Source organism: Pseudomonas algeriensis (genome assembly GCF_048847255.1).
In the GTDB taxonomy this organism is placed as follows: domain Bacteria; phylum Pseudomonadota; class Gammaproteobacteria; order Pseudomonadales; family Pseudomonadaceae; genus Aquipseudomonas.
Window position 1 is genome coordinate 1 of sequence record NZ_JBKKRK010000009.1, and the last position, 57,671, is coordinate 57,671.

General features: G+C 61.6%; 40 protein-coding genes and 1 riboswitch (1 of these 41 running past the window's edge). Of the genes, 25 read left to right on the plus strand and 15 right to left on the minus strand.

The annotated features are described in order from the left end of the window. Window positions 1-11: 11 nt before the first annotated feature. The 3 genes from ACLK1G_RS15090 to putA all read right to left on the minus strand — a co-directional run bounded on the left by ACLK1G_RS15090 (window position 12) and on the right by putA (window position 7,359). A complete protein-coding gene (locus ACLK1G_RS15090) occupies window positions 12-974 on the minus strand; it encodes an IS110 family transposase (protein ID WP_420766129.1) in 963 nt (320 codons plus the stop codon). 382 nt (window positions 975-1,356) lie between these two features. After that, window positions 1,357-3,159, minus strand: coding sequence for an acyl-CoA dehydrogenase (locus ACLK1G_RS15095; RefSeq protein ID WP_420766130.1), 1,803 nt, complete (start codon window positions 3,157-3,159; stop codon window positions 1,357-1,359). 246 nt (window positions 3,160-3,405) lie between these two features. Then, complete coding sequence (gene putA / locus ACLK1G_RS15100; RefSeq protein WP_420766131.1) at window positions 3,406-7,359, minus strand: trifunctional transcriptional regulator/proline dehydrogenase/L-glutamate gamma-semialdehyde dehydrogenase; 3,954 nt, start codon at window positions 7,357-7,359, stop codon at window positions 3,406-3,408. 475 nt (window positions 7,360-7,834) lie between these two features. Between putA and putP the strand changes: the two genes are divergently transcribed. After that, entirely contained in the window at window positions 7,835-9,319 is a 1,485-nt protein-coding gene (gene putP, locus ACLK1G_RS15105; protein WP_420766132.1) for a sodium/proline symporter PutP, read from the plus strand. A 73-nt stretch (window positions 9,320-9,392) separates the two neighbouring features. Here the strand turns inward: putP and ACLK1G_RS15110 are convergent, their stop codons facing one another. Next, complete coding sequence (locus tag ACLK1G_RS15110; RefSeq protein WP_420766133.1) at window positions 9,393-9,893, minus strand: DUF2165 family protein; 501 nt, start codon at window positions 9,891-9,893, stop codon at window positions 9,393-9,395. A 262-nt stretch (window positions 9,894-10,155) separates the two neighbouring features. Between ACLK1G_RS15110 and ACLK1G_RS15115 the strand changes: the two genes are divergently transcribed. Next, window positions 10,156-12,165, plus strand: coding sequence for a type VI secretion system Vgr family protein (locus ACLK1G_RS15115; RefSeq protein ID WP_420766134.1), 2,010 nt, complete (start codon window positions 10,156-10,158; stop codon window positions 12,163-12,165). A gap of 127 nt (window positions 12,166-12,292) precedes the next feature. Beyond that, window positions 12,293-13,132: a 23S rRNA (adenine(2030)-N(6))-methyltransferase RlmJ gene (locus tag ACLK1G_RS15120; RefSeq protein WP_420766135.1), complete on the plus strand. Its 840-nt coding sequence runs from the start codon at window positions 12,293-12,295 to the stop codon at window positions 13,130-13,132. A gap of 298 nt (window positions 13,133-13,430) precedes the next feature. Here ACLK1G_RS15120 and msrA read toward each other — a convergent pair whose 3' ends face one another. The 5 genes from msrA to aceE form a co-directional block, all read right to left on the minus strand. Continuing rightward, complete coding sequence (gene msrA, locus ACLK1G_RS15125; RefSeq protein WP_420766136.1) at window positions 13,431-14,078, minus strand: peptide-methionine (S)-S-oxide reductase MsrA; 648 nt, start codon at window positions 14,076-14,078, stop codon at window positions 13,431-13,433. 84 nt (window positions 14,079-14,162) lie between these two features. After that, the gene (locus ACLK1G_RS15130; RefSeq protein ID WP_420766137.1) at window positions 14,163-16,856 is read right to left on the minus strand and encodes an EAL domain-containing protein; all 2,694 of its coding nucleotides are present in this window, start codon (window positions 16,854-16,856) and stop codon (window positions 14,163-14,165) included. A 193-nt stretch (window positions 16,857-17,049) separates the two neighbouring features. After that, window positions 17,050-18,441 carry an alkaline phosphatase D family protein gene (locus ACLK1G_RS15135; RefSeq protein WP_420766138.1) on the minus strand — a complete coding sequence of 464 codons (1,392 nt, stop codon included), beginning with the start codon at window positions 18,439-18,441 and terminating at the stop codon, window positions 17,050-17,052. Between the two features lie 294 nt (window positions 18,442-18,735). Continuing rightward, a complete protein-coding gene (gene aceF / locus ACLK1G_RS15140; protein WP_420766139.1) occupies window positions 18,736-20,376 on the minus strand; it encodes a dihydrolipoyllysine-residue acetyltransferase in 1,641 nt (546 codons plus the stop codon). Between the two features lie 11 nt (window positions 20,377-20,387). Beyond that, a complete protein-coding gene (aceE, locus tag ACLK1G_RS15145; RefSeq protein WP_420766140.1) occupies window positions 20,388-23,033 on the minus strand; it encodes a pyruvate dehydrogenase (acetyl-transferring), homodimeric type in 2,646 nt (881 codons plus the stop codon). 382 nt (window positions 23,034-23,415) lie between these two features. On the opposite strand from aceE, the gene glnE reads away from it, so the two are divergent. The 15 genes from glnE (at window position 23,416) to ACLK1G_RS15220 (ending at window position 42,941) form a co-directional block, all read left to right on the plus strand. Continuing rightward, window positions 23,416-26,355, plus strand: coding sequence for a bifunctional [glutamate--ammonia ligase]-adenylyl-L-tyrosine phosphorylase/[glutamate--ammonia-ligase] adenylyltransferase (glnE, locus tag ACLK1G_RS15150; RefSeq protein WP_420766141.1), 2,940 nt, complete (start codon window positions 23,416-23,418; stop codon window positions 26,353-26,355). A gap of 1,157 nt (window positions 26,356-27,512) precedes the next feature. Beyond that, the gene (gene waaF / locus ACLK1G_RS15155) at window positions 27,513-28,547 is read left to right on the plus strand and encodes a lipopolysaccharide heptosyltransferase II (protein ID WP_420766142.1); all 1,035 of its coding nucleotides are present in this window, start codon (window positions 27,513-27,515) and stop codon (window positions 28,545-28,547) included. Window position 28,548: 1 nt separating this feature from the next. Further along, entirely contained in the window at window positions 28,549-29,607 is a 1,059-nt protein-coding gene (waaC, locus tag ACLK1G_RS15160; RefSeq protein WP_420766143.1) for a lipopolysaccharide heptosyltransferase I, read from the plus strand. Next, window positions 29,607-30,728 (plus strand): glycosyltransferase family 4 protein, encoded by a 1,122-nt coding sequence (locus tag ACLK1G_RS15165; RefSeq protein ID WP_420766144.1) that lies wholly within the window; start codon window positions 29,607-29,609, stop codon window positions 30,726-30,728. The genes waaC and ACLK1G_RS15165 overlap by 1 nt, the downstream gene beginning before the upstream one ends. Beyond that, a complete protein-coding gene (gene rfaP / locus ACLK1G_RS15170; RefSeq protein ID WP_420766145.1) occupies window positions 30,728-31,534 on the plus strand; it encodes a lipopolysaccharide core heptose(I) kinase RfaP in 807 nt (268 codons plus the stop codon). The genes ACLK1G_RS15165 and rfaP overlap by 1 nt, the downstream gene beginning before the upstream one ends. Beyond that, entirely contained in the window at window positions 31,534-32,268 is a 735-nt protein-coding gene (locus tag ACLK1G_RS15175; RefSeq protein WP_420766146.1) for a lipopolysaccharide kinase InaA family protein, read from the plus strand. Before rfaP ends, ACLK1G_RS15175 begins: the two co-directional genes overlap by 1 nt. Further along, window positions 32,265-33,017 carry a lipopolysaccharide kinase InaA family protein gene (locus ACLK1G_RS15180; RefSeq protein ID WP_420766147.1) on the plus strand — a complete coding sequence of 251 codons (753 nt, stop codon included), beginning with the start codon at window positions 32,265-32,267 and terminating at the stop codon, window positions 33,015-33,017. Before ACLK1G_RS15175 ends, ACLK1G_RS15180 begins: the two co-directional genes overlap by 4 nt. After that, window positions 33,017-34,477, plus strand: a complete 1,461-nt coding sequence (locus ACLK1G_RS15185) for a lipopolysaccharide kinase InaA family protein (protein ID WP_420766148.1) — start codon at window positions 33,017-33,019, stop codon at window positions 34,475-34,477. The genes ACLK1G_RS15180 and ACLK1G_RS15185 overlap by 1 nt, the downstream gene beginning before the upstream one ends. Window positions 34,478-34,768: 291 nt before the next feature. Further along, on the plus strand, window positions 34,769-36,526 hold the full coding sequence (locus tag ACLK1G_RS15190) for a carbamoyltransferase family protein (RefSeq protein ID WP_420766149.1): 1,758 nt from the start codon (window positions 34,769-34,771) through the stop codon (window positions 36,524-36,526). Next, window positions 36,510-37,640 (plus strand): glycosyltransferase, encoded by a 1,131-nt coding sequence (locus ACLK1G_RS15195; protein ID WP_420766150.1) that lies wholly within the window; start codon window positions 36,510-36,512, stop codon window positions 37,638-37,640. The genes ACLK1G_RS15190 and ACLK1G_RS15195 overlap by 17 nt, the downstream gene beginning before the upstream one ends. Next, window positions 37,640-38,536: an antimicrobial resistance protein Mig-14 gene (locus tag ACLK1G_RS15200; RefSeq protein ID WP_420766151.1), complete on the plus strand. Its 897-nt coding sequence runs from the start codon at window positions 37,640-37,642 to the stop codon at window positions 38,534-38,536. The genes ACLK1G_RS15195 and ACLK1G_RS15200 overlap by 1 nt, the downstream gene beginning before the upstream one ends. Before the next feature lie 8 nt (window positions 38,537-38,544). Further along, on the plus strand, window positions 38,545-39,948 hold the full coding sequence (locus ACLK1G_RS15205; RefSeq protein ID WP_420766152.1) for a PIG-L family deacetylase: 1,404 nt from the start codon (window positions 38,545-38,547) through the stop codon (window positions 39,946-39,948). 63 nt (window positions 39,949-40,011) lie between these two features. After that, window positions 40,012-40,968 (plus strand): glycosyltransferase family protein, encoded by a 957-nt coding sequence (locus tag ACLK1G_RS15210; protein ID WP_420766153.1) that lies wholly within the window; start codon window positions 40,012-40,014, stop codon window positions 40,966-40,968. A gap of 56 nt (window positions 40,969-41,024) precedes the next feature. Then, window positions 41,025-41,789 (plus strand): glycosyltransferase family 2 protein, encoded by a 765-nt coding sequence (locus ACLK1G_RS15215; protein ID WP_420766154.1) that lies wholly within the window; start codon window positions 41,025-41,027, stop codon window positions 41,787-41,789. 48 nt (window positions 41,790-41,837) lie between these two features. Continuing rightward, complete coding sequence (locus ACLK1G_RS15220; protein ID WP_420766155.1) at window positions 41,838-42,941, plus strand: glycosyltransferase; 1,104 nt, start codon at window positions 41,838-41,840, stop codon at window positions 42,939-42,941. Here the strand turns inward: ACLK1G_RS15220 and ACLK1G_RS15225 are convergent. Then, on the minus strand, window positions 42,927-43,532 hold the full coding sequence (locus tag ACLK1G_RS15225) for a BUD32 family EKC/KEOPS complex subunit (RefSeq protein ID WP_420766313.1): 606 nt from the start codon (window positions 43,530-43,532) through the stop codon (window positions 42,927-42,929). The two genes, ACLK1G_RS15220 and ACLK1G_RS15225, sit on opposite strands and share 15 nt — an antisense overlap. Before the next feature lie 107 nt (window positions 43,533-43,639). On the opposite strand from ACLK1G_RS15225, the gene ACLK1G_RS15230 reads away from it, so the two are divergent. From ACLK1G_RS15230 to hldE, 4 genes are all read left to right on the plus strand, one after another. Continuing rightward, window positions 43,640-44,812, plus strand: coding sequence for an O-antigen ligase family protein (locus tag ACLK1G_RS15230; protein WP_420766156.1), 1,173 nt, complete (start codon window positions 43,640-43,642; stop codon window positions 44,810-44,812). Window positions 44,813-44,827: 15 nt separating this feature from the next. Then, a complete protein-coding gene (msbA, locus tag ACLK1G_RS15235; RefSeq protein ID WP_420766157.1) occupies window positions 44,828-46,633 on the plus strand; it encodes a lipid A export permease/ATP-binding protein MsbA in 1,806 nt (601 codons plus the stop codon). Between the two features lie 51 nt (window positions 46,634-46,684). Next, window positions 46,685-47,311, plus strand: a complete 627-nt coding sequence (cysC, locus tag ACLK1G_RS15240; RefSeq protein WP_420766158.1) for an adenylyl-sulfate kinase — start codon at window positions 46,685-46,687, stop codon at window positions 47,309-47,311. Window positions 47,312-47,395: 84 nt separating this feature from the next. After that, window positions 47,396-48,817 carry a bifunctional D-glycero-beta-D-manno-heptose-7-phosphate kinase/D-glycero-beta-D-manno-heptose 1-phosphate adenylyltransferase HldE gene (hldE, locus tag ACLK1G_RS15245; RefSeq protein WP_420766159.1) on the plus strand — a complete coding sequence of 474 codons (1,422 nt, stop codon included), beginning with the start codon at window positions 47,396-47,398 and terminating at the stop codon, window positions 48,815-48,817. Between the two features lie 88 nt (window positions 48,818-48,905). Here hldE and ACLK1G_RS15250 read toward each other — a convergent pair whose 3' ends face one another. The 4 genes from ACLK1G_RS15250 to ACLK1G_RS15265 all read right to left on the minus strand — a co-directional run bounded on the left by ACLK1G_RS15250 (window position 48,906) and on the right by ACLK1G_RS15265 (window position 52,332). Further along, window positions 48,906-49,871 (minus strand): metal ABC transporter ATPase, encoded by a 966-nt coding sequence (locus tag ACLK1G_RS15250; protein WP_420766160.1) that lies wholly within the window; start codon window positions 49,869-49,871, stop codon window positions 48,906-48,908. A 34-nt stretch (window positions 49,872-49,905) separates the two neighbouring features. Beyond that, entirely contained in the window at window positions 49,906-50,718 is an 813-nt protein-coding gene (locus ACLK1G_RS15255; RefSeq protein ID WP_420766161.1) for an aldo/keto reductase, read from the minus strand. After that, the gene (locus ACLK1G_RS15260; RefSeq protein WP_420766162.1) at window positions 50,715-51,890 is read right to left on the minus strand and encodes an NAD(P)/FAD-dependent oxidoreductase; all 1,176 of its coding nucleotides are present in this window, start codon (window positions 51,888-51,890) and stop codon (window positions 50,715-50,717) included. The genes ACLK1G_RS15255 and ACLK1G_RS15260 overlap by 4 nt, the downstream gene beginning before the upstream one ends. A gap of 109 nt (window positions 51,891-51,999) precedes the next feature. Then, window positions 52,000-52,332: a DMT family transporter gene (locus tag ACLK1G_RS15265; RefSeq protein WP_109752132.1), complete on the minus strand. Its 333-nt coding sequence runs from the start codon at window positions 52,330-52,332 to the stop codon at window positions 52,000-52,002. A gap of 103 nt (window positions 52,333-52,435) precedes the next feature. On the opposite strand from ACLK1G_RS15265, the gene ACLK1G_RS15270 reads away from it, so the two are divergent. Together ACLK1G_RS15270 and waaA are read left to right on the plus strand one after the other, a co-directional pair. Next, a complete protein-coding gene (locus ACLK1G_RS15270; protein WP_420766163.1) occupies window positions 52,436-53,326 on the plus strand; it encodes a LysR family transcriptional regulator in 891 nt (296 codons plus the stop codon). Between the two features lie 22 nt (window positions 53,327-53,348). After that, the gene (waaA, locus tag ACLK1G_RS15275; protein ID WP_420766164.1) at window positions 53,349-54,623 is read left to right on the plus strand and encodes a lipid IV(A) 3-deoxy-D-manno-octulosonic acid transferase; all 1,275 of its coding nucleotides are present in this window, start codon (window positions 53,349-53,351) and stop codon (window positions 54,621-54,623) included. 157 nt (window positions 54,624-54,780) lie between these two features. Here the strand turns inward: waaA and ACLK1G_RS15280 are convergent, their stop codons facing one another. After that, window positions 54,781-56,220: a TolC family outer membrane protein gene (locus tag ACLK1G_RS15280; protein WP_420766314.1), complete on the minus strand. Its 1,440-nt coding sequence runs from the start codon at window positions 56,218-56,220 to the stop codon at window positions 54,781-54,783. Window positions 56,221-56,377: 157 nt separating this feature from the next. Next, window positions 56,378-56,483: riboswitch (TPP riboswitch) on the plus strand. Between the two features lie 175 nt (window positions 56,484-56,658). Between ACLK1G_RS15280 and thiC the strand changes: the two genes are divergently transcribed. After that, window positions 56,659-57,671: the 5' portion of a phosphomethylpyrimidine synthase ThiC gene (thiC, locus tag ACLK1G_RS15285; RefSeq protein ID WP_420766165.1), read on the plus strand. 877 nt of this gene lie beyond the right edge of the window; the window shows 1,013 of its 1,890 coding nt (coding positions 1-1,013); it begins with the start codon at window positions 56,659-56,661; the stop codon falls past the right edge of the window.

Genomic DNA, 57,671 nt, shown 5'->3' on the forward strand with positions numbered 1-57,671 from the left:
TGTGGGAGATTCTATGTTGCAGGGGAACCCTGCAGCATAGAATTAGGGCGATATTCGCTCTGGTTTTTCATCAGGGCGAATGCCACCCGACACAATTTACGGGCGAGGCTCACCAACGCTTGGGTTCTGGCGAAACCTCTTGCCAAGCAGGACTCGTAGTAAGGCTTCCAGACTGGAGACCGGCAAGCCGCCATTGCTGCGGTGTGTGCCAAGCGTCGCAGCTCGCCATCTCCTTTCTTGCTCAGGTGTCTGGGACTGTGTTTTTTTCCGGAGTCCTTTGGCCTCAGGTCCATCCCTAAAAAGGCAATGAACGCATCGCCGCTGGCGAAGTCACCTCGCATGAATGCGGTCGCCAGGCTTGTTGCCGTCAGTTCGCCCACACCCTCAATGGCTTTGCAGCGGTTGATATTCTCAGTAATTCCCGCCCCTTGGCTGGCTTCACGCAATAATTTCTGAATGGCCCGATCGCTTTGCTTGAAGGCGTCCAGTTGCTGGGTCAGGATATCTTTCAGAAGCGGTTCGCCCGACCAGCTCAGCATGAGGCTGACGCGAGCTTTGATCAGTTCTGCACGCTTGCGTAGCAGGCTTCTTAGCACTTTGTAGGCATCGGGAGGTGGTGTCCAGGCACGTAGCCGTTGCTGTTCATTCGTCAGATAACGCGCCAGCAAACGTGCATCACAAGGGTCGGTTTTTGCCCGCTGCCCAATGCTTTCACGGTAATGGGCCACACGATAGGCATCCACAACATAAACCCTGTGCCCCATCCCATGGGCCAGTTCAGCCGTATCCAGGTGATAAAAGCTGGTGGCTTCCAAGGCAATCAAGCTTTGCGCTGGCAACATTTTGAGCCAGCGGACAAGGGCTTCACGATTGTTATCGACGATTTGAATGCTTTTCAGATCCTCGCGATAAGCGACAATTTCAGCCTTGGCGACATCAATACCGATAACCGCTGGAGAGGTAAGGATTGTCATGTCGAATCCTCGGAGCTAGGGTTTAGATGCTTGTCGGGGTCTACCGTAGCGCTGGCTTGCTTCTATCGTCGGTTTTACCGATGAATTCCTTATCGGCGCTTTAGGTAGAAAGGGCGGGACGAGAAGTCTCCCACGGTCCGTACTGGCTAGAGTCGGAATCGAGCTTTTAGTCCTGCCCACCCCTTCAAGTCTAAACATACAAGCGAGCTTGCTCGCGATGGCGCCAGCACAGTTGCCCTGTGTATTGACTGAAATACCGCTATCGCGAGCAAGCTCGCTCCCACAGTAGATTTTTGGTGGTTACAAAATCAGAGTTCACCACCGATCCATGTGGGAGCGAGCCTGCTCGCGATTGGATGTCAGCCGCGCTACAGGCGCTGGCTCAGAACCATTCATCCCGCATTCCCAGGCAGGTGTCATCCCGCGCTTCGAGCAGCGTCAGCTCATGCTGGCAACCCGGCACTTCCCAGGTCAGGAAGTAGCGCGCCGCTTGCAGCTTGCCTTGATAGAAGTCGACATCCGCCGCGTTCCCCTTGGCCAAGCCCTCCTCGGCGCGAATCGCCTGTTCCAGCCAGCGCCAGCCGATCACCATGTGCCCAAACACTTTTAGGTACAGCGCCGAATTGGCCAGGCTATCGTTGACCTTGCCTTGGGCCAGGTCGGTCAGCAGGCCGAGGGTGACTGTTTGCAGGCGTGCCACCAAGGCTTCCAACGGCTGACGCAAGGGTGCCAACGATTCGTACGCTTGGGCGCGCTCAGTGGTGTCGGCCACCAGGCGGATCAATTGCTTGAGCCCGGCACCGCCGTTCTGCGCCAGTTTGCGTCCCAGCAAGTCCAGGGACTGGATACCGTGGGTGCCCTCATGGATGGGATTCAGGCGGTTGTCGCGGTAATACTGCTCAACTGGGTATTCGCGGGTGTAACCATGGCCGCCGAGAATCTGGATGGCCAGCTCGTTGGCCTTCAGGCAGAACTCCGAGGGCCACGACTTGACGATAGGCGTGAGCAAGTCCAGCAACTCATGGGCGCGCCGACGCTCGGCTTCGCTTTCCAGCGTGGTGGTGTCGTCGAACAGGCGCGCCGCGTACAGGCCCAGGTCGAACGAACCTTCCACGTAGGCCTTTTGAGTCAGCAGCATGCGGCGCACGTCGGCGTGCTGGATGATCGCCACGGGGGCGGTGGTCGGGTCCTTGCTGTCAGGCACGCGGCCCTGCGGGCGTTCGCGGGCATATTCAAGGGAATACAGGTAGCCGGCGTAACCCAGCATCACCGCCCCCATGCCGACACCGATGCGAGCCTCGTTCATCATCTGGAACATATAACTCAGGCCGTGGTGCGGTTTTCCTACGAGATAACCCACGCATTCGCCGTTGTCGCCGAAGTTCAGCGCCGTGGACGTGGTGCCGCGCCAGCCCATCTTGTGAAACAGACCGGCCAGCAGCACGTCGTTACGCTGGCCGAGGCTGCCATCATCGTTGACCAGGAACTTCGGCACGATAAACAGCGAAATACCCTTCACGCCCGGCGGCGCATCCGGCAGTTTCGCCAAGACCATGTGCACGATGTTTTCCGACAACGGATGGTCGCCGCCGGAAATGAAAATCTTGTTGCCCTTGAGCCGATAGGTACCGTCGGACGCCGCCTCCGCGCGTGTACGAATATCCGACAACGATGAACCCGCATGGGGCTCGGTCAGGGCCATGGTGCCGAAGAAGCGACCATCGATCATCGGTTGCAGAAAGCGCTGTTTCTGATCGTCGCTGCCGAAGCTTTCGATCAGGTTCGCCGCGCCCATGGTCAGGAAGGGGTAGGACGTCGAAGCGGCGTTGGCCGACTGAAAGTGCGCAAAGCAAGCCTGGGACAGCAACGTCGGCAGTTGCATGCCGCCGGCCTCGAAGCTGCGGGCGGCGTTGAGAAAACCAGCCTCCAGGAACGCATCCACCGCCGGCTTCACTTCCGGGATCAGGATCGCCTCGCCGTTTTCATAGCGTGGTTCGTTTTCGTCGTTCTTGCGGTTGTGCGGCGCGAAATGCTTTTCGGCAATGTTGCGTGCCGTGCCGATGGCCGCCTCGAAGGTTTCGCGATTGTGCTCGGCAAACCGTTCGCGCTGGGTCAGGCCCTCGGCATCAAGGACTTCATACAGCTCGAAAGCCAGATTGCGGGAACTGAGCAGCGTCTCGGACATGGCGGCCTACCTTTTCTTGGGATGGGCCGAGTCTAGGTCTGGGAATGGAGGCTGAACAGGATGATTGATTTGGGTGATGGAGCAGAAGGGGCGACGCTAATCAAAAAATGTGGGAGCGAGCCTGCTCGCGATAGCGGTGGGTCAGTCAGAGATGATTTCAACTGGCACACCGCTATCGCGAGCAAGCTCGCTCCCACAGGGATTTCGACGACCAGGCACCTATTGCAGATGCCTGGTATATGGCGGTTAGCCGATGGTCATCAGGCTGGCGTTACCACCGGCCGCGGCGGTGTTGACGCTCAGTGCCCGTTCGATGACCAGGCGCTCCAGGGCGATGTTGGTTTCGCCTTGGGACAAGCCGTGCACGCCGACGATGGCCCCGGCTCGCTTGGCCACTTGCTGGCAGACACCGCGCAGTTGATCCGAATCGCCGTGATGCAGGACGGCGTCGAACAGCACGTCGTCCTTGGTCCAGTCGGCAACGCGCTGGATGCGCGCCTGGATTTCCTTCGGCAAGCGTGCGAACACGGCCTTGCTGGTGTCGGACTCCGGCCACACGGCCGAGCCGCCGACGGCCAGTACGGCTGCCAGTTGTGTAAGCAAGTCGCCTTCCACATCCGCCAGGCACAGCACGTGCTCGCGGGGCAGGATGGCGTAGCTGTTACGTTCGCCTGTCGGGCCGGTGAGCTGGCGGGTGATGCCGCTTTGCGACTGGGCGGCGAACTGCACGCACAGGGCGCTCAGTTCGGCAAGCTTCTGGCTGTCGGCCCAGGTTTGCAGAGCGGTCAGCGGCTTGCTCATGGCGTCGCGCAGGCGCAGGTCTGGCGCGGCCAGGGCGTCGCCACGTACGAAGGATTGCTGGATCGCATCGGTAGGACGGGTCGACAGCAGGCGGTACAAGTACAACGGGCCGCCGGCCTTCGGACCGGTGCCCGACAAGCCTTCGCCGCCGAACGGCTGCACACCGACCACCGCACCGACGATGTTGCGGTTCACGTAGACGTTGCCGGCATGAACGTTGTCGATCACCTTGGCGATGGTCTCGTCGATTCGGGTGTGCACGCCCAGCGTCAGGCCGTAGCCGGAGGCGTTGATCTGGTTGATCAACTGGTCCAGCTCTTTGCGCTTGTAGCGAACCACGTGCAGCACGGGGCCGAAGATCTCCCGTTGTAGCTCATCGAAGCTTTCCAGCTCGATCAGCGTCGGCATCACGAAGGTGCCGCGCTTGCATTCGTCGCTGTCGGCAATCGCCATCTGGTACACAGTGCGACCTTTATCGCGCATGGCCTGGATGTGCTTCTCGATACCAGCCTTGGCTTCGGCGTCGATCACCGGGCCGATGTCCACCGACAGACGCTCCGGGTTGCCGAGGCGCGATTCGGCCATGGCGCCTTTGAGCATTTCGATGACGCGGTCGGCGGAATCTTCCTGCAGGCACAGCACGCGCAGGGCCGAGCAACGCTGGCCGGCGCTGTCGAAGGCCGAAGACACCACATCGATGACCACTTGTTCGGTCAGCGCCGAGGAGTCGACGATCATAGCGTTCTGGCCGCCGGTCTCGGCGATCAGCGGGATCGGACGGCCCTGGTTGTCCAGGCGCCCGGCGATGTTGCGCTGCAACAGGCGGGCGACTTCAGTAGAGCCGGTGAACATCACGCCTTTGACGCGATCGTCACCCACCAGGCGGGCACCAACGGTTTCACCGCGACCCGGCAGCAATTGCAGGACGCCTTCCGGAATACCGGCTTCGAGCAACAGGCGTACAGCCTGGGCCGCTACCAGCGGGGTCTGCTCGGCGGGCTTGGCCAGTACCGGGTTGCCGGCGGCCAATGCGGCGGCGACCTGGCCGCTGAAGATTGCCAGCGGGAAGTTCCACGGGCTGATGCAGACCACTGGACCCAGTGGGCGGTGGGCATCGTTGGTGAAATCGTTGCGGGCCTGCACCGCGTAGTAACGCAGGAAGTCCACGGCTTCGCGTACTTCGGCGATGGCGTTGGCGAAGGTCTTGCCGGCTTCACGGGCCAGCAGGCCCATCAGCGGCTGGATCTCGGCTTCCATCAGGTCGGCGGCGCGCTCGAGGATGGCGGCGCGTTCGGCCGGTGGCGTCGCCTGCCAGATTGGCGCGGCGTTGAGGGCGCATTGGATGGCGTTGTCGACGTCTTCGACCGTGGCTTCCTGGACGTGACCGACCACATCGCGATGATCGGCCGGGTTCAGCACCGGCGCCGGCGCTTCTTCGCTGGCGGCGCAACCGAGCATCGGCGCGGCTTTCCAGTTGTTGTGAGCAGTAGCCAGCAGGGCGCAGGACAACGAGGCCAGGCGATGTTCGTTGGCCAGGTCGATGCCGCTGGAGTTGGCGCGTTCGCTGCCGTACAGGTCGCGTGGCAGCGGGATGCGCGGATGCGGCAGGCCAAAACCGCCTTCCAGGGTAGCCATCTGCTCAATGCTTGCCACCGGATCGGCCACCAATTCCTGAATGGAAATGGACTGGTCGGCGATGCGGTTGACGAACGAGGTGTTGGCGCCGTTTTCCAGCAAGCGACGCACCAGGTAGGCCAACAGCGTTTCGTGGGTGCCGACCGGAGCGTACACACGGCACGGACGGTTCAGCTTGCCTTCGGAGACTTTACCTACAACTTGCTCGTACAACGGTTCACCCATGCCGTGCAGGCACTGGAACTCGTACTGGCCCGGGTAATAGTTCTGACCGGCGATGTGGTAGATGGCCGACAGGGTATGGGCGTTGTGCGTGGCAAATTGCGGGTAAATGACTTCTGGCACCGACAGCAATTTGCGTGCGCAAGCAATGTAGGAAACGTCGGTGTAAACCTTGCGGGTGTACACCGGATAGCCCTCCAGGCCTTCGACCTGGGCGCGCTTGATCTCGCTGTCCCAGTACGCGCCTTTTACCAGGCGGATCATCAGGCGGTGACGGCTGCGACGGGCGAGGTCGATCACATAGTCGATTACGTATGGGCAACGCTTCTGGTACGCCTGGATCACAAAGCCGATGCCGTTCCAGCCGGTCAATTGCGGCTCGAAGCACAGGCGCTCGAGCAGGTCCAGGGACAGTTCGAGGCGGTCGGCCTCTTCGGCGTCGATGTTGAGGCCGATGTCGTATTGCTTGGCCAGCAGAGTCAGCGACAGCAGGCGCGGGTACAGCTCGTCCATCACCCGCTCGTACTGGGCGCGGCTGTAGCGCGGGTGCAGGGCCGAGAGCTTGATGGAGATGCCCGGGCCTTCATAAATCCCACGGCCATGAGACGCTTTGCCGATGGAATGGATAGCCTGTTCGTACGAGGCCAGGTACTTCTGGGCGTCATGCTCGGTGAGTGCGGCTTCACCCAGCATGTCGTAGGAATAGCGGAAACCCTTGGATTCGAACTTGCTGGCGTTGGCCAGGGCTTCGGCAATGGTTTCGCCGGTAACGAACTGCTCACCCATCAGGCGCATGGCCATGTCGACGCCCTTGCGGATCATCGGCTCGCCGCTCTTGCCGATGATGCGGCTCAGGGACGAGGTCAGGCCCGCTTCGTTATGGGTGGCGACCAGTTTGCCGGTCAGCAGCAGGCCCCAGGTAGCGGCGTTGACGAACAGCGACGGGCTGTTGCCCAGGTGCGGCTGCCAGTTGCCGGTGCTGATCTTGTCGCGGATCAGCGCGTCGCGAGTGCCCTTGTCCGGGATACGCAGCAGCGCTTCGGCGAGGCACATCAGTGCCACGCCTTCCTGGGACGACAGGGAAAATTCCTGCAGCAAGCCCTGAACAATACCGGCACGACCGCCGGCACTCTTCTGGTTACGCAGCTTTTCAGCAATGGAAGCCGCCAGCTTGTTGGTGGCTTCGGCCATTTCGGCCGGCAGGCGCGCTTGCTCGATCAGCATCGGCACCACTTCCGGCTCTGGGCGACGGTAAGCGGCGGTGATGGAGGCGCGCAGGACCGATTGCGGCAGGATGCTCTCGGCGAATTCCAGGAAGCATTGATGAGCGTGGTCCGCTTGGACTTCGCCGGCATCGTCACTGTCGGCGCGGCTTGAACCGTTCAGCTCGGTCAGGGTTGCACCACCCTCGAGTTTCTCCAGGTAATTGAAAATTGCCTGCTTGATCAGCCAGTGCGGCGTGCGATCAATCGAAGTCGCGGCCGCCTTGAGACGTTCGCGGGTCGGGTCGTCGAGTTTGACCCCAAGGGTGGTGGTAGCCATATTTTTATCCTCATGTTTGCCACGTACCGCGTGGCATCAGCTGGCGGCAAGATTAGCTGCGAGCCGGGGGAGGTGCAACCGGGTGCAACCGGTTTTTTGTCGAAATTATGAGCAGTTCATCCGGATGGTCTGTAGTCCCCTTCATGAGAGCACCTGTTTGGTGCGAAAAATCTTGCAAAAGCTTCCTTCGATGCACCAATCGCGGGCAATAATTGCCATCCGTACGATTATTCCGACTGGGTGCAACTTATTTGAACGAAACTGGTTGCACCTTATTTGGATTGTTGAATAGCATTCGCGGCCAAGGTGCAACCGGTTCTGGGTACAAAAACCGGGTCGAGCTGCATCGGCTGATGGCTTTCCTGGGGAAACATCAGTCATAAATTCGCGGGTCCACAAAACGTCCGCACAACGTTCGCGTTGTCGACGCTTTCAACTGCCACCGCACCATAAAAACAAAGCCAGGGCGTAACTCATGAGTGTTAGCAATCCCACCCTGATCACCTTCGTGATCTATATCGCAGCCATGGTCCTGATCGGCCTGATGGCTTATCGCTCCACCAACAACCTTTCCGACTACATCCTGGGCGGTCGCAGCCTGGGCAGTGTCGTGACGGCGCTTTCTGCCGGCGCTTCCGACATGAGCGGCTGGTTGTTGATGGGTTTGCCCGGTGCAATCTACATGTCCGGCCTGTCGGAGAGCTGGATCGCCATCGGCCTGATCATCGGTGCCTACCTGAACTGGCTGTTCGTGGCCGGTCGCCTGCGGGTCCAGACCGAGCACAATGGCGATGCGTTGACGCTGCCGGATTATTTCTCCAGCCGTTTTGAAGACACCAGTGGCTTGCTGCGGATCATCTCTGCGGTGGTGATCCTCGTGTTCTTCACCATCTATTGCGCTTCCGGCATCGTGGCCGGTGCACGCTTGTTCGAAAGCACCTTCGGCATGTCCTACGAGACGGCGCTGTGGGCCGGTGCTGCCGCGACCATCGCCTACACCTTCATCGGTGGTTTCCTGGCGGTTAGTTGGACCGATACCGTACAAGCCACGCTGATGATCTTCGCGCTGATCCTGACGCCGATCATCGTGCTGCTGGCCACGGGCGGCGTGGATACCACGTTCCTGGCGATCGAAGCGAAAGACGCGACTTCGTTCGACATGCTGAAAAACACCACCTTCATCGGGATCATCTCGCTGATGGGCTGGGGCCTGGGCTACTTCGGCCAGCCGCACATCCTGGCGCGCTTCATGGCGGCGGATTCGGTCAAGTCGATCGCCAAGGCGCGTCGCATCTCCATGGCCTGGATGATCCTGTGCCTGGGTGGCACCGTTGCCGTTGGCTTCTTCGGTATCGCGTACTTCTCGGCTAACCCAGAGGTGGCCGGTCCAGTGACCGAAAACCCTGAGCGTGTATTCATCGAGCTGGCGAAAATCCTGTTCAACCCATGGGTTGCCGGTGTACTGCTGTCGGCCATCCTCGCGGCAGTCATGAGCACTCTGAGCTGCCAGTTGCTGGTGTGCTCCAGCGCCCTGACCGAAGACTTCTACAAGACTTTCCTGCGCAAGAGCGCTTCCCAGGTAGAACTGGTCTGGGTCGGCCGTGCCATGGTGCTGCTGGTGGCCCTGATCGCCATCGCCCTGGCCGCGAATCCGGAAAACCGCGTTCTGGGCCTGGTGAGCTACGCCTGGGCCGGTTTCGGTGCCGCCTTCGGTCCGGTGGTCCTGATCTCCGTGGTCTGGAAGAACATGACTCGCAACGGCGCCCTGGCCGGTATCCTGGTCGGTGCGATCACCGTGGTGGTCTGGAAGCATTTCGAGCTGCTGGGTCTGTACGAAATCATTCCGGGCTTCATTTTCGCCAGCCTGGCCATCTACTTCGTCAGCAAGATGGGCACGCCTACCACCGGCATGCTGCAGCGCTTCGAAGCGGCTGAGAAAGATTTCCGCTTGAACCAGTAAGGCTTTGGCGAGCCTGCAACGGCTCGCTCAAAACAGTAAAAAACGGCCCGCCTCCATTGGAGCGGGCCGTTTTTTATGGCTGAGGGTCCAAGGTGTCGGGCTGGTTGAGAAAAATCAGTACGCCCAGCAGCGCCATGTAGAACCTGAACGCGGCATCCTGGCCATTCCAGATCTCGGATTGCCACATCAGGAACCACTCGCCGCCAACAACCATGAAGCCGAAAAACCAGACGAAGAATCCGACCGTCAGCCCAACGATGGGCCATTTTTTTGCCCGATTGAAAGCCAGGCCATCCGCCCTGCGTGCCCGCCAGAGTGTCAGCCCGCCATAGGCCAGCAGCACGGTGGTCATTGCTTCGCCGAGGATGATCAGCCCATAAGCCCCGTGCCACATCCAGGGCTTGTCAATGGCCCGATATCGGGCGGCGTTGTTGGGAAAGGTGGTGTCCATGCTCAGCACATGCTGGACGAAATTGAAGTTGGAGCTGTAGTCCGTGACGTTGTTGAACACGGTCAGGAAGGCGAAGGCGGCAAGCGCCAGGATCATGGCGATTTTTGTATAGCGGAGGGTCATGGTTGCGTCCTTGGCTTTTACGACCAAACGACGTTATCACGCCTTTGCGCGATAGGAGGCCGGTCGCTGTGTAAGAAGCAGCTGATTACTTCGTACGAAGGCTTTCAGGATCGCGGTGTATGGATTGTCCATCGGAAAATGCAGCGTGCCTTGCAGCTTTTTGACTCTTGGGTGTAGGGGAAATCTGTTTTTCCTGACAATGGATCAACACTGCCAGTGGCTCGTGCAGAATCGCCCGTCTCATTCAGCAGAGGCACATCGGATGTTCGCGCCCGCCAATTCACCACGTTTCACGCTGGCGTTCGACAGCGGGCCAAATGACCTCAAGGTGCTTGAGTTCAAGGGCAAGGAAGCCATCAGCCAACCCTATTGCTTTGATCTGGAGCTGGTCAGCGATCGGCCCGACCTGGTGCTGGAGGACCTTCTGCATCGCCAGGCTTACCTGGGTTTCGATCACCGCGGCGGTGGGATACATGGCCAGGTCTACAGCGTGGCCCAAGGCGACTCGGGCAAGCGCCTGACCCGTTACCAGATCACCCTCGTGCCACGCCTGGCGTACTTGCGCCACCGCATCAACCGGCGAATTTTCCAGCATCTGAGTGTGCCCGCCATCGTTGGCCTCGTCCTGAAGGATCACGGCATCCTGGCCGATGCATTCCAGTTCAGTCTGGGTGGGCAATACCCCGAGCGTGAATATTGCGTGCAGTACGGTGAAAGCGATCTGGACTTCATCGAGCGGCTATGTGCCGAGGTCGGCATCCATTACCACTTCCAGCACAGCCCTGACGGGCATCTGCTGGTGTTTGGCGACGACCAGACGATGTTCAAGCGTTTACCCGAGTCTACGCCGTACCTGCCGGCCATCAAGCGCCTGGCGGTACGGCACCAGGCGCGAACCACTGCGGTGACGCTACGCGACTATGACTTCCGCAAGCCTGGCCTGCTGCTGCAAGCCGGTCTCGGTGGGCAAGCGCCAGCTTCGCTTGAGGATTATCAATATCCCGGCCAATTCATCGACCGTGCCGATGGCAGCCACCTGGCCCGACGTTCCCTCGAGCGACACGGCGCGGAGCACCTTTTGGCGGAGGGCAGCAGTGACGACAGCGCTTTCGCCAGCGGACATTTCATGCGCATCGAGGAGCATCCCCGCCCGCAATGGAATGATCTCTGGCTGTTGACGCAGGTCGATCACCGTGGCCGGCAGCCGCAAGTGCTGGAAGAGAACGCTTCGGTCGGCCCGGGTGAATTCCAGGGCTACGGCAATACCTTCCTGGCGACGCCCTGGGACGTTTTTTTCCGTCCGCCTTTGCAGCACAAGAAGCCGTCGATCAGTGGCTACCAGTCAGCGGTAGTGACCGGACCGGTGGGCAGCGAGATCCATTGCGATGAGTTCGGGCGGGTCAAGGTGCAACTGGTCTGGGATCGCGACGGTGCAGGTGATGAGCATTCCAGCTGCTGGCTGCGCGTGGCCACCGGCTGGGCGCACGATCGTTACGGCAGTGTGATGGTTCCTCGGGTCGGCATGGAAGTGCTGGTCGGGTTCATGGACGGCGACCTCGACAAGCCGCTGGTGGTCGGTTGCCTGCCGAACGGTGCCAACCCGCTGCCGCTCGACCTGCCGGCCGACAAGACCCGCAGTATCCTGCGCAGCCAGAGCAGCCCCGGTGGTAGCGGCTATAACGAATTGCGCATCGAAGACCGCAAGGGCGCCGAGGAGATCTACCTTCGAGCCCAGCGCAACTGGACCCAGCATGTGCTGCATGACCAGCGCGTGCAGGTCGATCATGAGCGCAGCATCTTCGTTGCCGGCTTGTCCCGGCACGAACTCAAGGACGGCGAGCAGCGCATCACCCGGGGGCGACGGCAGGTTGAAGTTCGCCAGGACGATCACCTGATGGTGACGGGCGACCGGCATATCCGCGTCGCCAACCAGGCCCTGAGCGCAGCTGGGCGGTTTCATGTCAGCGCCGGCCAACAGATCGTGCTGGAGGGCGGCGCCACTGCGACCATCCAGGCCGGCGGGCACTGGATCAACATCGGACCGGGCGGAATCTTCAGCAGCGTACCCATCCAGGTCGGCGGCGCGCCGATGGTGGCGATGGGCGCCGAACCCGTTGCAGCGGGCGCTCCGGATAAACTTGCCGCCGCGCTGGCGCCACCGCTGTCCTTGGCGCAAATACTCAGTTTGAAAAGTCCTGCGCCGTTCTGTGAGGAGTGCGAACGCTGCAAGGAGGGTTCCTGTGCCGTGCCGTTGGCTGCGCTTGGGAGATAAGTTCAGAGATGCGCAGTGCAGCGTGAGCAAGCTCCCTCGCTACGGGGCGCTGTTCGTCCACTCGGCCGCCAACCCCTGACGTTGGGCGCGCTTCGAGGTAAACTCGTCGCCCTTCGCAGGAGCCGCCATGAATTATCGCCACGCCTTCCACGCCGGCAATCACGCCGATGTGTTCAAACACCTGACCTTGACCCGCCTCATCGCCTTGATGTCGCGCAAGGAGCAGCCCTTCGCCTACCTCGATACCCACGCAGGCATCGGGCTTTACGACTTGCAGGGCGACCAGGCCAGCCGTACCGGTGAATACCTGGAAGGCATCGCACGGTTGTGGGACCAGGACGACCTCCCGCCCCTGACCGCCGATTACATGAAGGTGCTGCGCGAGATGAACCCGGACGGCCAGTTGCGCTATTACCCGGGCTCGCCGGAGTTGGCACGGCGACTGACCCGACCGCAGGACCGAGTATTGCTCAACGAGAAGCATCCGGAGGACGGCGTGCTGCTCAAGGACAACATGAAGGGCGACCGTCGCGTGGCGGTCCACTTGGGCGAAGGCTGGCATGTTCCTCGTGCGTTGTTGCCGGTGGCAGAGAAGCGCGCTCTGATGTTGATCGATCCGCCGTTCGAACAGCTGGATGAGATGCAGCGTTGCGCCGCGTCGCTCAAGGAAGCCGTCAGTCGGATGCGCCAGACCGTGGCGGCGATCTGGTACCCGGTAAAGGACCAGCGCATGTTGCGTCGTTTCTACCAGGACTTGGCCGGCACGGGCGCGCCTAAATTGTTGCGGGTGGAGTTGCTGGTGCACCCGCTGGCCACGCCCAACAGCCTGAACGGCTCGGGCCTGGCCATTGCCAATCCGCCGTGGGGGCTTGAGGAGGAACTGCGCGAGCTGCTGCCGTGGTTGTCCAGGAAACTTGGGCAGACCCAGGGTGGGTGGCAGATGGATTGGTTGATTGCTGAAAGCTGATCGCTGAGCCGATGCATTCAGGTCGTCAGGCAGGACGCCTTCGCGAGCAAGCCCGCTCCCACATGGGGTGTCGAGGTGTACGCGACATCTGTGTCCGCCCCGGGCCCCTGTGGGAGCGAGCTTGCTCGCGATGGCGGCGGCACATCCAACATCACCGCCCCAGATCCACCGCTATCGCGAGCAAGCTCGCTCCCACATGGGGATCTGAGGCGTACGCAAGAGTTATGTACGCCACCGGACCTGTGGGAGCGGGCTTGCTCCGGGCGGCGATCCGACGAAGCTTTTCAGGGCCCGACCGTCAGATCGGGCAGGTCACGCCCGTGCCGCCAATCCCGCAATAGCCTTCAGGGTTCTTCGCCAGGTATTGCTGGTGATACGCCTCGGCAAAGTAAAATGTCGGCGCTTCGTCGATTTCGGTGGTGATTTCTCCCAGCCCGGCCTTGCCCAGCTCAGCCTGGAACACTTCCTTGCTCTTCTTCGCCGCTTCCAGTTGCTCGGGCGTGGTGCAGTAGATCACTGAGCGGTACTGGGTGCCGATGTCGTTGCCCTGGCGCATGCCCTGGGTCGGGTTGTGCAATTCCCAGAACATCTTCAGCAAGTCGTCATAGCTGACTTTCTCCGGCTCGTAGACCACCAGCACGACTTCGCTGTGGCCGGTCAGGCCCGAGCAGACTTCTTCATACGTCGGGTTTGGCGTAAAGCCGCCCGCATAACCCACCGCCGTGCTGACGACGCCTTCACGTTGCCAGAACCTGCGCTCCGCGCCCCAGAAGCAGCCGAGGCCGAAGATGGCGAAGTCCACATTGGTGACGAATGGGCCCAACAGCGGCGCGTCGAGGACAAAGTGTTTTTCCGGCACGGCCATTGGGGTTTCACGGCCAGGGAGAGCTTGATCGGGAGTAGGAAGCACGTTTTTGTTCACCAGGATTTCCGAGCGCAAGACCATTATCAGTCCTCTCAGTCAGATTGAGTTGAGCGAAATAGACCGTCAGTGTGCCTCACAAAAGCCGCTGCAAGCTATAAGCGGCTGTCAGACCAGCGGACCGCGCGGGTAGCGCTTGAGCTTCTCGACGAGCTCTGCGCCGGGGATCGGCCGGTCGAAGAGGTAACCTTGGCCGACGTCACAGCGGTGGCGCCGCAGGAAGGCGAGCTGCTGGGCGGTCTCGATGCCTTCGGCCACGACCTTGAGCTTCAGATTGTGGGCCATGGCAATCACCGCGGAGGTGATCTCCATGTCGTCCTGGTTGTCCGGGATTTCATGGATAAAGCTGCGATCGATCTTGATGATGTCGATCGGGAATTTCTTCAGGTAGCTCAGGGACGAATAACCGGTGCCGAAGTCATCCATCGCCAGGGTCAGGCCCAGGCGCTTGAGCTGGTCGAGTTGCAGGTGGGTGTCTTCGGTGGCTTCGAGCAGCAGGCCTTCGGTCAGTTCAAGTTCCAGCAGCCGCGCGGGCAATTGTTCTTCCTTGAGGATGCTGGCGATCGAGGCCACCAGGTCCGGGTCGGAAAACTGCTTGGGCGACAGGTTGATCGCCACTTGCAGATTGCCCAGGCCAGCCGCGGTCAGCTGTTTGCTCATGCGGCAGGCCTGGCGGGCGATCCATTTGCCGATGGGGATGATCAGGCCGGTTTCCTCGGCCACGCTGATGAACTGGTCAGGACGGATCATGCCTTTTTCCGGATGATTCCAGCGCAGCAGCGCTTCCATGCCCAGCAAGCGACCGCTGCGCAGACACAGCTTGGGCTGGTAGAACACGTCCAGTTCGTTCTGGGTCAAGGCGCGTCGAAGGTTGTTTTCCACGAACAGCTTGTAGCTGGCCTCGGCGTTCAGCGCCTCGGTGAACACCTGGACCTGGTGCTTGCCGTTGGCCTTGGCCTTGTGCAGAGCGAGGCCGGCGTTGCGCATGAGGGTCTGTGGGTCGCGGCCATGCAAAGGCGCGCAGGCCAGGCCCACGGAGCCGGTCACGCTGATCAACTGGTTATCGACGAACATCGGTTTGTCGAGCGTCATCAGCAGCTGGCTGGCGATCTGTTGGCCGGCCTCAAGGTCGGTGTCGTCCAGCAGCACCGCAAATTCGTTACTGGCGAAGCGCGCCAGGCTGCCGCTGGAGCTCAGGCTATTGCGCAGGCGCCGGGCCAGGCTGATCAGCAGTTTGTCGCCGGTCTGATGGCCGAGGCTGTCGTTGATGCGCTTGAAGTTGTCGATGTCCACCAGCAGCAGGCTGATGGGCGAATTGCTGTCGCGGGCGAAGCGTTCATCCAGGTTGCGGATAAAAGCCGGACGGTTGCCCAGGTTGGTCAGGTTGTCGGTGTACGCCAGGCGTTCGATGCGCTGCTGGGCCAGTTTGGTCTGGGTGATGTCTTCGTAGATGCCGATGTAGTGGGTCAGCTCGCGGTTGTCGCCATAGACCTTGGAGATCGACAACTGGCCCCAGTAGGGTTCGAGGTTCTTGCGTCGGCTCTTGAATTCGCCCTGCCAGCTGTTGCTCTGGGCCAGGGCCGATGGCGCATCGAACAGCAGTTCGCTGAGGTTCTCCAGGGCCGGCAGTTCCGAGAGGCGCTGGCCGTGGACTTCTTCGGTGGTGTACTGGGTGATGGCGGTGAAGCTTGGGTTGACGTACTCCACCACACCGTCGCAATTGACCAGCAGGAACGCGTTGGCGCTCTGTTCCACGGCGCGCTGGAACAGGTGCAGGGCGCTGGTGGCGGTGCGGCGGTTGTGGTTGTTGATGACCTGGGCGAATTGGTCGGCCAGTTCGCCGGCGAAGGCGATTTCGTCCGACTGCCAGGCGCGGGTCGCGCCTACTTGCTCCAGGCAGAGCACCCCGACGACTTGCCCGTCGATACGGATGCTGGCGTCGAGGATGGCATTGACGTCCCGGGCCCGGAGGTTCTCGGCCAATTCCCGCGTGCGAGGGTCGCGCATCGCGTTATGGGCATCGATGGCGCGGCAGGTCTGCAACGCTTCCATGTAGTCTGGAAATTCGCTGGCGTTGATCACCTTTGGCAGGAAATGTTCCTGGGAGGCGCGATTATAGGCGGAGATCGGCACCAGCTTGCCGTCCTCCAGATTCCAGATGCTCGCGCAATCGATCTGGTAGATGTCACACGCGCTGCGCGTAATCAGCTCGGCGGCTTCTTGCAGGGATTTGTTGGCGCTGTAGCGCTGGCGAGTCAACAACAGGATCAGGTCTTGCTGGGCGCGGACCCGGTCCAGGTGCTGGAGTTGCTCCTGCTGCGCGCGTTGATTCAATTCCAGGGCGATCTGGAGCCTGGAGTTCTGGGTTTCCAGGTCCACGGCCGGCATGGATGGCCCGTCCTGCAGCAGGTCGTCCACCACCATCAGATAGCCGCGCAGCAGATGGCGATTGTGCTGCCTGTAGGCTTCACCGGTCTCCAGCAGGTTCATCGGCCCTTTAGCGGTGTGCAGTGTGTAGCGGATCAGATAGTGGGACGCCTGGGCCAACTGCTGTTGGATCGCGTCATGCAACTGATAGCGCGCTTCAGGTTCCATCAGGCTGGCGAAGGGAGAGCTGACCAGCGAGCAAAGCTCAACGGCCGGCAGGCCGAAGTAGCGTTCGCAGTTTGGATCGAGGAACAGCAACGCCCAGCTTGCTTCATTCAGCCGTTCGAAACGCAGCATACCGAGCCGCGAGGGCACCGGTAACTGCGTCACTACCTCGGCCGCCATACGACTGGCGGCATCGGGTTGGCTTTTCATGGGGAGACTCGCTTCGAAAATGCTGATCGCGCCGGGCTGACGCCCTCGTTATTACGGATTGCCGCAAGGTTGCATCATTGCGGCACTGGCTGACAAGAGACATGAAGGCCAAGTGCTATAAACCTTTTATCGGCCGACGAGGGGATTTCTCCAGTTGTCGGCCGATCAGAGGTGTTCCCTGGGCTACGCAAGCTCAGCGCAACGGTATGTCGACGACCTCCAAGGGATCTCCGTCACGGTCATGAAACGTCACTTGAACGCTCTGGGCCGTGACTTTCAGCTGGGCAAAGTTGTCCTGGCTGATCACCTTGCCGGTCAGCTCGTATTGATACTCACCGCTTGGAGCCCGAGCCATGGGTTTGCCGGGAATAAAAGTCGAGGCATTGGCGTAAGGCAACAGCCTGCTGTTGCAAAATGGCGACGAGACGACTGTGTGGATTTGGAAGTCAGGATCCTGGCTGTGGGTCAGCATGCTCGTCAGGGAACCGTGCACGTCACCAGAGACGAAGATCACATTCTTGATCCGATGGCTGCGGATGGTTTCAAGCAAGCGTAGCCGTTGCTCTGGAAACGCTTGCCAGGCATCCCCTGCGTTGAATTTGCGGTCGGGGTAGAACATGACACCGGTGACGACGAATTTGACCCGGTAGGGGCTGTCGATCAGCCATGTCAGCAGCGAATGTTCCTGTTCTTCATCCAGGATGCGCCGGTTGTTTGCCGACAGGTTGCGTCGAGTCCGGCTGTCGGTAACGAACCATCCTGTATTGCCATGGGCAAATGTATACCAGTAGCGAGTGAGTGGCCTTAACGTGCCGTCATCCAGAAGTTCATGGGCCGGGCTGTGACTGGCTTGATAAAGCTCGTAAGTATCAAGAGCGTTTGTATAGAGAGTTTCGTCTTGGTGATTCTTTTTGGCGGGCCAGTTGTCCTTTATTTCATGATCGTCGAGCATCATGTAAGTCGGCACGCTGGACATCAGTTTTTTAATATGCGGTTGGGAAAAGGCAGTTCGGTATTTGAATAACATGTCCTTGAGGTTGCGGTCCGGCGCAATGAAATTCAGGTCGTCGAGATACACTTGGTCGCCGGTCATCACTACTGCGCTGATGGGTGGGTTGGCTCGCTCCACGATTCGGTTGATACCCGCGAATGTGCGATCCCCCCGTTCCGGTGTCGCCGGGACACCCGCGGTAATGCGCAGGTATCGACACGAGCCGACGATATAGCTGCGTGGGGCGTCGGTCTCGCTGGAGGGCGTGCGCAACTGGTAAATCTCCTTGGGCCACTGCAGCGGCAGCTCCAGTATGGTCTCTGGAGTGTGCGCCGGGCTCAATGTGCTTTTCCAGCCGGCCTGGTATTCATAGAAGGTGTCGGGCTCAAGGCCCTTCAATACGATGACACCGGCTAAGTCGCGATAAGAAACCAGTCGGATGAACTGTCCCCTGGACCAGGCCGTATCGCCTTTTCGGCGGTAGCGGATACCGGCGAATAAAGGACTGTCGGTGTTTCCATCGCCTCGTAGAAAGATACGAGCGTGGTGGGTCGTCGTGTGGCCAATAATAGGGCCAACCGTTGGCTTTAACATGTTCGAATCCATTCGAAGTTTATATTTTCGTCAGCGCCAAAGTTGTTGGGCGCGCTGGATTCATGCTAAAGCCGCAAGCAGGTTAAATATCGGTAGGGCAGGGGGCGGTAGTTGTGGGCAACGACTACCAGAGCAAGTAGTCTTTTATGCTCAAGTGGGTAGGAAAAACCGTTAGTGAAATACGGTTTTAGCCCGAGCAAAAAAAGCCCCGCCAAACGGGCGGGGTTGAGGTACGAGCGTGGCGCTCGGAAAACAGCAGTCAAACGGCCCTCCGCAAGGGAGGGCCGTTCGGTATTACAGCAGGATGGTGCGGATGTCGCCCAGCAGGTCACTCAAGCGCTTGGTGAAGCGCGCTGCGGCGGCGCCGTTGATCACGCGGTGATCGTAGGACAGCGACAGTGGCAGCATCAGCTTCGGCTGGAAGGCTTTACCGTCCCAGACTGGCTGGATGGTGGCCTTGGAAACACCCAGGATCGCCACTTCCGGCGCGTTGACGATCGGCGTGAAGCCGGTGCCGCCAATGTGGCCGAGGCTGGAGATGGTGAAGCAGGCGCCCTGCATGTCGTCGGCGGTGAGCTTCTTGTTCCGGGCTTTTTCGGCCAGGGCAGCGGCTTCGCCAGCCAGTTGCAGCAGGCTCTTCTGGTCGACGTTGCGGATGACCGGTACCAGCAGGCCTTCCGGGGTGTCGACGGCAAAGCCGATGTGCACGTATTTCTTGCGGATCACAGCCTTGCCGCTTGGGGCCAGGGAGCTGTTGAAGTCCGGCAGTTCCTTGAGCAGGTGCGCGCAGGCCTTGAGCAGCAGCGGCAAGACCGTCAGTTTCACGCCGGCCTTTTCCGCCACGGCTTTCTGCGCAACGCGGAAAGCTTCCAGCTCGGTGATGTCAGCCTGGTCGAACTGAGTCACGTGCGGGATGTTCAGCCAGCTGCGGTGCAGGCTCGACGCGCCGATCTGCATCAGGCGAGTCATGGCCACTTCTTCGGTTTCGCCGAAGCGACTGAAGTCCACCGCCGGGATCGGCGGGATGCCCGCGCCGCCGGTGGCGCCTTCGGCCGGTGCGTTCTTGGCCTTCTGCATCATGGCCTTGACGTAGGCTTGCACGTCTTCCTTGAGCACACGACCGTGAGGGCCGCTCGGGCCTACGGCGGACAGCTCGACACCGAATTCACGGGCCAGCTGACGCACCGCAGGGCCAGCGTGCACCTTGGCACCGCTAGGCGCAGGCGCCGCGGCGGCAGGGGCAGGAGCCGCTTCGGCCTTGGCGGCGGGGGCGGCGGCTGGCGCTGGCGCGGCTTCGGCCTTGGCAGCAGGCGCAGCAGCCGGGGCTGGCGCGGCAGGCGCCGAGGCACCGGCCACTTTCAGCTTCAGGATCAGGTCACCGGTGCCGACTTCGTCTTCCAGCTTGATCTCGACGCTTTCCACCACACCGGCGGCCGGCGATGGGATTTCCATGCTGGCCTTGTCGGATTCCAGGGTGATCAGCGACTGGTCGGCTTCGACGGTGTCGCCGGCCTTGACCAGTACTTCGATGATCTTGGCCTTGCCCGACGAACCGATGTCCGGGACATGGATGTCCTGAACAGTGGCGGCGGCAGGCGCAGCGGCCGGAGCTGGAGCCGCTTCGGGAGCGGGCGCAGCGGCAGGCTTTTCAGCCGCCGCCGGGGCAGCAGCAGGGGCGGCCGCTTCAGGTGCCGCAGCGGCGCCCTCGACTTCCAGCTCCAGCAACTCGTCGCCTTCCTTCAGGCGATCGCCCAGCTTCACTTTCAGGCTCTTGATGACACCGGCCTTCGGCGCAGGCACTTCCATGCTGGCCTTGTCCGATTCAAGCGTCAGGATGCTCTGGTCGGCTTCGATGCGGTCGCCGACCTTCACAAACAGTTCAATTACTTCACCTTCACCGCTGCCGATGTCAGGTACGCGAATGAGTTCGCTCACGAAAATTCTCCTCAGCAGTCCAGTGGGTTGCGTTTTTCCGGATCGATGCCGAACTTGGCGATGGCTTCGGCCACCACTTTAGGTTCGATATCGCCGCGGTCAGCCAGGGCTTCCAAGGCTGCCAACACAACGAACTTACGGTCGACTTCGAAGAAGTGACGCAGCTTCTTGCGGCTGTCGCTACGGCCGAAACCGTCGGTGCCCAGCACTTTGAATTCCTTGGAAGGAACCCACTGGCGGATCTGTTCGGCGAACAGCTTCATGTAGTCGGTAGAGGCGATGACCGGACCTTTGCGGCCGTTCAGGCACTCTTCGACGTAGCTCAGCTTTGGCTTCTGACCAGGGTGCAGGCGGTTGCTGCGCTCCACGGCCAGGCCGTCGCGACGCAGTTCGTTGAAGCTGGTGACGCTCCAGACGTCGGCGCCGACGTTGAACTCTTCACGCAGGATCTTCGCCGCTTCACGCACTTCGCGCAGGATGGTGCCGGAGCCCATCAGCTGGACGTGGTGCGCCGCTTCGCGGGTGTCTTCTTCGAGCAGGTACATGCCCTTGACGATGCCTGCCTCTACGCCGGCCGGCATGGCTGGCTGCTGGTAGGACTCGTTCATCACGGTGATGTAGTAGAAGACGTCCTGTTGCTCTTCGGTCATCTTCTTCATGCCGTCCTGGATGATCACCGCCAGCTCGTAGCCGTAGGTCGGATCATAGGTGCGGCAGTTCGGGATGGTCCCGGCCAGCATGTGGCTGTGGCCGTCTTCGTGCTGCAGGCCTTCACCGTTGAGGGTGGTCCGGCCGGCGGTGCCGCCGATCAGGAAGCCACGAGTACGGCTGTCGCCAGCGGCCCAGGCCAGGTCGCCGATACGCTGGAAGCCGAACATCGAGTAGAAGATGTAGAACGGCAGCATCGGCTGGTTGTGGCTGGAGTACGAAGTACCGGCGGCAATGAAGGAGCTCATGGCGCCCGCTTCGTTGATGCCTTCCTCGAGGATCTGGCCCTTCTTGTCTTCCTTGTAGAACATCACTTGGTCTTTATCGACTGGCTCGTAGAGCTGGCCGACGGACGAGTAGATGCCCAACTGGCGGAACATGCCTTCCATGCCGAAGGTACGGGCCTCGTCCGGGATGATCGGGACGATGCGCGAGCCGATTTCCTTGTCCTTGACCAGTTGCGCCAGGATCCGCACGAAAGCCATGGTGGTGGAGATTTCGCGGTCGCCCGAGCCGTCCAGGATGGCCTTGAGGGTATCGAGTGGCGGCGTCGGGATGCTGAAGCTCTTGGCGCGACGCTGCGGCACGAAACCACCCAGGGCGGCGCGGCGCTCGGCCAGGTAACGGGCTTCGGCGCTGCCTTCTTCCGGCTTGAAGAACGGCAGGTTTTCCAGTTCGCTGTCCTTGACCGGGATGTCGAAGCGGTCACGGAACAGCTTCAGGCTCTCGACGTCGACCTTCTTGGTGTTGTGCGCGGTGTTCTTCGCTTCGCCGGCACCGGTGCCATAACCCTTGATGGTCTTGGCCAGGATGACGGTCGGTTGCTCTTTGTGATTGACCGCCTGATGGTACGCCGCGTAGACCTTGTACGGGTCGTGGCCGCCACGGTTGAGCTTCCAGATCTCGTCGTCGGACAGGTCGGCAACCATCGCCTTGAGTTCAGGCGAGTTGAAGAAGTGCTCACGGACGAACGCGCCGTCCTTGGCCTTGTAGTTCTGGTACTCGCCGTCGATGACTTCGTCCATGCGGCGTTGCAGGATGCCGTCGACGTCCTTGGCCAGCAGTGGGTCCCAGAAGCGGCCCCAGATGACTTTGTTGACGTTCCACTGGGCACCACGGAACACGCCTTCGAGTTCCTGGATGATCTTGGCGTTGCCGCGAACCGGGCCGTCGAGGCGCTGCAGGTTGCAGTTGATGACGAAGATCAGGTTGTCCAGCTTCTCGCGGCCGGCCAGGGAGATCGCACCCAGGGATTCCGGCTCGTCGCACTCACCGTCACCCATGAAGCACCAGACTTTCTGCTTGCCTGGCTGGATGAAGCCACGGGCTTCGAGATACTTCATGAAGCGCGCCTGGTAGATCGCCTGGATCGGGCCCAGGCCCATGGAAACGGTCGGGAACTGCCAGAAATCAGGCATCAGCCAAGGGTGCGGGTACGAGGACAAGCCGTTGCCGTCCACTTCCTGGCGGAAGTTGTTCATCTGGTCTTCGGTGATGCGGCCTTCCATGAACGCACGGGCGTAGACGCCTGGCGATGCGTGACCCTGGAAGTAGATCAGGTCGCCGCCATGTTCGTCGGTCGGGGCCTGGAAGAAGTAGTTGAAGCCGATGTCATACAGCGTCGCACTGGAGGCGAAGCTGGAGATGTGACCGCCCAGGTCAGAATCTTTCAGGTTGGTACGCATGACCATGGCCAACGCGTTCCAGCGCACCAGCGAGCGAATGCGGCGTTCCATGAACAGGTCGCCAGGCATGCGTGCTTCGTGGGTGACAGGGATCGTGTTGCGGTATGGCGTGGTGATGGCGTAGGGCAGTTGCGAACCGCTGCGGGTTGCGAGTTCACCCATACGGGTCATCAGATAATGAGCACGGTCTTCGCCTTCTTTGTCGAGAACCGATTCCAGGGCGTCCAGCCATTCCTGGGTTTCGACGGGATCGAGGTCTTGCATGGCTTGCTCCAGGGCGGAAAGGCTACCAGAATCGGTTGCCTGAGTTTGCGACTGGCCTTGTGGGCAGACGATATAAATTCTTGGATTGCCGAAGGTTGTCTCGGCGGCGTGTAGTTTTACTACAAATCGTTGGCCGTTTCAGCCTTTCGAATGTATAGACGAGTAGTAAAACTACACATGAGCGGCTTATGGCCCCTCGTTTCGTTGTGAGAATAATCGTTACTGTTGGTCATTAGCCAACTCGAACAGGTAAAAACTTGATGCCGGCTGCCAATAAAACCAGAAAATCAGCTATTTATCATCTTTGTTCGACAGTCGATCAGGTAGTGGCATTCGAAAAAACACTACATCCAGCCTTTCCCGCGCCGATCAAGGATAGACCATGAGCCTGCCCTCGCTTGCCGAAATACCGGCGATTCTCCAGTCATTGGTCAGTCGGGCCGAGCAGTCGTTCCGCGCGGCGGTCGCCACCTTGGACGACGACCATGGGCTCTCTGCCTGGACGCCGCAGCGCTGGGCCGAGTTCAATCGCGTCGTCGCGGCCAGCGACTTTGTCATCGAGCAAAGTGTACGAGACCCGTCGATGCTCTTGGAGCTGGTGCACAGCGGCGAGCTGGACCGCAGCCTGGCCCCCGGTGAAATGTGCGCGCAGATCGGCGCCGCCGTCCAGGCCGCCGAAACCGAAGATGAGTTGGGTCGCGTGCTGCGTCGCCAGCGCACCCGCCAGCAGGTGCGCATCATTTGGCGTGACCTGACCCGCCAGGCGGACCTGGTCCAGACCTGTCGCGATCTCTCGGACATGGCCGACACCTGCATCGACCAGGCCTATCGATGGTTGTACCAACGCCTGAGCCAACAATTGGGCATACCCACCGGCCGGCGCAGTGGCGAGCCGCAGCAGATGGTCATCCTGGGCATGGGCAAGCTAGGCGCCGTCGAGCTGAACCTGTCGTCGGACATCGACCTTATCTTCGCCTATCCCGAAGGCGGCGAAACCGTCGGCGCGAAGCGGCCGCTGGATAACCAGGAATTTTTCATCCGCCTTGGCCAGCGCCTGATCAAGGCCCTCGATCCGATGACCGTCGATGGCTTTGTGTTTCGTGTCGACATGCGTCTGCGTCCCTATGGCTCGGCCGGCGCGCTGGTGCTGAGCTTCAATGCCCTGGAGCAGTATTACCAGGACCAGGGGCGCGACTGGGAACGCTACGCGATGATCAAGGCGCGGGTGGTGGCGGGCGACCAGGTGGCCGGCGCGCAACTGCTCGACATGCTGCGCCCGTTCGTCTATCGCCGTTACCTGGATTTTTCCGCCATCGAAGCGTTGCGCACCATGAAGCAGTTGATCCAGCAGGAGGTGCGGCGCAAGGGCATGGCCGACAACATCAAGCTGGGTTCGGGCGGCATCCGCGAGGTGGAATTCATCGCCCAGGCGTTCCAGTTGATCCATGGCGGTCGCGACCTGAGCTTGCAGCAACGACCGTTGTTGAAGGTGCTTGGCACATTGGAGGGCCAGGGCTACCTGCCGTCCAAGGTGATCGACGAGTTGCGCCAGGGTTATGAGTTCCTGCGTTACACCGAACATGCGATCCAGGCCATTGCCGACCGCCAGACGCAGATGCTGCCGGACACTGCGCAGGATCAGGCGCGCATTGCGTTCATGCTGGGCTTCGCCGACTGGTCGGCGTTTCACGAACAGCTGATGCATTGGCGTGGGCGCGTGGCATGGCATTTCGGCCAGGTCATCGCCGATCCGGACGAAGAAGAGGGCAGCGAAGGCGAAGTCGCGGTGGGTGGAGAATGGCTGCCGCTGTGGGAAGACAGCCAGGATGAGGAAGCGGCGTGTCGCCAGTTGGAGGCGGGCGGTTTCACCGATGCGTCCAAGGCGCTGAGGGCCTTGGCTGCCTTGCGCGCCAGCCCGCAATTGCGCGCGATGCAACGTTTGGGGCGCGAGCGCCTGGATGCGTTCATTCCGCGCCTGTTGGCTCAGGCGGTGGAGCACGCCAATCCGGACCTGGTGCTGGAACGGGTATTGCCATTGGTTGAAGCCGTGGCCCGCCGTTCGGCTTATCTGGTGCTGCTGACCGAGAACCCTGGCGCGTTGCGGCGTTTGCTGACGTTGTGTGCGGCGAGCCCATGGATTGCCGAGCAGATCACACGTTTTCCGCTGTTGCTCGATGAGTTGCTCAACGAAGGCCGTTTGTTCAAGCCGCCGTTGGCGCCTGAGCTGGCGGCGGAATTGCGCGAGCGGCTGACGCGCATCCCCGAGGACGATCTCGAACAACAGATGGAAGCCTTGCGGCATTTCAAGCTGGCCCACCGCCTGCGCGTCGCTGCCTCGGAAATCGCCGGCAGCCTGCCGTTGATGAAAGTCAGCGACTACCTGACGTGGCTGGCCGAAGCCATCCTCGAGCAGGTGCTGGCCCTGGCCTGGCGCCAGACAGTCGCCAAGCATGGCGTACCGTTGCGCACCGATGGGAGCCCGTGCGATCCGGGGTTCATCATTGTCGGTTATGGGAAAGTCGGTGGCCTGGAATTGGGGCATGGTTCCGACCTGGACCTGGTGTTCATCCACGATGGCGACCCGCAGGCTGAAACCGACGGCCCGAAACCCATCGACGGTGCTCAATTCTTCACCCGGCTTGGCCAGCGGATCATTCACTTGTTGACGGCCCAGACGAACTCCGGGCAGTTGTATGAAGTGGACATGCGTCTGCGGCCGTCCGGGGCGTCGGGCTTGCTGGTCAGTTCCCTGGGGGCGTTTGCCCGCTATCAGGAAAACGAAGCCTGGACCTGGGAGCATCAGGCGTTGGTGCGTGCGCGAGTGCTGGTGGGCAGCCAGGACGTCGGCCAGGCGTTCGAAAAAGTCCGCGCCCAGGTGTTGGGACGCACCCGTGATTTGCCGACGCTGCGCCAGGAAGTCAGCGAGATGCGCGCCAAGATGCGCGACAACCTTGGCAGCAAGGCCACCGCCGCCGGGACCGCGCCGAATGCCTTCGAAGCCACGGCGCCCTTTGACCTCAAGCAGGACGCCGGAGGTATCGTCGATATTGAATTTATGGTGCAATACGCGGCCCTGGCCTGGTCCGAGGCGTACCCTTCACTGGTGCGCTACACCGATAACATCCGCATCCTGGACGGATTGCAGGAGGTCGGATTGATGCCTGCCGAGGATGCCACGCTGTTGCGCGAAGCCTACAAGGCCTACCGCTCCGCCGCCCACCGCCAGGCCTTGCAGAAAGACACTGGGGTGATTGCAGGCGATCAGTTCGTGGATGAGCGTCGACAGGTGATGCGGATCTGGCGAGAGCTGGGGCTGAGTTGAAGGATTGAATGTAGGAGCGAGCTTGCTCGCGATAGCGGTGTGTCAGGCGACATCGACGTTGGATGTGCTGGCCCCATCGCGAGCAAGCTTGCACCCACAGTTGATTGGCGGTGCCGCACGGTATTGGATACTTGTGCGCAACCCCTGTGGGAGCGAGCCTGCTCGCGATAGCGGTAGGTCAGACAACATCGACGTTGGATGTGCTGGCCCCATCGCGAGCAAGCTCGCTCCCACAGTTGATTGGCGGTGCTGCACGGTATTGGATACTTGTGCGCAACCCCTGTGGGAGCGAGCCTGCTCGCGATAGCGGTGGGTCAGGCGACATCGATGTTGGATGTGCTGGCCCCATCGCGAGCAAGCTCGCTCCCACAGTTGATTGGCGGTGCCGCACGGTATTGGATACTTATGCGCAACCCTTGTGGGAGCGAGCTTGCTCGCGATAGCGGTGGGTCAGGCGACATCGATGTTGGATGTGCTGGCCCCATCGCGAGCGGGCTCGCTCCCACAGTTGATTGGCGGTGCCGCACGGTATTGGATACTTGTGCGCAACCCCTGTGGGAGCGAGCTTGCTCGCGATAGCGGTAGGTCAGGCGACATCGATGTTGGATGTGCTGGCCCCATCGCGAGCAAGCTCGCTCCCACAGTTGATTGGCGGTGTCGCACGGTATTGGATACTTGTGCGCAACCCCTGTGGGAGCGAGCCTGCTCGCGATAGCGGTAGGTCAGGCGACATCGATGTTGGATGTGCTGGCCCCATCGCGAGCAAGCTCGCTCCCACAGTTGATTGGCGGTGCTGCACGGTATTGGATACTTATGCGCAACCCCTGTGGGAGCGAGCCTGCTCGCGATAGCGGTAGGTCAGGCGACATCGACGTTGGATGTGCTGGCCCCATCGCGAGCAAGCTTGCACCACAGTTGATTGGCGGTGCCGCACGGTATTGGATACTTGTGCACAACCCCTGTGGGAGCGAGCCTGCTCGCGATAGCGGTAGGTCAGACAACATCGACGTTGGATGTGCTGGCCCCATCGTGAGCAAGCTTGCACCCACAGTTGATTGGCGGTGTGTTGTAGATTAAGGCCACAGGCAACGACCTAAGCCACAGTGATTCTCGAGGCGGGGAGGCGTAGGCCTCCCCGTATCGTTTTTGGAAAGCACATGAATATTCTGATCGTTGGGCCCAGTTGGGTCGGTGACATGGTGATGGCCCAGACACTGTTCCAGTGTCTGAAGCTGCGTCATCCGCAGTGCGAAATCGACGTTCTGGCCCCTGAATGGAGCCGTCCGATCCTTGAGCGCATGCCCGAGGTGCGCAAGGCCTTGAGCTTTCCGCTCGGCCATGGCGTGCTGGAGCTGGCGACTCGCCGGCGCATCGGCAAATCCCTGGTCGGCCACTACGACCAGGCGATCCTGTTGCCCAATTCGCTGAAATCGGCGCTGGTGCCGTTCTTTGCCGGCATTCCCAAGCGCACAGGCTGGCGCGGCGAGTTTCGCTATGGCTTGCTCAATGACGTGCGCACGCTGGACAAAGATCGTTATCCATTGATGATCGAGCGCTTCATGGCCCTGGCCTACGAGCCGGGGGCCGAATTGCCCAAGCCGTATCCGCGGCCGAGCCTGCAAATCGATCCGGTAACGCGCGAGTCGGCCCTGGCCAAGTTCGGTCTGACCCTGGATCGCCCGGTACTGGCCCTGTGCCCGGGCGCCGAGTTCGGTGAGTCCAAGCGCTGGCCGGCGGAGCATTACGCCCAGGTTGCCGAGGCGAAGATCCGTGAAGGCTGGCAAGTCTGGCTGTTCGGTTCGAAAAACGATCACTCGGTGGGCGAAGACATCCGTTCGCGGCTGATTCCGGGCCTGCGGGAAGAGTCGGTCAACCTCAGCGGCGACACGTCCCTGGCCGAGGCGATTGACCTGTTATCCTGCGCCGATTCGGTGGTGTCCAATGACTCCGGCTTGATGCACGTCGCGGCCGCGCTGAACCGTCCGTTGGTGGCGGTCTACGGCTCGACTTCGCCGGGTTTTACTCCGCCGTTGGCCGATCAGGTCGAAGTCGTGCGCCTGGGCATCGAGTGCAGTCCATGCTTCGACCGTACCTGCCGCTTCGGCCATTACAACTGCCTGCGCCAGCTGATGCCGCCGGCGGTGAACGAGGCCCTGGAGCGTTTGCAGGGCACTCCCGTGGAGGTCCGGTAACTTGCGGGTATTGTTGATCAAGACCTCTTCGCTGGGCGATGTAGTCCACACGTTGCCAGCGCTGACCGATGCGACGCGGGCAATTCCTGGCATCACATTCGACTGGGTGGTGGAAGAGGGTTTCGCCGAAATCCCTACCTGGCATCCGGCCGTGGGCAAGGTCATCCCGGTGGCGATCCGGCGCTGGCGCAAGAATCTCTGGCAAACCCTCAAAAGCGGTGAATGGCGACGCTTCAAGCAGAGCATTCGCGCCGAAAAATATGATTTGGTGATCGATGCCCAAGGCCTGCTGAAAAGTGCCTGGCTGACCCGCTACGTCAAGGCACCGGTGGCTGGGCTGGATAAGGATTCGGCGCGTGAACCGCTCGCGGCGCGCTTCTATTCGCGTCGCCTGGCGGTCGCTCGTGGTCAGCATGCGGTGGAGCGTGTACGTCAACTGTTCGCCCTGGCGCTGGGCTATGACTTGCCGCAAACCCAGGGCAGCTATGGCCTGGACATCGACCGACTGGTTGAATTGCCGCGCCCATACCCCTACGTGGTGTTCCTGCATGGCACGACGTGGGAATCCAAACATTGGCCTGAGCTCTACTGGCGTCAGCTCACCGAGCGCATGGGGCAATTCGGCGTGGTGGTGAAACTGCCGTGGGGCAACCCGGCCGAGAAGGCTCGGGCCGAGCGCATCGCCAACGGGCTGCGCAATGCCTTGGTGCTGCCGAAATTGAACCTGGGCGGCATGGGCAAGGTACTCGCCGGCGCCCAGGCCTGCGTGGCCGTGGACACGGGCCTCGGGCATCTGGCCGCCGCTTTGGATGTGCCGACCATCTCGCTGCTCGGCCCGACCAACCCGGTGCTGACCGGCGCCTATGGCAAGGGCCAGATTCATCTCGCCAGCGATTTTCCTTGCGCGCCGTGCATGCAGAAACAATGCACTTACCCACCGACCGCCGAAGATGCCCGGCGGTTTGACCTGAAACGCGAGCAGCCCCTGTGCTTCACGCGTCTGAATCCCGAGCGTGTTGCCAGCCACCTGAGCACGTTATTGGCTGAGGAGCCGCGCTGATGCAATTGGCTTTTGTCCTTTACAAATATTTCCCCTTCGGCGGCCTGCAGCGTGACTTCATGCGCATCGCCTTGGAGTGTCAGCGACGCGGTCACCAGATCCGCGTCTACACGCTGATCTGGGAAGGTGACGTCCCGCCCGGCTTCGAAGTGCTGGTGGCGCCGGTCAAGGCGCTGTTCAATCACCGCCGCAACGAGAAACTCAGCGCGTGGATGGAGGCCGACCTAGCCAAGCGCCCGGTGGACCGGTTGATCGGCTTCAACAAAATGCCCGGCCTGGACGTGTACTACGCCGCCGACGGCTGCTTCGAAGACAAGGCGCAGAACCTGCGCAATTCGCTGTACCGACGCTGGGGGCGCTACCGGCATTTTGCCGAGTACGAGCGGGCCGTGTTCGCCAAGGACGCCAAGACCGAAGTCCTGATGATTTCCGAAGTCCAGCAGCCGCTGTTCATCAAGCACTACGACACGCCGCTGGAGCGCTTTCACCTGCTGCCGCCGGGCATTGCCCACGACCGTCGTCGGCCCGCCGATGCCGATGGGATCCGGGCGGCGTTCCGAGCCGAATTCGAGCTGGCCGACGACGATTTGTTGTTGGTGCAGATCGGCTCCGGGTTCAAGACCAAGGGCGTCGACCGCAGCCTCAAGGCCCTGGCCGCGCTGCCCACGCAATTGAAAAAACGCACTCGGCTGTTTGTAATCGGCCAGGACGACCCCAAGGTATTCCAGATGCAGAGCGCTGCGCTGGGTCTGGGCGATAACGTGCGGTTCCTCAAGGGTCGCAGCGATATACCGCGTTTCCTGCTCGGTGCCGACCTGTTAATCCACCCGGCCTACAACGAAAACACCGGCACGGTACTGCTCGAAGCGCTTGTGGCCGGGTTGCCGGTGCTGGTCAGCGCGGTGTGCGGGTACGCTCACTACATCGCCGAGGCCGATAGCGGCCTGGTGCTGGATGAGCCGTTCGAACAGGCGCAGTTGACCGAATATCTGAGCCGGATGCTTAGTGATCCGCAAGCGAGGGCGGCCTGGAGCCGCAATGGTCTGGCCTTCGCCGAGACGGCCGACCTCTACAGCATGCCGCAGCACGCGGCCGATGTGATATTGGCGGAGCACGCTTAATGAAATTGATGCTGGCCGAACCGTTCAAGAGCCTTTGGGCCGGGCGCGATGCGTTCGTCGAAGTCGAAGCGCTCCAGGGCGAGGTCTACCGTGAGCTCGAAGCCCGGCGCACCCTGCGCACGGAGGTAGAGGGTCGCGGTTTTTTCGTGAAGATCCATCGTGGCATCGGCTGGGGCGAGATTTTCAAGAACCTGCTCACCGCCAAGCTGCCGGTGCTGGGCGCGGGCCAGGAATGGAAGGCCATCCAACGGCTGCAGGAAGTCGGCGTGCCAACCATGACCGCCGTTGCCTATGGAGAGAAGGGCAACAATCCGGCGGACCAGCATTCCTTTATTGTTACCGAGGAGCTGGCGCCTACCATAAGCCTTGAAGACTTCAGCCTCGACTGGGTCAAGCAGCCTCCGCAGCCCCGGCTAAAGCGAGCGCTGATCGCCGAAGTGGCGCGCATGACCGGCATGATGCACCGCGCTGGGGTCAACCATCGCGACTGCTACATCTGCCACTTCCTGCTGCACACCGACAAACCGGTGACGCCCGAGGATTTCAAACTCTCGGTGATCGACCTGCACCGCGCCCAGACCCGTCCGGCTATCACCACGCGCTGGCGTAACAAAGACTTGGCGGCGCTGTATTTCTCCGCGCTGGACATTGGCTTGACCCGGCGCGACAAGCTGCGTTTTCTCAAGGGCTATTTCCAGCAGCCGCTGCGCCAGATCCTGGCGCAAGAGGCTGCGTTGCTGGCCTGGCTCGAAGGCAAGGCCAAGAAACTGTATGAGCGCAAACAGCGGTACGGGGATGCGCTCTGATGTCGGGTTGGAATTTGGAACCCGCCTACGCTGAGCTGGCACAGGATTTCGGCAGCCTCGACGCGGTGTTCGCCCTCCAGGGCGAGCGCCTGACCCGCGATCCACTGTCAGAGGTGATCCGCGTACAGCGCAACGGCGTGAATTATTACGTCAAGCGCTATACCGGCGCCGGCAAGGGCTTGCGTCGTTATCTGGGCAAGCCACGGGTCAAGTCGGAATGGCAGAACCTCAAGCGTTTCGCCAAGTGGGGAATTCCCACAGCGGAAATTGTCGCCTGGGGGCTGGAACGACGGGGTGCGGCCTATGATCGCGGCGCGATGATCACCCGCGAATTGCCGCGCACCGAAGACCTTTCAGCCCTGGCCGAGCGGCACGATTCGCGGCTCGACGATCGCGCCTGGGTCGATGGCGTGAGCCGGCAGCTCGCCGGTTATGCCCGGACCATGCACGATCACCGTTTCACCCATAACGACTTGAAATGGCGCAACCTGCTGATCGACGACCGGGCGCGTCTGTTCCTGATCGACTGCCCGAACGGTGACTTCTGGCGCGGCTTCTGGCTCAAGTACCGGATCACCAAGGACCTGGCATGCCTGGACAAAGTCGCCAAATATCATTTGTCGGCCACCCAGCGCCTGCGTTTTTATCTGCAATATCGCCAGCGCGACCGGCTCGATGCGTGCGACAAGAAACGTATTCGCCACGTGGTGAGATTTTTCGAGGGGCGTGAATGACCGATTTCCTGGCCGCCGAAGACCGGGCCTTGCTGGAGCGCCATGGCCTGGACAGCTTCGAAGCCCTCTGGTTGCGCAAGCTGGACGCAGTGGACGAGCCCAATACGGCGGGCGATGGCTGGAGCAGTGTGTTCCGGCTGGAGCTCGAGGGGCAGGGTTATTACCTCAAGCGCCAGAGCAATTACCTGACCCGGACGCTATCGCACCCTTTTGGCGAACCCAGTTTTTCCCGGGAGTTTCGCAACATCAGCCGGTATCGCCAGTTGGGTATCCCAGCGTTGCAGGCGGTCTTCTACGGGCGACGGAAAGTGGACGGCGAGGTGCGGGCGATTCTGTTGACCCGCGCCTTGGACGGCTGGGATGACCTGGATTCGCTCCTGGAGCGCTGGCCGTCCCTGACGACCGTGCAACGCACCACCATCGTTCAGGCCTGTGGTCACCTGGCGCGGCGACTGCACGACATGCATCAGGTGCATGGCTGTTTCTATCCCAAGCATATTTTTCTGCAGGCCACTGCCGGCGGTCACCAGGCACAGTTGATCGACCTGGAAAAGACCCGTCCGCTGCTGTTCGGGCAGCGTGACCGGGTCAAGGACCTGGAGCCGTTGCTGCGCCGGGCCCGGGCCTGGAGTGAAGAGGATGTGCGTCAGTTGCTGTCTACCTATCTGGACCAACCGCTTGACGGTGCGCTGGTCGATCGATGGTTGGCCCGCCTGAGCGCTCGACGCACTCATAAGGAGACCCGCTGATGCATTTGTCGGAATTAAAAGGCGCTGGCCGCAGCCCGACCCTGCCCCTGAGCCTGGAGCTGGCGGATGCCGCTGGCCCGGCGCAATTGCAACTGTTGTCACTGTTGCGGGTGCTGCCTGGGCAGCGTTACGTCGGCGCCGGTATCTGGCGCGGCCGGCCGGTGCTGGCCAAGTTACTGGTGGGCAGCAAGGCGCCGCGGCATTTCCAACGAGAGCTGCAAGGTGTTCGCCTCCTCGCGGAACAGGGGCTGACGACCCCATTGCTGCTGGCCGATGGCTTGAAAGAAGGCGAGGGTGGCTGGCTGCTGTTCGAGCTGCTGGAAGGCGCCGAGAGTCTTGGCGATGCCTGGAAGCAGGTCGAACATCTCCCCATGTTGGCGGACGAACAAACGGCGGTGCTGGCCGAGGCGCTGGGCGCTATTGCGCAGCTGCACGGCAAGGGCCTGTGGCAAGAAGATCTGCACCTGGACAATCTGCTGCGCCATGGCGACAAGCTCTATCTCATCGATGGGGCCGGCATTCGCGCCGAAACCCCCGGCCAGCCATTGTCGCGGCAAAAGGTCTTGGAGAACCTGGGGGTGTTTTTCGCCCAGCTTCCAAAATCCATCGAGCCGTTCAATGAAGAGTTGCTGGTGCATTACCTGTTGAGTAACGCCGAGCACGCCCTGCCGATGGAAGCGCTGCAAAAACAGATCGACAAGGTCCACGCCTGGCGGCTGAAAGACTTCCTTGAAAAGGTCGGGCGCGAATGCAGCTTGTTCAGCGTGCAGCGCGGGCCGTTCGGCCTGCGGGCTATTCGTCGCGATGAAGAAACGGCCATGGTCCCGGTGCTGGAGCATGCCGATGCGTTGCTTGACCAGGGTCACTTGTACAAGACCGGTGGTGCCGCCAGTGTCGGTAAGGTCGAATCGAACGGTCGCACCCTGGTAATCAAACGCTACAACATCAAGGGCTTCGCCCACTGGCTCAAGCGCTTCTGGCGCCCGAGCCGAGCCTGGCATTCCTGGCGCGAAGGCCATCGGCTGGCCTTCCTCGGCATCGCCACGCCCAAGCCACTGGCGTTGCTGGAAAAGCGTTTCCTGTGGTTGCGTCGTGGCGCCTATCTGGTCACTGAACACCTGTCTGGCCCGGACATCATCGAACGCTTCGCCCCGCATGTGGAAAGCGGCGAAGCCCCTGAGTCCGAGCTGTTGGCGCTGGATCGCTTGTTCGCCGACCTGATCCGCGAGCGCATCAGCCACGGTGACTTCAAAGGACACAACCTGTTCTGGCAAGACGACCGCTGGGCATTGATCGACCTTGATTCCATGTGCCAACACCGGACCCAGGCCAGCTTCGCCCAAGCCTACGCCCGGGATCGCGCACGGTTCATGCGTAATTGGCCTGAGGGAAGTGCGCTGTATCGGGTGATCGATCAGCGGTTGCCGAAGGCAGTCGATAACACGTCGGCTATCGTGTAACCGCTCACCGTGGCGAGGGAGCTTGTTCCCGCTGGGCTGCGCAGCAGCCCCGACGCCATTCAACGCGCAGTACCAGGAAAAAACGATTTGCAGTTCCTGTGACGGCTGCGCCGCCGAGCGGGAGCAAGCTCCCTCGCCACGGACCGTGTAAACCCTACGACTCCGCTAGAGGCTTAAGATCGCTTTTAAGCTATAATCCCGCCCTTTAGCTGCCCCGTACCCTTGATGCGTGGCACATCATTTTTTCGCGGCGCTTGTCGCCCGTATGCAGACATAAGAGGCTAGACCCCTGTGGCATTGACGATTCTTGGCCTGTCCGGCGCCCTTAGCCATGATCCTTCCGCAGCGCTGTACATCGACGGCAAGCTGATCGCGGCGGCCGAGGAAGAGCGCTTCGTACGCGATAAACATGCAAAGAACCGCATGCCCTACGAGTCGGCGAAGTTCTGCCTGGAGCAAGCCGGCATCAAGCCGTCCGACGTTGACGTGGTGGCTATACCCTTTGCCCCGATCAGCCTGTTCGGCGAGGCGCGCTGGCACTACGCCAAGCGCTACTGGTACGCCCCGGACCGTGCCCTCGATGCGATTCTGATGGGCAATCGTCGCTACAAACGTTATCGCCGCAAGATCGTCTGGTGCCTGGAACAACTGGGTTTCGACCCGAAAAAAATCAAGATCGAGCCGGTCGAGCACCACCTGGCCCATGCCTCCAGTGCCTATCACTGCTCGGGCTTCCAGGAAAAAACCGCCATCCTCGGCATCGACGGCAAGGGCGAATACGCCACGACCTTCTTCGGCTATGGCGAAAACGGCAAGATCCACAAGATCAAGGAATTCTACGACCCGGACTCCCTGGGTGGCCTGTACGGCGCGATCACCGAGTTCCTCGGCTTCGAGATGCTTGATGGCGAATTCAAGGTCATGGGCATGGCGCCCTACGGCGACGCCAGCAAATATGATTTCTCGCGCCTGGCCTCGTTCGAAAACGGCCAATTGGTGATCAATACCGATTACGCCAACGTGATCGGCCTGCGCCGCTATAAAGAGAAAGGCAAGGGTTTCTACTTCTCGCCAAAGCTGATCGAGTGGCTCGGTCCGAAACGCGAAGGCGACATCGCCGACGAGCCGTACATTCACTACGCGGCCAGCATGCAAGCGCTGTTCGAGAAGCTTGCGCTGCAAATGATCGATCACTACCTGGGCGACGTGCTCAAGGAAACCGGCAAGCTGGCGTTCGCCGGCGGCTGTGCATTGAACGTCAAGCTGAACCAGAAAATCATCGCCCGCGATGACGTCAAGGAGCTGTTCGTGCAACCGGCTTCCGGCGACGCCGGTACGGCGGTGGGCGCGGCGGCTTATGTGTCCCACGCCCGTGGCGTGCCGGTGGAGAAGATGGAACACGTCTACCTCGGCCCAGCCTATAGCAACGAAGATGTGATCGCCGCCTGCGCCCGTCACCCGAGCAAGCCGGCGTGGCGCAAGATCGACAACACCCCTGAGCGCATCGCCAAGATCATGGTCGACGGCAACCCGGTGGCCTGGTTCCAGGGCCGCATGGAGTTTGGCCCGCGGGCCTTGGGCGGTCGTTCGATCATCGGTTGCCCAAGCGCCAGCGGCGTGGCCGACCGCATCAACGAACAGATCAAGTTCCGCGAACGCTGGAGGCCTTTCTGCCCGTCGATGCTCGACACCGTTGCGCCGCAGATGATCAAGGTCGACCACCCGGCACCGTTCATGACCTTCACGTTCGAAGTGGCTGAGGAATGGAAAACCCGCGTGCCGGAAGTGGTCCATGAAGACGGCACCTCCCGGGCCCAAGTGCTCAAGCGTGAATACAACCCGCGTTACTACGACATGATGAAAGCCCTGGAAGTCCTGACCGGCAATGGCGTGTCGCTGAATACCTCACTCAACCGTCGCGGCGAACCCATGATCTGCTCGCCCACCGACGCGCTGAACATGTTCTATGGTTCCGACCTGCAATACCTGATCATGGAGGACATCCTGGTGGTCAAGGACGGCGTGGACGCTTATGACACGCTCGGCTGAGCGACATGTGCTGCAGTTCTGCCACGGTTATGACGGGCCGTTCCTGGACTGCGCCCGTCAGTACGCCAGTCTGTTCGCCGGAACCGGTTATCGTGTGACCACGGTGTTTCTCACCGGCTCGGCGGACGCCGAGGTTGCCGCTGCCTGTGCCTCGGACGAGGTGTTGTTCATGGAGTACAGCTCCAGTGCCATTCGCGGTCTGAAGCTGGGTGCCATCGGCGATCTGCGCAAGATCGCCGCCTCGCGCAATTTCAGTTTCTGCATCGCGCACCGGTTCAAGCCGATCTACATCGCCCTGCTCGGCACCGGGTTGCCGGTGATCGGCGTGCACCATGCCTTTGGCGATTATCAACGGCGTACCCGCCGATTGTTCGCCCAGGTTTTTCGCAAGCGCCTGAGCTTGCTCGGGGTGTCCGACGCCGTGCGCGACGACATGCGTCGCTGCCTGCCAAAATGGCCGGTCGGCAGGATCCAGACCCTCTACAACCGTATCGATCTGGAGGCCTTGCAGGCCAGCCAGGTTTCCCGGGAGCAGGCGCGACAAACCCTTGGGCTGGAAGCGAACGCCTGGATTGTCGGCAACGTCGGACGCCTGCATCCGGACAAGGACCAGGCCACCCTGCTTCGCGGTTTTGGCGCTGCGCTGGCGTACCTGCCAAGCCACAGCCAACTGGCGATTCTGGGCAAGGGGCGCCTGGAACAGGACCTCAAGGCTCTGGCGCGAGAGTTGGGCATTGCCGACCGCGTGCTGTTTCTCGGCCAGGTGCCAGAGGCCCGTCGTTATTTCCGTGCCTTCGACGCGTTTGCGCTGAGCTCTGATCACGAGCCGTTCGGCATGGTGCTGCTCGAAGCCATGGCTGCCGGCGTGCCGTTGCTGGCCACGGCCTGCGGTGGCGCAAAGGAGGTCGTCGAGGGCGTCGGCATCCTGTTCCCGCTCGGTGACGCCGAGCACATGGCCCAAGGGCTGCAACACCTGGCTGCGATGGACGAATTGCAGCGGCGCCAATGCGCCGAATTGATGCTGGAGCGCTTGCGCGAACGTTTTTCCGATCGCGCCGTACGCGAGGCATTCTGGCGCTTGCCCCAAGTGACTGAACTGGCGCCGAGGAACTGATGCTAAACCGATTCCAAGGCTGGCGAGAGCGCGGCTGGACCACCACGGATGCCTCGAGCTACGCCCAGGCGTGGCAACGTTTTGGCGGCAGTGTGGCGACACACCCCCTGGTCGTGGAGCGCCTGGCCGCCCTGGCTGGGATTCCCGTGCGTTACCTGGCATTCGAGCAGGGCGGCGAGCTGAAGGCGGCAATTCCGACCTGGGGCCGCGATCTGGCGCTGTCGAAGGACGTGCTCAAGCGCAGCGGAAAAAAAGGCCTGTTCGACCTGGGCAATGCCGAGTTGATCCTGCCGGCCGCGCCCGACACCCAGGCACCGTTGCGTCATCGAGGACGGTATCTGTCGGCGCTCAATGAAGGTCGCTTCAGCGGTTTGAAACTGCAGAAAGAGCAGCTGGCCATGGCTCGCCTGCCGGAAGAACTGTCCAAGAAGTTCCGCTACAACCAGCGCCGTGAATTGCGTCTTCTGGAGGAAGCCGGCGGGCAGGTGCGGCCGGTCGGCGAGTTCTCCAGTACCGAGTTGGCGTCGATCTACTGTGATCTGTTCCAGCGTCGCTGGGGTTTTCCCGCCACCGGTGCCGAGCGCATGGGTGAGGTGGTCGAGCTGCTGCGCGAGCTGCTGATCGGCTCGGTGATTTTTCTCAACGATGCGCCCATCGCCATCCAACTGGTCTATCGCGTCGAAGCGCCTGAATGGATCAGCGTCGAATACATCAATGGCGGCGTCGACCCGCAGACTCGCGAATTCAGCCCGGGCAGCGTCTTGAGCTTCCTCAATACGCAAGGCGCCTGGGAGCACGCCCGGGCCGCTGGCAAGCCGTTGCGGTTTTCCTTTGGCCGGGCGGATCGCGAATACAAGGATCGCTGGTGCAACCCCGTGCCGGTATTCAGCGTATGAACCCGCCGATGAATCGAAAACAACAACTGCTCAAGCGCCATCGTCGCAACAAGCGCGTGGGGCTGTTGTGCGCCCTTGTCGTATTGGGTCTGATAGGCGTTTGGGTGGCCTGGTGGCTGCCGCTGGTGCTGGCGCTGTTGGGCTGGGTAGCCCACGAGGCGTGGTACGCCGATCATCTGTTCTATTCACCCAAGGATGACTACCAGTACGATTTTCCACCCTTCACGCAGCAACCGAAGGTTCACCTCAATGCAGGGCGACTGCGCCTGGATGAAGGTGTGATTCTCGATGACGGCGCGACTCTGGTCCTGGCCTTGCGGATCAAAAGCACCTGGCTGGGGCGTTTCTTCGATCCGAGCGTCGAGTTGTCGGGCGGTGAAGCGGCGGACCGACAAACATTCGAGCGTGGAGTCAACGGCCTGCGCTACCTCAACCTCAGTGAGCAGGGCGCGGTGCTGTCCCGGGGTGAATTGCGCTTGCGCGGACGCTTTTGTCGCTTGTCGGGCGAGCCGATGCTGTGGTCGTTTGCGCCGATGGAGCTACAGCGTCCGCGGCTGATGGTTATCGCGCCCCACGCCGACGATGCGGAACTGGCCGCTTACGGACTCTACAGCCAGGCCGAAGAGGCCTGGATCGTCACCCTGACGGCCGGGGAAATCGAAGCACAACATTACCAGCGCATGGGCCTGGGACGTGCCGAAGCTGCGCGGCTCAAGGGTCGATTGCGCGCCTGGGACAGCCTCGCCGTGCCGCGTTGGGCCGGTGTGCCGCAGGAACACTGCGTGCAACTGGGGTATTTCTGCCTGCAACTGGCGGCGATGCAAGCCGCGCCCGGCCAACCCCAGGGCTCCCGCGAGGCGGAACTGAGCGATACCCGGCTGTTTCGCCAACTGAACCCGTTTGCCTTGCCCGGCGATGCAGATGGCGCGCCGACCTGGAACAATCTGCTGGCGGACTTGCGCGAAGTGCTGCTCAAGGCGCGCCCCGAAGTGATTGTGCTGCCTCACCCGACGCTCGATCCGCATCCCGATCATGTTTGTGCCCACCAGGCTGTCTTGCAGGCGCTGGAAGGACTGGAGTGGCAGCCCTCCGTGCTGCTGGGATACGCCAACCACCTGCACGACAACGATCGTTGGCCCATGGGTGATACCGGCATGGGCGTCGCGTTGCCGCCCCATTTCGACCCGGCCCGGCCGATGCATCCGTTCAGCCTGGGCCTGACCCTGGCCGGGCAACGTGACAAGGCCATGGCGCTGGGCATGATGCATGACCTGCAGCCGCCTGCTCCGTTCAAGCGTCGATTGCGTCGTGGTATCCAGCGTCTGTTGGCCGGGCGCCGGGAGTCGCCCTATGGCGAGAATGAATTTTTTCGCAAGGCTGTACGCCGTCATGAACTGTTCTGGCGGCTTTAAGGGCCCAGGGGGCTACAAGGCCTCCGGTTATCTATCAAGTCGTTCGGTGCCGCAAGGAAGACGATGAAAGTTCTGTTTCTGGTGCAGAAAGAACAACGGGCCATCCTGGATCGGCTCTATGAAGGTGTCGCCGCCCATTGCGAGTGCGACCTGCGCTGGCTCGACAGCCAGGAGCAACGCAACCTGCGAGGCTATTTCCGGAGACACGTGGACGTCTCCCGCTACGACCGGATTGTATTTTTCCTGCGCTTCAAGCAGGAAATCCGCCAGGCGGGGTTCATCCGCACGATCCCCAACCTGGTGATCCTGGAGCATGATGCCTACCAGAACTACATCCCGTGCAAATACACCGGCAAGTTCAGCGCTCATTACCGACGCCTGCCGTGGGTGCGGGTCATCAGCTCCGGGTTCATGGTGACCGAACGCTTGCGTGCCGAAGGGTTCGATGCGGTTTTCGTACCCAAGGGCTATGATCAATCGCTGTTGCAAGACCAGCAGCGCGAGCGGGACATCGAGCTGGCGTTTGTCGGCAGTACCAACAGCGTCGCCTATAGCGGGCGCAAGGCATTGCTGGACGAGCTGGCGCGCGTTGAACCGCTGGTCGTCACCCGTACCAAGTCCGGCGAAGAGTATTGCAAAACCCTCAATCGGATCCGCTTCTTCGTCAGTGCCGATGTGGGCATGGGCGAGTATATGATCAAGAATTTCGAGGCGATGGCCTGCGGTTGTGTGCTGCTGGCCTATGATCAAGGCGCCGAGGAAGCGCGGGCGCTGGGGTTGCAGGACATGCATAACGTGGTGTTGTATCGGGACATCCCGCAACTTCAGGAAAAACTTTCCCGGCTGCGCGCGGAGCCCGAACTGGCGCAAAGTATCGCCCGCAACGGCCACAGGCTGGCATTGGAGCAGTTCAGCTTCGCGCGTATCGGACAAAAAATCGTGGAAGCGCTGGAACCTCCGCTGCGACCGCGCGAACCGTTGAGTCTGCTAGAGTCCTTGCGCCAGAAACTGGGCATTTAACAAAAACCGCGATGCCATCCAACGACCTGGGTGGCATTTGACTAGATGGTATTTCAGTGCAGTTTTCCGACGATAGTGACATCACCCTGGTGGTCACCAGTTGCGGCCGGCTCGACCTGCTCAAGCGGACGCTCGAGAGTTTCGACCGTTTCAATACTGCGCCTATCCGCGAAGTGTTCATTACCGAAGATGCGGGCGACGATGGGGTGCATGAGGTCCTTCCTGCCCATTGGAAGGCGCACTGCACGGTTTTCATCAATCGGCCGAAGCTGGGGCAGCTGGCGTCGATCGATCTGGCCTACGGACACGTCAAGACAGCGTATATCTTCCACTGCGAGGATGACTGGGAGTTCTACCGCCCGGGGTTCGTGGAGGACTCTCTGACGGTCCTGCAACTGCGGCCCGAGATTCTCCAGGTATGGCTGCGCAATTATGTCTACGACCTGTGTGTCCACAGTCCCTACATTCGCTTGGGCGAGCGTCAGCTGATCGGCGGCGTGCCGTGCTATCCACTGATATCCGACAAGCCTGAATGGCAGAGTTTTTCCCTCAACCCTGGCCTGCGCCGTTTGAAGGAATACCAGTTGTGCGCCCCGTTTGCCGGTTTTGGTGGCGAAAAGGCCCTGTCGCTTCGTTACGCTCAACTGAACTTGACCGCGGTCACCCTCGAAGGGGATGCTGTTTTACACACTGGATTCGGTGTCCATGTCGAAGTCCCTGTCGAACGCCAGCGCAAGGCGCGTCGCAGGCGCCGTGAGCAAATCAAGCTCTTTCTGATCCTTTTGCTCGGAGTCTGTGTTGGCTGGCTTATCAATTATTGAGTTTCTCGAAGCACGAGTTCGGGTCCGCGATCAAAGGTTTGCTGCTCGATGAGCATTATTAATGTTATGTGGGCAGGCGGTTCGCCATTCGCTTCGGTGCATAAGGTCCATCGCCAGATACTTTCACAAATCGACCCGGCGATGCCTGTCAGGACATGGCTCTTGCAGGGCTCGGAATCTGCGTGCCTGGAGGGCGTGGGTCCGGCGCGTGAATGGAACCTGACCTCGGCGAAACTCAAGGGGCGGCACTTCTGGCGCCTGTTCAGGCCCTGGATGCACAGCCGTTTTCGCCAGGCGCTGCTCGACAGCGCTGCCCAAGTGGTCCTGCTCGACGGCCTCGGTGTGGCTCGTACCCTGTTGCCAGTATTGAAGGACATGCCGCACATCCATGTGGTGGTGATATTCCACGGGGCGACACGGCTCAATGCCGTGGGCCGGGATCTGCTGCGCGGCTTTGCGCCCTCGCGCCTGGCCCTGGCTGCGGTGTCGCAGACATTGGCGGCATCGCTGCAGGAAGCGCTGGGGTTGCCGGTCACTGCGTTGCGCAGTGCATTCGATCCGGCTGGATTCCAGACCTGCCTCCTGCCACGTGAAGAGGCTCGTGCCCGGATGCACTTGCCTTTGGCGGGCCCCCGCATATTCGGCGCCGTGGGGCGGCTGGTGGACAAGAAGGGCTTCGCCAGTTTGCTCGATGCCTTTGCCCTGGCGGCTGTCGCGCAGCCTGACTGGCGCTTGGTGATCGTCGGCGAAGGGCCTGCACGGGAAGCACTGCAGGCGCGCATCGACCAGCCGGACCTGGTCGACAAGGTATTGCTTGCGGGGCATCTGGAAGACGTGGCGAAGCTCTATAGAGCGTTCGACTGGGTGCTGGTCCCCTCCTTTGAAGAGGGCCTTGGCCTGATTCTCCAGGAGGCGATCCTGGCCGGCGTTCCGGTGCTGGCCAGTGACCTGGCGGTGTTCCGCGAACAGCTGGCCGATGCCGGTTGGTATGCGCCTGCCGGCGATGAGACTGCCTGGGGCGAGGCGATCACGCGGGCTTCAGAGGCTTCGGCCGAAGCCGTCGCGGCGGCGCAATACCAGGCATTGGCGCCGGACGAGGCATGGGCGGGTTTCTGCCGGACCGCCCGGGAATTGATCTCAGGCAGGCAGTAGGGCGTTTTCCAGCGCTTGCATCGGAAAGCTCCCGTTCAGGTTTTCCCGCGCAATATAACGAGCGAAATGCTGCAAGTTGCGGCGCGCCAGATAGCGCGGCAATGGCGAGCGCAGGAAGCGCATGTCGGCGACATCGATCAGCCCCAGGGTGTTTTCCGGAGTGACGACGATATTGCCCAAGTGCAACGAACGAAAATAGACACCACGGGCGTGGAGGCTGCGGATCAGTTCGATCAGGTCCGGGAGGCGCTGTTGCCAGCTGAAGCTCTCCTGATTCGACAATTGGCGCAGGGTTTTTCCCGGAAGCGGCCGATACAGTACGGCGGTCATGCCGGGCTTTTGCAGTTTGTAGTAGGCAAGCACTTCGAGAGTCGGTACGCCGAGTTCTTGCAAGCGGGCCGCGTTTTTGATGAATCGCGTCGAATAGGGCCTCAACAGGGCTGACGAAAATAGCCGCTTGCGGCGAAACAGTTTGAGGATGTTTCCATCCTGCAACAGATAGACTTTTGGGCCGTAGCTGTCGGCCTCCAGAATGCTGGCGCCTTCAATCAATTGATTCAAAGCGGCTTGGGGAAGCCGTGAGGATTGCATCGTAGGGAAACCTTGTTGAAAGAACCGGTGCCGTGGCGGGCCATGATGCCCAAAAGTTTTTGTTTTAACCATGCCGGTTTGGCTGGTACATCGATTAGGAGCTTTGGATGCAAGCAACACGTTGGGCGCAGGTATGGATGGCCTTTGGCTTGTCATGGTTTTTGCTGGCGATCGCACTGGCACCCGCCAACAAGGTTTATCAACAAGGAATGATCGCTTTCGTCTGGTTGCCCGCGATCCTGTTCGCCTGGCCCGCGCGGCACAGGCTGGTGGAGTTATGGCGCGCCCAGCGCTTGATCTACACGGCGTTGCTGGCATTGATGGCGTGGGCATTGATCACCCTGTTCTGGGCCGAGTCGCCGGAGCCCGTGCGCGAAGCCAAGCGGTTGTTATACATCCTGATATTCCTGATGTTCTTCCCGATTTTCGCTGACGGTCGACCTGAGCGGGTGATCCGTATCATGCAGTGGGGCGGTGTTGGGCTAGCCCTGACGGCCTTGATGGCAATGATTCATTTCTATGGCATCGAGAACCAGCGCTGGGTGGCGCGTCTCGAGGGGCTGGGCGAGTTGTCCCATCCGATCCTCGGTGGCTACGTGATTGGCCTCGCGGCGATCTGGATGCTGCATTGGGTGCCGCGTCGTATCGGGCTGCAAGCTGTGTGTGCCGTGGCCTTGGCTCTGCTGGGCTTGTTCGTGGTCATGAGCCAGAGTCGCGGCGCGGCCCTGGCCTTGTTGCTCAGCGTACTGGCCATGCCGCTTTACTGCCGGGACTCGCGTACTCGTTTGATTGCCGCCGCGGCGCTGGTGCTGGCGATGGTGACTTTCTGGTTGCTGGAACCCTTGGTGATGGCCCGCGGAGCTTCCTATCGTCCGGAAATTTTTGCGTCCAGCCTGCAGATTATTTCCGAGCATCCCTGGGGGGGGCTGGGATTGGCAGGCGACTACCGGGTTCCTGTCGGTGGCCGTTTGTTCGACCACTCGCATAACCTGTTCACCCACGTTGCCATTCAGTTGGGCCTGCCCGGAATGTTGATATGGTGTGTGGTCTGGTTCGCGGTGCTGCGCGAGGCCTGGCGTGCCCGTGACACCCTGCTGGGCCGAGGCGTGCTGGGCATGTGGGTGTTTTCGTTCCTGGCGATGCAGTTCGACGCGGCGAGCCTGACGGGCACCCCGCGCGCCGAGTGGTTCATCACTTGGCTGCCGGTCGGCATGGCCAGCCTTTTGACCTGGGCGCGGGCCAATCCCGATGGCTGTGATAAAATCCCGCGCTCTTCCTAACCAGTGAGCTCGACGATGAGTGACGCACCGCCTAAAGCGGAACAGGATTCCAGCCTGAAAATCTATTTCCGGCTGCTGGGATACGTCAAACCCTACTTGGGCATTTTCCTGCTGAGTATCGTGGGCTTCGTGATATTTGCGTCCACCCAGCCCATGCTGGCCGGGATTCTCAAATATTTTGTCGACGGGTTGAGCAATCCCGATGCGGTACTGTTTCCCAGCGTGCCGTATCTCAAGGATTTGAAGCTGCTGATGGCCGTGCCGCTGCTGATCATCCTGATCGCTGCCTGGCAGGGCCTGGGGTCGTTCCTGGGCAACTATTACCTGGCCAAGGTCTCGCTGGGGCTGGTGCATGATCTGCGGGTCGAGTTGTTCAACAAGCTGCTGGTCCTGCCCAACCGCTATTTCGACACCCACAATTCCGGTCATCTGATTTCCCGGATCACCTTCAACGTGACCATGGTCACCGGTGCTGCCACGGACGCCATCAAGGTGGTGATTCGCGAAGGCCTCACCGTGGTGTTCCTCTTCGCTTACCTTGTGTGGATGAACTGGAAACTGACCTTGGTGATGCTGGCGATCCTGCCATTGATTGCAGTGATGGTCAGCAGCACCAGCAAGAAATTCCGCAAGCAAAGCAAAAAGATCCAGGTGGCCATGGGCGACGTGACCCACGTCGCCTCCGAGACCATCCAGGGTTATCGGGTGGTGCGCAGCTTCGGTGGCGAGGCCTATGAAGAGCAGCGTTTTGCCAGCGCCAGCCAAGGCAATACCGACAAACAACTGCGCATGACCCGCACCGGCGCGGTCTACACGCCGATGCTGCAATTGGTGATTTACACCGCCATGGCCGCGCTGATGTTCCTGGTACTGTTCCTGCGCGGTGACGCGACAGCGGGCGATCTGGTGGCCTACATCACCGCGGCGGGCCTGCTGCCCAAGCCGATTCGCCAACTCTCGGAAGTCAGCTCCACGATCCAGAAGGGAGTGGCGGGCGCCGAAAGCATCTTCGAGCAACTGGACGTCGAGCCCGAAGTGGATAAAGGCACGGTCGAGCAGGAGCGCGTGAGCGGCCGTCTCGATGTGCGCAACCTGAGCTTTACCTACCCTGGCGCCGATCGGGAAGTGCTCAAGGACATCAGCTTCACCGCTGACCCTGGGCAGATGATCGCCCTGGTAGGGCGGTCGGGCAGCGGCAAGTCGACCCTGGCCAGCCTGATCCCGCGTTTCTATCACCACGAAGTCGGTCAGATCCTGCTCGATGACGTGGAAATCGAAGATTATCGACTGCGCAACCTGCGCCGGCATGTGGCCCAGGTGACCCAGCACGTCACGTTGTTCAACGATACGGTGGCCAACAATATCGCCTACGGCGACCTGGCCGGCGCGCCGCGGGCCGACATCGAAAAAGCCGCCCAGGACGCCTACGCGATGGATTTCATCGCTCAGCTTCCCCACGGCCTGGACACCGAGGTCGGCGAAAACGGCGTGCTGTTGTCTGGTGGCCAGCGCCAACGGCTGGCGATTGCCCGGGCATTGTTGAAAAACGCGCCGCTGTTGATCCTCGATGAGGCCACCTCGGCACTGGACACCGAGTCCGAGCGGCATATCCAGGCCGCGCTGGACCAGGTCATGAAAGGCCGTACGACCCTGGTCATTGCGCATCGGCTGTCGACCATCGAAAAGGCCGACATGATCCTGGTCATGGACCAGGGGCGCATCGTCGAACGCGGCACCCATGGCGAACTGCTCGCGCAAAATGGCTATTACGCGCGTCTTCATGCCATGGGCTTGGATGTTCCCACCCAGGACATCGCCTGAATACGAGGCCAAGGCTATGCTCTTGTGCATGACGACGATGGAATGCTCGACATGGATGAGACAACAAGGGCATCAAAGCGACAACCGCAGGCTCAGCCGGGAGCGCTGACACTTTCGCCCTCGGACCGGGCGGCCATCAAGATCCAGCGGCCTCGCTGTTTCTGGTTGACCGGGCTGTCGGGGGCTGGAAAGTCGACCTTGGCCAATGCCCTGGAAGTTCGCCTTCACCAGCAAGGCCTGCATACCGCTTTGCTGGACGGCGACAACCTGCGCAGGGGGCTTTGCAGTGACCTTGGGATGGATGCCGGCTCCCGAAAGGAAAACGTGCGGCGAATAGCCGAAGTGGCGCGCTTGATGGTAGAAGCAGGGCTGATTGTCATCGTCGCGGCGATTTCGCCGTTTCGGGCCGATCGAGACGCGGCACGACGGCTCTTTTCCCAAAATGACTTCATCGAAGTCTACGTCAGTACGCCGTTCGACGTGTGTGCCGAGCGCGACCCCAAGGGGCTGTACCGCGAAGCCCTCGCCGGGCGGATCAAGCATTTCACCGGTCTCGATAGTCCTTACGAGGCGCCGCTGGCGGCCGAATGCGAAATCGATACCAGCGAGATGGAGCTGGCCCAGGCCTGCGCGCAGATGATGGCATTGCTGTGTGAAAACAATGAAAGCGCGGCTTGATACTTCCGGTCACCGCCATGGACGAGCCTCCCCCAACCCTGTGCTAATATCGCGCCCCTGTTCATTTTGTATGTGGGATGTTCCATGAAGTTGTCCATGCCGCGATTCGATCAAGCCCCTGTATTGGTGGTCGGCGATGTCATGCTCGACCGCTATTGGCATGGCGGTACATCACGGATTTCCCCCGAGGCGCCGGTACCGGTGGTCAGGGTCGAGCACATCGAGGACCGTCCCGGCGGTGCCGCCAACGTTGCCCTGAACATCGCCGCCCTCGGCGCCCCGGCTTCCCTGGTCGGCGTGACCGGTGACGATGAAGCGGCAGAGAGCCTGGCCAACAGCCTGGAAGGCGCTGGCGTGCGGGCGATCTTCCAGCGCATCGCGCACCAGCCGACCATCGTCAAGCTGCGGGTCATCAGTCGTCACCAGCAACTGCTGCGCATCGACTTCGAAGAACCGTTCGCCACCGACCCGCTGTCCCTGGGCGCCGAGGTCGACAACCTGCTCGACGGTATCAAGGTCCTGGTGTTGTCGGACTACGGCAAGGGCGCGTTGAAGAACCATCAAGTGCTGATCCAGGCTGCCCGTGCCCGTGGCATTCCCGTGCTGGCCGACCCCAAGGGCAAGGATTTTTCCATCTACCGTGGCGCGAGCCTGATTACCCCTAACCTCAGCGAGTTCGAAGCCATCGTCGGTGGTTGCGCCGATGAGCACGAACTGGTGAGCAAGGGCGCACAGCTGATGCACGACCTGGATCTTGGGGCGTTGCTGGTTACCCGCGGCGAGCACGGCATGACCCTGCTGCGTCCCGATCATCCGGCCCTGCACCTTCCGGCCCGTGCCCGCGAAGTATTTGACGTGACGGGCGCCGGTGACACGGTGATCTCCACCCTGGCCGCGGCGATTGCCGCCGGCGAGGAACTGCCCCACGCGGTTGCCCTGGCGAACCTGGCGGCGGGCATTGTCGTCGGCAAGCTGGGTACGGCGGCGATCAGCGCCCCGGAACTGCGGCGCGCGATCCAGCGCGAAGAGGGATCGGAGCGCGGTGTGCTGGGGCTGGAGCAACTATTGCTGGCTGTCGATGACGCGCGCGCCCATAAAGAGAAAATCGTTTTCACCAACGGTTGTTTCGACATCCTCCATGCTGGCCATGTGACCTACCTCGAGCAGGCCCGGGCCCAGGGTGATCGCTTGATCGTCGCGGTCAATGACGATGCTTCCGTGAGCCGCTTGAAAGGGCCGGGCCGGCCGATCAACAGCGTCGACCGCCGCATGGCGGTCCTGGCCGGCCTTGGCGCGGTGGATTGGGTGATCAGCTTCAGCGAAGGCACGCCGGAAAACCTGTTGCGCCAGGTCAAGCCGGATGTGCTGGTCAAGGGCGGCGACTACGGTATCGACCAGGTCGTGGGTGCCGACATCGTTTCCGCCTATGGGGGCACGGTGAAGGTGCTGGGGCTGGTGGAAAACAGCTCGACGACGGCGATTGTGGAAAAGATCCGCAATAACTGATTTATCTGACAAAGCGCAGCACTTGTGGATGCGAGCACGCTCGCTCCCACAAGGGTTCGTTGTCCGGTCAGAAAAATCGGCGTCAGGCCTAACGAGCCACCTTGCTCGGGACGATTTTCTTGAGCAGCTGCCGCGCCTTGCCCTTGAGCCGGGTCAGCCCGGACTCCTTGCCCGGTGGCGTCAGCCCTTGCTGGCGTAGCCAGTCCTTCCAGCGAATCCGCTCGTCACGCACCAGCCAACCGTCCTGCCGGGCGAAGCTCTCCGCCAGGTATAAGCCACGGGTGCTGGCCGCAAGCAGCTGATCTTTCTTCAACGTATACAGTTCGGGCAGCGGTTGTCCGTCCTGCAGCGGCATCAGGTAAAGATCGGGTCGCTTGCGGTCCAGGCGCGCCACCAATTGGTCGCCCTCCAGACGCTCATCGACATGAAACAGGCTCAGTGACTTGGCTTCCTTGGGCACGTCCAGGCGCAAGTCATAAATCAATTGCAGGGAGGCCGTCGGCAGATGCACGTAGGCCCGTGGTCGTTCGATCAGTTGCAGATTGGCGCAGCGCACCGGCCGGGCCGAGCCGGACAGCGGAGCCAGGCGAAACGGCAAGGCTTCGCGATAATGCAGTGCGCTCGAATAAGGCGCCGGGAGCCAAGTGTCGTTGAAGCGTCCGCCGAGCCAACCTTCAGGTGTTTCCAAAAGGCATTCTTCGGCTATTTCGTTGATGGCGGTAAGCAGCGGCAGGTTCAGCTCATGGGCCGGTACATAGCCGGAGATCAGCTTGAGCACCACGTCGCCGCGATCCTGGCGACGCTGACGCACCAATACCCAATACTCGCGGTTCTGCCAGTGCAGGGTCAGGCGCACCGAGACGCCCAGGTTCGCAAGCTCCACGGAGAAACGCTCGGCATCGTCCACAGCCACGGGACGCCGCCGCTGCAAGGTCTGGGCAAAATTGAGCGGCATTCCCACGCTCTGGTAAGTCAGGCCTTCGGGAGTCGCTTCGACGGAAAGGGGCAGAGTCTTGAAGTTACTTGGATTTTTTCTGATGAGCGTACGCGGCATGTCGGCTCCTTCCTTAAGGCCGCGTAGGGCGGCGTCAGTTTCTGCGTAGGACCTTGGCTACGGTCGCAACGTTGTGGGCGAGGTGCAGCGGATTGATGGTGCCGACAATAGCACTGGCAACCCCGGGATGCTCAAACAACAGTTCAAAGCTGGCGCGAACCGGGTCCTCACCGGGGCTCAGGCAGGCATGACCGCTGGCCAGGGCTTTTTTCACCAGGATCGCCTTGCCGTGCTCGGCCGCGTACTCAATGACCGCCTTTTCGCTTCGTTCGTTCAGATTGTAGGTGACCATCGCGCAATCACCTTGCTCCAGGGCTTTCAAGCCACCGTCGACGGTCTTGCCAGAGAATCCGAAGCCGCCGATCTTGCCCTCGCGCTTGAGCGCCGCCAGGGTCGGGTAGACCTCGCTGTCGTCGAGGATCGCCAGGTCATTGCCGTCCGAATGCACCAGTACCAGGTCGATGTAGTCCGTTTCCAGGCGCTGGAGGCTGCGCTCAACCGAGAGCCGCGTATGAGCAGCGCTGAAGTCATGACGGGACTGGCCATCGCTGAATTCCTCGCCGACTTTGCTGACGATCACCCAGTCGTGACGCTGGCCGCGCAACAGCGGCCCGAGGCGTTCCTCGCTGCGGCCATAGGCAGGCGCGGTGTCGATCAGGTTGATGCCCAGGTCGCGCGCCAGCTTGAGCAGCATGCGCGCTTCGGTGTCATCCGGAATCTGGAAACCGCTGGGGTACTTGACGCCCTGGTCGCGGCCCAGCTTGACCGTGCCCAGGCCCAGGGGCGAAACCAACGGGCCGTTTTTGCCCAGCGGGCGACGCAGGTCGTGGAGTGTCGGTTGGCTCATGGCAGCAGTTGCTCCCAGGCGGGAACGCCCATGGGCGGCTTGGGCAGGTCCGGCAGCGGGGCGGTATGGCTGGGCTGGATACCATCGCGTTGCAGCGCGGCGATCACCCGGTCGGAGAAGTCCGGGGCCAAGGCGAGCTTGGTCGGCCAGCCCACCAGCAGGCGACCCTGTTCGGCGACAAAGGCGTTATCCGGGCGGGTCAGGCCCGATTGCAGCGGCTCGGCGCGGGCGACCCGCAACGTGGCCCATTGTGCGGTGCTCAGGTCGATCCATGGCAGCAACTGGCCGAGCTCTTTCTGGGCGACGGCGATCTGCGCAGCGGGCTCGCGGGCGACGGCATCCCCCTCGGCAAGATCGCCTCCCAGGTACCAGACCCATTGGCCATCGGCGGCCGGATGGGTGGTCACAGTCACCCGGGGCTTCGGCCCGCCACCCAGGCAATGGGCGTAAAGCGGCTTGAGGCTGGGCCCCTTCGCCAGGACCATGTGCAACGGCCGGGTCTGCATGGCCGGCTGGTCGAGGCCCAGGGCGCGGAGCAGGTCGGCGGTGCCGCCGCCGGCACTGAGGACGATGCGCTGGGCGCGGATTTCGCGACCGTCGACCTTCAGCCCGACAAGTTGGCCTTCCTCGTGCAGCGGTTCGACCTGCTGCCCGGCCAGCAGGCTGTCGCCGGCCAGGTCTGCCAGGCGCTCGATCAGGCTGGGAACATCCACTACCAACTCGGCCAGGCGGTAGACCTTGCCTTTGAAACGCTTGTCTTGCAGGGCTGGCGGCAGTTGGTCGCCCTTGACCTGGTCGACGCGCCCGCGCACGGCCTTGCTGGCGAAAAAGCTCGTGAGGTTGCCGGCCAGGGTGCCTGGGGACCAGAGGTAATGGGCGTCGGACAACATGCGTACCCCCGACAGGTCCAGCTCACCGTCGCCCTTGAGGGCCTCGCGCCAACGGCGCGGCATGTCGGCAATGGCTTCCGAGGCGCCAGTCAGGGCTCCGTGCAACGCATACTTGGCGCCGCCATGGATGATGCCCTGGGATTTGACGCTCTGCCCGCCGCCAAGGCTGGCGCTTTCCACCAGCACGGTTGAAAACCCCTGGCGGCGCAAGCGCGCATTCAGCCAGAGGCCGGCGACTCCGGCGCCGACAATGAGGATGTCGGTGGAAATAACGGATGGCATGCAGCGACCTCGGAGGAAATTAAGCGGCAAGTTTCAAGCTTCGAGCTGCAAGTTACAAGCGAGAGGGTATCGCTTGTGCTTGCAGCTTGAGGCTTGGAGCTGCACTGCTTCAATGTCCTGCAGTCTTGGAAAACAACTGGATCACCACCACCCCCAACACAATCAACGCCATCCCCAGCATCGCCGGCACGTCCAGTTTCTGCCCATAGATAAACAGCGCCGCGACGCTGACCATCACGATCCCCAAGCCGGCCCAGACCGCATAGGCCACCCCCACTGGAACGGTGCGCACCACCAGCGTCAGCATCCAGAACGCAGTGCCATAGCCGGCGATGACCAACAACAAGGGCAGGGGCGTGCTCAAGCCCTTGATCGCTTTCATCGATACGGTGGCGATCACTTCGGCGCAGATGGCGATGGCGAGGTAGTAATAGGCGTTCATGAGCGATTCCTCTCGGGTCGTTGCGTCGTTCGATGGGCCCATTCTAGGGAATGGCCAAATGGGGTAAAGTCATTACCTATCTGCGATAGAGATAGGTTGAGCGATGAATGTTCAGTGGAATCTGGAGCAATTGCGACTGTTCGTCGGTGTCGCCGAGAAGCGGTCGTTTTCCGCGGTGGCCCGGGATCAGCGCAAGGCTCAGTCGGCTGTCAGCAGTGCGATTGCACTGCTGGAAGAGGACCTGGGGGTGAGCCTGTTCGAGCGCAGCAGTGGTCGCCAGCCCAAACTCACCGATGCGGGCGTGGCGCTGCTTGAGGAGGCCCGGGAAGTGTTACGCCAATGCGAACGCCTCAACGGCCGGGCCTTGGCCCTGATGCGCGGGCAGGAGGCATCGCTACGCCTGGCCCAGGACGAGGCCATGCCCTATCAGCCCGTTATCGACAGCCTGGCGGCGCTGGCCGAACGGTTTCCCACTCTAGAAGTGCAACTGGCCAGCGCCGCCCAGGGCGATGTGGCGCGCAAGCTGGTGGAGCGTCGCGCCGATCTCGGGTTGTTGTTCTATCACGATCAGATTCCCGAGGCGCTGGAGCGCCGGGTATTGGGTAGCGTCGAGATGGTCACGGTGTGCGGCCGGGGGCATCCCTTGGCGAGCCATGATTACGTGACCTGCCTGGAGATGGCCCGGCACCGGCAATTGCTGATGGCGACCCAATCCAGTGTCTATCCCGGCAGCGAGCAGGCCAGCCCGCAAGTCTGGCGGGCCGACAGCTTCTATGTGCTGGCCGAGTGGTTGAGAAGTGGCCTGGGCTGGGCCTGGCTGCCGCGGCACGTCGTGCAGTACCCGGCGTACCTGGGGGACATGGTCGAGCTCAACAGTGAATGGACCCCGCCGGCCCTGGTGGTGGAGCTGGTCTGGCGCCGCGACGAACCCCTGGGCCCGGCGGCCCGTTGGCTGGCGGAACGTTTTGCCGTGCAGTTGCAGGCGCTCGGCTGAAAAACCGATAAACTCCGCCGCCATGAACAGAACTCTCTATAGCGCATTGTTTTATCTGGGGCTGCCACTGGTGGCGATTCGGCTGTGGCTGCGGGCTCGCAAGGCACCGGCGTATGCGCGGCGTATCGGCGAGCGTTTCTCGTGGGGCTTGCCGACGATGGCGCCGGGCGGCATCTGGGTCCACGCGGTGTCAGTGGGCGAGAGCATTGCCGCTGCGCCGATGATTCGCGCGTTGTTGCAACGCTACCCACAACTGCCGATCACGGTGACGTGCATGACGCCCACCGGTTCGGAGCGGATCAAGGCGTTGTTCGCCGATGAGCCGCGCATCCAGCATTGCTACCTGCCTTATGACCTGCCGTGCGCGGCCAAGCGTTTTCTCGACCAGGTCCGGCCGAAACTGGCGGTGATCATGGAAACCGAACTGTGGCCCAACCACATCCATCAATGCGCCCTGCGCGGTATCCCCGTGGCGTTGGCCAACGCGCGGCTGTCGGAGCGTTCAGCGCGCGGTTATGCCCGTTTTCCCAAGCTGACCCGGCCGATGCTTGCTGAGATGGGCCTGTTTGCCGTGCAGACCGAAGCCGAGGCCGAGCGCTTTCGTCAACTCGGTGCCAGGGCGGAAACCGTTGAAGTGACCGGCTCCATCAAGTTCGACCTGACCATCGACCCGCAACTGCTGGAAAGCGCCAGTGCCTTGCGCCGTCAATGGCAAGCGGTGGAGCGACCGGTGTGGATCGCCGCCAGTACCCATGAGGGTGAGGACGAAGTGGTGCTGGCCGCCCATCGTCGGTTGCTCGGCAGCTACCCGGATGCGTTGCTGATTTTGGTGCCGCGTCATCCGGAACGGTTCGATGCGGTGGCGCAACTGTGCGAGCGTGAGGGCTTCGCCACGGTCCGGCGCTCCAGTGCCCGACCGGTCGACGCACAAACTTCGGTGCTGCTGGGCGACACCATGGGTGAACTGCTGTTTCTCTATGCGCTAGCCGACAGTGCGTTTGTCGGCGGCAGTCTGGTAGCCAACGGCGGGCACAACCTGCTGGAGCCGGCGGCGCTGGCAAAACCGGTGCTCAGCGGGCCGCACCTGTTCAACTTCCTTGAAATTGCCGCCCAACTGCGCGCGGCCGGAGCCTTGGCGGAAGTGGAAGATGCCCACGGCCTGGCCCTGGCCGTGCAGCGTCTGTTCGAACTGCCCCGGGATGCCCAGCGCATGGCCGAGTCGGGGTTGGCGGTGATGCGTCGCAACCAGGGCGCGTTGCAGCGGTTGTTGGATGGGTTGGGGCGCTTGCTCGACTGAGCTCTGTGGCGAGGGAGCTTGCTCCCGCTCGGCTGCGAAGCAGTCGTAGGATCAGCGCTGCGGTTCTGGCCGGCAGAGCGCGGCCACTGGTTTTGGGCCTGCTTCGCAGGCCAGCGGGAGCAAGTTCCCTCGCCACAGGGGATTTGTCGCAGCTGTACTACTGCCCCGGCCGCGAGCGCAACTGTTGCGCCGCCGCTTGTGCCAGGTCTGGCGGCAGGAAGTCCTTGTCCGGGTTGTAGTCGGGCTTGAGGTAGCGGGACAGGGCTTGCAGGTCTTCCGGGCTCAAGGTCCCGGCGGCTTGCTTGAGGCGCAGGTTGTCCAGGATGTAGTCATAGCGGGCGTTGTTGTAGTCGCGCACCGAGGTGTACAGCTGGCGCTGGGCGTCGAGTACATCGACGATGTTGCGAGTGCCCACCTGGTAGCCGATCTCCGTGGCGTCCACCGCGCTCTGGTTCGAGATGATCGACTGGCGCCGGGCCTGGACCTGCTCCACATCGGTGTTCACCGCGCGATGCAGGTTGCGGGTGTTTTCCACCACCTGCCGGCGCAGGCCTTCGCGCTGCTGCTCGGTCTGGGTGAGTTGCGAGTAGGACTCGCGAACCTGGGAGCTGGTCAGCCCGCCGCTGTAGATCGGAATGCTCAATTGCAGGCCAATGGTGCGTTGCTCGGCGTCGCCACCGTAGCGCTGGCCGGTGGGGCTTGGGTTGGTGAAGCCGAGGCCGTCGTTGTCACCTTTGCGGTACTGGGCGATTGCATCGAGGGTCGGCGCGTGGCCGGCCTTGCGCTGGCGAACGGTGTCTTCGGCGGCATCGACGGCATAGTTGCTGGCCAGCAGGTTGAGGTTCTGCCTGGCGGCGGTGTCGACCCAGGCCTTGGCGTCGTTGGGCGCCGGCGGCAGGATCGGCAGGGTATGAACGACGCCCTGGATCGAATTGTACTGGCGGTTGGTCAGGGTGATCAGCGCTTCGAAGGCATCTTCGACCTGACGCTGGGCGATGATCCGATTGGCCCGGGCGGTGTCGTAGCTGGCCTGGGATTGCAGCACGTCGGTCTTGTCCGACAGGCCCACGTCGAAACGTTCGTTGGACTGGTCGAGCTGACGCTTGAACGCGGCTTCCTCAGCCTTGGTCGAGGCCAGGTTGTCCTGGCTGCGCAGCACGTTGAAATAGGCTTCAGCGCTTTGCAGGATCAGGTTCTGCTCGGTGGCGGACAGCTGCAGCGATGCTTGTTCATTGACCGATTTGGCCGCTTGCAGCTGGAACCAGCGGTCGGCGCGGAAGATCGGCTGCGACAAGGTGGCCTGGTAGACCGTTGAGCTGCGGTTGGCGGTCATCGCCGGTTGGTCGAGCTCGGTACGGGTGTTGTTCAGGTCGGCGCCGGCCGACAGGTTGGGCAGCAGCCCGGCGCGGGCCTGGGGCACCACTTCCTTCTGAGCACCATACTGGGCACGAGCGGCGGCCAGGTCGGCGTTGTTGTCCACCGCTTCCTGGTACACGCTGACCAGATCGGTCTTGGTGGATAAAGGCGCTTCGGCGGCCCAGGCCATTCCATTGGACGCACAAGACACGGCCAGGGCCAGTGAGAGTTTGCGCAGCATGAGGCGATCCCTTACGTTCAAATTGAATGCGCATAACAGGCGCGCGGCGTAGCGAGTGTAGTTGTGCGTACGCACGGCAACAATCCTGTATTTGCGCCATTCATCACGGCTTTTGCCCAGGCGATGGCGTTCTGCGCCGGTTGTGTCTAGACTGGCCGGGTTCTTGTCGGGGTGCCTTGCTATGAGGCTGAGATCGAATAATTTCGGATCCCGTTGAACCTGATCAGGTTAGCGCCTGCGTAGGGAACAAGATTTCTCGTCACCCGGCGAGTCCTCTTGTGCTTCGTCCGGGATGTTGTTCGACAATCGATTTCCGATTTTCGAACAGGCTCGAGCAGCAAGCACAGCGTCCGCACTGTCGTGCAGGGGCGCGTCCATTCGTTACAGGTTCGCTCCGACAAAAATCCACTGCCTGGATGTGTGTCTGGAGAGCCCGTGATGACGACAAAATCAAAAAACGCGACCAACCTCAGTGAATCGGCCCAGGTCGATCAGCAATCGGTTCAGCCCTTTACCCGCTCGCAAAAAATCTACGTCCAGGGCAGCCGCCCGGATATCCGCGTGCCCATGCGCGAAATCAGCCTCGACGTGACCCCCACCGACTTCGGCGGCGAAATCAACGCGCCGGTAGTGGTCTACGACACCTCGGGCCCCTACACCGACCCGAATGTGGTTATCGACGTGCGCAAAGGCCTGGCCGACGTGCGTTCGCCTTGGATCGAAGCCCGTGGCGACACCGAGCGCCTGGCGGGCCTGAGTTCCAACTTCGGCCAGGAGCGCCTGGCCGATCCCGAGCTGACCCAACTGCGCTTCGCCCACGTGAACAACCCGCGTCGCGCCAAGCCGGGCGCCAACGTCAGCCAGATGCACTATGCGCGCAAAGGCATCATCACCGCCGAGATGGAATACGTCGCCATCCGCGAAAACATGAAGCTGGAAGTGGCCCGCGCCGCCGGCCTGCTTGACCAGCAACACGCCGGCCACAGCTTCGGCGCCAGCGTGCCGAAAGTCATTACCCCGGAGTTCGTGCGGGACGAAATCGCCCGTGGTCGCGCGATCATCCCAGCCAACATCAACCACACTGAACTGGAACCGATGATCATCGGCCGTAACTTCCTGGTGAAGATCAACGGCAACATCGGCAACAGTGCCCTGGGTTCGTCCATCGAAGAAGAAGTGGCGAAGCTGACCTGGGGCATCCGCTGGGGTTCGGACACGGTCATGGACCTGTCCACCGGCAAGCACATCCATGAAACCCGCGAATGGATCATCCGCAATTCGCCCGTGCCCATCGGCACCGTGCCAATCTACCAGGCCCTGGAAAAGGTCGGCGGCGTGGCCGAAGACCTGACCTGGGAACTGTTCCGCGACACGCTGATCGAGCAGGCCGAGCAGGGCGTCGACTACTTCACCATCCACGCGGGCGTGTTGCTGCGCTATGTGCCGATGAC

What these genes read in the sequence shown, in the direction of transcription:
- ACLK1G_RS15090 (WP_420766129.1), bottom strand. Translation starts at nt 974, where the DNA reads ATGACAATCCTTACCTCTCCAGCGGTTATCGGTATTGATGTCGCCAAG.
- ACLK1G_RS15095 (WP_420766130.1), bottom strand. Translation starts at nt 3,159, where the DNA reads ATGTCCGAGACGCTGCTCAGTTCCCGCAATCTGGCTTTCGAGCTGTAT.
- putA (WP_420766131.1), bottom strand. Translation starts at nt 7,359, where the DNA reads ATGGCTACCACCACCCTTGGGGTCAAACTCGACGACCCGACCCGCGAA.
- putP (WP_420766132.1), top strand. Translation starts at nt 7,835, where the DNA reads ATGAGTGTTAGCAATCCCACCCTGATCACCTTCGTGATCTATATCGCA.
- ACLK1G_RS15110 (WP_420766133.1), bottom strand. Translation starts at nt 9,893, where the DNA reads ATGACCCTCCGCTATACAAAAATCGCCATGATCCTGGCGCTTGCCGCC.
- ACLK1G_RS15115 (WP_420766134.1), top strand. Translation starts at nt 10,156, where the DNA reads ATGTTCGCGCCCGCCAATTCACCACGTTTCACGCTGGCGTTCGACAGC.
- ACLK1G_RS15120 (WP_420766135.1), top strand. Translation starts at nt 12,293, where the DNA reads ATGAATTATCGCCACGCCTTCCACGCCGGCAATCACGCCGATGTGTTC.
- msrA (WP_420766136.1), bottom strand. Translation starts at nt 14,078, where the DNA reads ATGGTCTTGCGCTCGGAAATCCTGGTGAACAAAAACGTGCTTCCTACT.
- ACLK1G_RS15130 (WP_420766137.1), bottom strand. Translation starts at nt 16,856, where the DNA reads ATGAAAAGCCAACCCGATGCCGCCAGTCGTATGGCGGCCGAGGTAGTG.
- ACLK1G_RS15135 (WP_420766138.1), bottom strand. Translation starts at nt 18,441, where the DNA reads ATGTTAAAGCCAACGGTTGGCCCTATTATTGGCCACACGACGACCCAC.
- aceE (WP_420766140.1), bottom strand. Translation starts at nt 23,033, where the DNA reads ATGCAAGACCTCGATCCCGTCGAAACCCAGGAATGGCTGGACGCCCTG.
- glnE (WP_420766141.1), top strand. Translation starts at nt 23,416, where the DNA reads ATGAGCCTGCCCTCGCTTGCCGAAATACCGGCGATTCTCCAGTCATTG.
- waaF (WP_420766142.1), top strand. Translation starts at nt 27,513, where the DNA reads ATGAATATTCTGATCGTTGGGCCCAGTTGGGTCGGTGACATGGTGATG.
- ACLK1G_RS15165 (WP_420766144.1), top strand. Translation starts at nt 29,607, where the DNA reads ATGCAATTGGCTTTTGTCCTTTACAAATATTTCCCCTTCGGCGGCCTG.
- rfaP (WP_420766145.1), top strand. Translation starts at nt 30,728, where the DNA reads ATGAAATTGATGCTGGCCGAACCGTTCAAGAGCCTTTGGGCCGGGCGC.
- ACLK1G_RS15175 (WP_420766146.1), top strand. Translation starts at nt 31,534, where the DNA reads ATGTCGGGTTGGAATTTGGAACCCGCCTACGCTGAGCTGGCACAGGAT.
- ACLK1G_RS15180 (WP_420766147.1), top strand. Translation starts at nt 32,265, where the DNA reads ATGACCGATTTCCTGGCCGCCGAAGACCGGGCCTTGCTGGAGCGCCAT.
- ACLK1G_RS15185 (WP_420766148.1), top strand. Translation starts at nt 33,017, where the DNA reads ATGCATTTGTCGGAATTAAAAGGCGCTGGCCGCAGCCCGACCCTGCCC.
- ACLK1G_RS15195 (WP_420766150.1), top strand. Translation starts at nt 36,510, where the DNA reads ATGACACGCTCGGCTGAGCGACATGTGCTGCAGTTCTGCCACGGTTAT.
- ACLK1G_RS15200 (WP_420766151.1), top strand. Translation starts at nt 37,640, where the DNA reads ATGCTAAACCGATTCCAAGGCTGGCGAGAGCGCGGCTGGACCACCACG.
- ACLK1G_RS15205 (WP_420766152.1), top strand. Translation starts at nt 38,545, where the DNA reads ATGAATCGAAAACAACAACTGCTCAAGCGCCATCGTCGCAACAAGCGC.
- ACLK1G_RS15210 (WP_420766153.1), top strand. Translation starts at nt 40,012, where the DNA reads ATGAAAGTTCTGTTTCTGGTGCAGAAAGAACAACGGGCCATCCTGGAT.
- ACLK1G_RS15220 (WP_420766155.1), top strand. Translation starts at nt 41,838, where the DNA reads ATGAGCATTATTAATGTTATGTGGGCAGGCGGTTCGCCATTCGCTTCG.
- ACLK1G_RS15225 (WP_420766313.1), bottom strand. Translation starts at nt 43,532, where the DNA reads ATGCAATCCTCACGGCTTCCCCAAGCCGCTTTGAATCAATTGATTGAA.
- ACLK1G_RS15230 (WP_420766156.1), top strand. Translation starts at nt 43,640, where the DNA reads ATGCAAGCAACACGTTGGGCGCAGGTATGGATGGCCTTTGGCTTGTCA.
- msbA (WP_420766157.1), top strand. Translation starts at nt 44,828, where the DNA reads ATGAGTGACGCACCGCCTAAAGCGGAACAGGATTCCAGCCTGAAAATC.
- cysC (WP_420766158.1), top strand. Translation starts at nt 46,685, where the DNA reads ATGGATGAGACAACAAGGGCATCAAAGCGACAACCGCAGGCTCAGCCG.
- hldE (WP_420766159.1), top strand. Translation starts at nt 47,396, where the DNA reads ATGAAGTTGTCCATGCCGCGATTCGATCAAGCCCCTGTATTGGTGGTC.
- ACLK1G_RS15250 (WP_420766160.1), bottom strand. Translation starts at nt 49,871, where the DNA reads ATGCCGCGTACGCTCATCAGAAAAAATCCAAGTAACTTCAAGACTCTG.
- ACLK1G_RS15255 (WP_420766161.1), bottom strand. Translation starts at nt 50,718, where the DNA reads ATGAGCCAACCGACACTCCACGACCTGCGTCGCCCGCTGGGCAAAAAC.
- ACLK1G_RS15260 (WP_420766162.1), bottom strand. Translation starts at nt 51,890, where the DNA reads ATGCCATCCGTTATTTCCACCGACATCCTCATTGTCGGCGCCGGAGTC.
- ACLK1G_RS15265 (WP_109752132.1), bottom strand. Translation starts at nt 52,332, where the DNA reads ATGAACGCCTATTACTACCTCGCCATCGCCATCTGCGCCGAAGTGATC.
- ACLK1G_RS15270 (WP_420766163.1), top strand. Translation starts at nt 52,436, where the DNA reads ATGAATGTTCAGTGGAATCTGGAGCAATTGCGACTGTTCGTCGGTGTC.
- waaA (WP_420766164.1), top strand. Translation starts at nt 53,349, where the DNA reads ATGAACAGAACTCTCTATAGCGCATTGTTTTATCTGGGGCTGCCACTG.
- ACLK1G_RS15280 (WP_420766314.1), bottom strand. Translation starts at nt 56,220, where the DNA reads ATGCTGCGCAAACTCTCACTGGCCCTGGCCGTGTCTTGTGCGTCCAAT.